54 protein-coding genes, 2 tRNA genes and 1 other RNA gene (2 of these 57 running past the window's edge) are annotated in these 56621 nt (G+C 67.7%); 27 read left to right on the forward strand and 30 right to left on the reverse strand.

From position 1 onward, the window contains the following. The 5 genes from ACYVII_RS00585 to ACYVII_RS00605 form a co-directional block, all read right to left on the reverse strand. Nucleotides 1-254 carry the 5' portion of a hypothetical protein gene (locus ACYVII_RS00585; protein WP_460529394.1) on the reverse strand. It extends 502 nt beyond the left edge of the window, so the window shows 254 of its 756 coding nt (coding positions 1-254); it begins with the start codon at nucleotides 252-254; its stop codon lies beyond the left edge, outside the window. Beyond that, nucleotides 251-1525, reverse strand: a complete 1275-nt coding sequence (locus ACYVII_RS00590) for a MurT ligase domain-containing protein (protein ID WP_460529397.1) — start codon at nucleotides 1523-1525, stop codon at nucleotides 251-253. The genes ACYVII_RS00585 and ACYVII_RS00590 overlap by 4 nt, the downstream gene beginning before the upstream one ends. Before the next feature lie 7 nt (nucleotides 1526-1532). Beyond that, nucleotides 1533-2918 (reverse strand): RNA polymerase sigma factor, encoded by a 1386-nt coding sequence (locus ACYVII_RS00595; RefSeq protein ID WP_460529401.1) that lies wholly within the window; start codon nucleotides 2916-2918, stop codon nucleotides 1533-1535. A 331-nt stretch (nucleotides 2919-3249) separates the two neighbouring features. Further along, nucleotides 3250-4500 (reverse strand): MFS transporter, encoded by a 1251-nt coding sequence (locus tag ACYVII_RS00600; RefSeq protein ID WP_460530491.1) that lies wholly within the window; start codon nucleotides 4498-4500, stop codon nucleotides 3250-3252. A gap of 139 nt (nucleotides 4501-4639) precedes the next feature. After that, on the reverse strand, nucleotides 4640-5557 hold the full coding sequence (locus ACYVII_RS00605) for a proteasome assembly chaperone family protein (RefSeq protein WP_460529404.1): 918 nt from the start codon (nucleotides 5555-5557) through the stop codon (nucleotides 4640-4642). 95 nt (nucleotides 5558-5652) lie between these two features. On the opposite strand from ACYVII_RS00605, the gene ACYVII_RS00610 reads away from it, so the two are divergent. The 3 genes from ACYVII_RS00610 (at nucleotide 5653) to sucB (ending at nucleotide 10437) form a co-directional block, all read left to right on the forward strand. Beyond that, the gene (locus tag ACYVII_RS00610; protein ID WP_460529407.1) at nucleotides 5653-7236 is read left to right on the forward strand and encodes a leucyl aminopeptidase; all 1584 of its coding nucleotides are present in this window, start codon (nucleotides 5653-5655) and stop codon (nucleotides 7234-7236) included. Nucleotides 7237-7338: 102 nt separating this feature from the next. After that, complete coding sequence (lpdA, locus tag ACYVII_RS00615; RefSeq protein ID WP_460529410.1) at nucleotides 7339-8712, forward strand: dihydrolipoyl dehydrogenase; 1374 nt, start codon at nucleotides 7339-7341, stop codon at nucleotides 8710-8712. Between the two features lie 147 nt (nucleotides 8713-8859). Further along, nucleotides 8860-10437 carry a 2-oxo acid dehydrogenase subunit E2 gene (gene sucB / locus ACYVII_RS00620; RefSeq protein WP_460529413.1) on the forward strand — a complete coding sequence of 526 codons (1578 nt, stop codon included), beginning with the start codon at nucleotides 8860-8862 and terminating at the stop codon, nucleotides 10435-10437. A 9-nt stretch (nucleotides 10438-10446) separates the two neighbouring features. On the opposite strand, the gene ACYVII_RS00625 is transcribed toward sucB, so the two are convergent. After that, the gene (locus ACYVII_RS00625; protein WP_460529416.1) at nucleotides 10447-12000 is read right to left on the reverse strand and encodes a protein kinase domain-containing protein; all 1554 of its coding nucleotides are present in this window, start codon (nucleotides 11998-12000) and stop codon (nucleotides 10447-10449) included. 69 nt (nucleotides 12001-12069) lie between these two features. Here ACYVII_RS00625 and lipB point away from each other — a divergent pair, with 69 nt between their 5' ends. The 3 genes from lipB to ACYVII_RS00640 all read left to right on the forward strand — a co-directional run bounded on the left by lipB (nucleotide 12070) and on the right by ACYVII_RS00640 (nucleotide 14455). Beyond that, nucleotides 12070-12705 (forward strand): lipoate-protein ligase B, encoded by a 636-nt coding sequence (gene lipB / locus ACYVII_RS00630; RefSeq protein WP_460529419.1) that lies wholly within the window; start codon nucleotides 12070-12072, stop codon nucleotides 12703-12705. Beyond that, nucleotides 12702-13691: a lipoyl synthase gene (lipA, locus tag ACYVII_RS00635; protein ID WP_460529422.1), complete on the forward strand. Its 990-nt coding sequence runs from the start codon at nucleotides 12702-12704 to the stop codon at nucleotides 13689-13691. Before lipB ends, lipA begins: the two co-directional genes overlap by 4 nt. A gap of 62 nt (nucleotides 13692-13753) precedes the next feature. Beyond that, nucleotides 13754-14455 carry a DUF4191 domain-containing protein gene (locus ACYVII_RS00640; protein ID WP_460529425.1) on the forward strand — a complete coding sequence of 234 codons (702 nt, stop codon included), beginning with the start codon at nucleotides 13754-13756 and terminating at the stop codon, nucleotides 14453-14455. A 52-nt stretch (nucleotides 14456-14507) separates the two neighbouring features. Here ACYVII_RS00640 and ACYVII_RS00645 read toward each other — a convergent pair whose 3' ends face one another. Beyond that, nucleotides 14508-14933 (reverse strand): RDD family protein, encoded by a 426-nt coding sequence (locus ACYVII_RS00645; RefSeq protein ID WP_460529428.1) that lies wholly within the window; start codon nucleotides 14931-14933, stop codon nucleotides 14508-14510. Nucleotides 14934-15070: 137 nt separating this feature from the next. On the opposite strand from ACYVII_RS00645, the gene glnA (ACYVII_RS00650) reads away from it, so the two are divergent. Then, nucleotides 15071-16495 carry a type I glutamate--ammonia ligase gene (glnA, locus tag ACYVII_RS00650; protein WP_460529431.1) on the forward strand — a complete coding sequence of 475 codons (1425 nt, stop codon included), beginning with the start codon at nucleotides 15071-15073 and terminating at the stop codon, nucleotides 16493-16495. 127 nt (nucleotides 16496-16622) lie between these two features. On the opposite strand, the gene ACYVII_RS00655 is transcribed toward glnA (ACYVII_RS00650), so the two are convergent. Together ACYVII_RS00655 and glnA (ACYVII_RS00660) are read right to left on the reverse strand one after the other, a co-directional pair. Then, nucleotides 16623-19613 carry a bifunctional glutamine-synthetase adenylyltransferase/deadenyltransferase gene (locus ACYVII_RS00655; RefSeq protein WP_460529434.1) on the reverse strand — a complete coding sequence of 997 codons (2991 nt, stop codon included), beginning with the start codon at nucleotides 19611-19613 and terminating at the stop codon, nucleotides 16623-16625. Between the two features lie 2 nt (nucleotides 19614-19615). Continuing rightward, nucleotides 19616-20953: a glutamine synthetase family protein gene (gene glnA / locus ACYVII_RS00660; protein WP_460529437.1), complete on the reverse strand. Its 1338-nt coding sequence runs from the start codon at nucleotides 20951-20953 to the stop codon at nucleotides 19616-19618. Between the two features lie 166 nt (nucleotides 20954-21119). On the opposite strand from glnA (ACYVII_RS00660), the gene panB reads away from it, so the two are divergent. After that, nucleotides 21120-21992, forward strand: coding sequence for a 3-methyl-2-oxobutanoate hydroxymethyltransferase (panB, locus tag ACYVII_RS00665; protein WP_460529440.1), 873 nt, complete (start codon nucleotides 21120-21122; stop codon nucleotides 21990-21992). A gap of 44 nt (nucleotides 21993-22036) precedes the next feature. Here the strand turns inward: panB and ACYVII_RS00670 are convergent, their stop codons facing one another. Then, nucleotides 22037-22237, reverse strand: coding sequence for an SPOR domain-containing protein (locus ACYVII_RS00670; protein ID WP_440293556.1), 201 nt, complete (start codon nucleotides 22235-22237; stop codon nucleotides 22037-22039). A 12-nt stretch (nucleotides 22238-22249) separates the two neighbouring features. Here ACYVII_RS00670 and map point away from each other — a divergent pair, with 12 nt between their 5' ends. Together map and ppgK are read left to right on the forward strand one after the other, a co-directional pair. Further along, nucleotides 22250-23116: a type I methionyl aminopeptidase gene (gene map, locus ACYVII_RS00675; RefSeq protein ID WP_460529443.1), complete on the forward strand. Its 867-nt coding sequence runs from the start codon at nucleotides 22250-22252 to the stop codon at nucleotides 23114-23116. Nucleotides 23117-23133: 17 nt separating this feature from the next. Next, nucleotides 23134-23913: a polyphosphate--glucose phosphotransferase gene (gene ppgK, locus ACYVII_RS00680; protein WP_460529446.1), complete on the forward strand. Its 780-nt coding sequence runs from the start codon at nucleotides 23134-23136 to the stop codon at nucleotides 23911-23913. A 13-nt stretch (nucleotides 23914-23926) separates the two neighbouring features. On the opposite strand, the gene rnpB is transcribed toward ppgK, so the two are convergent. The 4 genes from rnpB to ACYVII_RS00700 form a co-directional block, all read right to left on the reverse strand. Continuing rightward, an RNA gene (gene rnpB, locus ACYVII_RS00685) (RNase P RNA component class A) lies at nucleotides 23927-24309 on the reverse strand. 21 nt (nucleotides 24310-24330) lie between these two features. Then, entirely contained in the window at nucleotides 24331-25068 is a 738-nt protein-coding gene (locus tag ACYVII_RS00690; RefSeq protein ID WP_460529450.1) for a zinc ribbon domain-containing protein, read from the reverse strand. Between the two features lie 61 nt (nucleotides 25069-25129). Beyond that, complete coding sequence (locus tag ACYVII_RS00695; RefSeq protein ID WP_460529453.1) at nucleotides 25130-25945, reverse strand: Nif3-like dinuclear metal center hexameric protein; 816 nt, start codon at nucleotides 25943-25945, stop codon at nucleotides 25130-25132. Between the two features lie 81 nt (nucleotides 25946-26026). Then, a complete protein-coding gene (locus ACYVII_RS00700) occupies nucleotides 26027-26569 on the reverse strand; it encodes a hypothetical protein (protein ID WP_460529456.1) in 543 nt (180 codons plus the stop codon). A gap of 119 nt (nucleotides 26570-26688) precedes the next feature. Here ACYVII_RS00700 and ACYVII_RS00705 point away from each other — a divergent pair, with 119 nt between their 5' ends. Continuing rightward, nucleotides 26689-27498: a thymidylate synthase gene (locus ACYVII_RS00705; protein WP_460529460.1), complete on the forward strand. Its 810-nt coding sequence runs from the start codon at nucleotides 26689-26691 to the stop codon at nucleotides 27496-27498. After that, entirely contained in the window at nucleotides 27495-27986 is a 492-nt protein-coding gene (locus tag ACYVII_RS00710) for a dihydrofolate reductase (RefSeq protein WP_460529463.1), read from the forward strand. The genes ACYVII_RS00705 and ACYVII_RS00710 overlap by 4 nt, the downstream gene beginning before the upstream one ends. Before the next feature lie 37 nt (nucleotides 27987-28023). Here ACYVII_RS00710 and ACYVII_RS00715 read toward each other — a convergent pair whose 3' ends face one another. Beyond that, nucleotides 28024-28689 carry a hypothetical protein gene (locus ACYVII_RS00715; protein ID WP_460529466.1) on the reverse strand — a complete coding sequence of 222 codons (666 nt, stop codon included), beginning with the start codon at nucleotides 28687-28689 and terminating at the stop codon, nucleotides 28024-28026. On the opposite strand from ACYVII_RS00715, the gene ACYVII_RS00720 reads away from it, so the two are divergent. Continuing rightward, on the forward strand, nucleotides 28673-29680 hold the full coding sequence (locus ACYVII_RS00720; protein WP_460529469.1) for a M23 family metallopeptidase: 1008 nt from the start codon (nucleotides 28673-28675) through the stop codon (nucleotides 29678-29680). The two genes, ACYVII_RS00715 and ACYVII_RS00720, sit on opposite strands and share 17 nt — an antisense overlap. Here ACYVII_RS00720 and ACYVII_RS00725 read toward each other — a convergent pair. From ACYVII_RS00725 to ACYVII_RS00740, 4 genes are all read right to left on the reverse strand, one after another. Next, entirely contained in the window at nucleotides 29664-30143 is a 480-nt protein-coding gene (locus ACYVII_RS00725; RefSeq protein WP_460529472.1) for a GNAT family N-acetyltransferase, read from the reverse strand. The two genes, ACYVII_RS00720 and ACYVII_RS00725, sit on opposite strands and share 17 nt — an antisense overlap. A 26-nt stretch (nucleotides 30144-30169) precedes the next feature. Further along, a complete protein-coding gene (locus tag ACYVII_RS00730; protein WP_460529475.1) occupies nucleotides 30170-30637 on the reverse strand; it encodes a hypothetical protein in 468 nt (155 codons plus the stop codon). 123 nt (nucleotides 30638-30760) lie between these two features. Beyond that, nucleotides 30761-30833, reverse strand: a tRNA-Val gene (locus ACYVII_RS00735). A gap of 44 nt (nucleotides 30834-30877) precedes the next feature. Continuing rightward, nucleotides 30878-31858 (reverse strand): zinc-dependent alcohol dehydrogenase family protein, encoded by a 981-nt coding sequence (locus tag ACYVII_RS00740; protein WP_460529478.1) that lies wholly within the window; start codon nucleotides 31856-31858, stop codon nucleotides 30878-30880. Between the two features lie 88 nt (nucleotides 31859-31946). On the opposite strand from ACYVII_RS00740, the gene ACYVII_RS00745 reads away from it, so the two are divergent. After that, a complete protein-coding gene (locus ACYVII_RS00745; RefSeq protein WP_460529481.1) occupies nucleotides 31947-32324 on the forward strand; it encodes a winged helix-turn-helix transcriptional regulator in 378 nt (125 codons plus the stop codon). A 33-nt stretch (nucleotides 32325-32357) separates the two neighbouring features. Here the strand turns inward: ACYVII_RS00745 and ACYVII_RS00750 are convergent, their stop codons facing one another. Next, a complete protein-coding gene (locus tag ACYVII_RS00750) occupies nucleotides 32358-32825 on the reverse strand; it encodes a peroxiredoxin (protein ID WP_460530494.1) in 468 nt (155 codons plus the stop codon). 196 nt (nucleotides 32826-33021) lie between these two features. Between ACYVII_RS00750 and aceE the strand changes: the two genes are divergently transcribed. From aceE to ACYVII_RS00780, 6 genes are all read left to right on the forward strand, one after another. After that, nucleotides 33022-35748 carry a pyruvate dehydrogenase (acetyl-transferring), homodimeric type gene (gene aceE / locus ACYVII_RS00755; RefSeq protein ID WP_460529484.1) on the forward strand — a complete coding sequence of 909 codons (2727 nt, stop codon included), beginning with the start codon at nucleotides 33022-33024 and terminating at the stop codon, nucleotides 35746-35748. A 9-nt stretch (nucleotides 35749-35757) separates the two neighbouring features. After that, the gene (locus ACYVII_RS00760; protein ID WP_460529487.1) at nucleotides 35758-36960 is read left to right on the forward strand and encodes a PucR family transcriptional regulator; all 1203 of its coding nucleotides are present in this window, start codon (nucleotides 35758-35760) and stop codon (nucleotides 36958-36960) included. Between the two features lie 87 nt (nucleotides 36961-37047). Further along, nucleotides 37048-37974 (forward strand): ACP S-malonyltransferase, encoded by a 927-nt coding sequence (locus tag ACYVII_RS00765; protein WP_460529490.1) that lies wholly within the window; start codon nucleotides 37048-37050, stop codon nucleotides 37972-37974. A gap of 4 nt (nucleotides 37975-37978) precedes the next feature. Then, on the forward strand, nucleotides 37979-38983 hold the full coding sequence (locus tag ACYVII_RS00770) for a beta-ketoacyl-ACP synthase III (RefSeq protein WP_460529493.1): 1005 nt from the start codon (nucleotides 37979-37981) through the stop codon (nucleotides 38981-38983). Between the two features lie 55 nt (nucleotides 38984-39038). Continuing rightward, nucleotides 39039-39287, forward strand: a complete 249-nt coding sequence (locus ACYVII_RS00775) for an acyl carrier protein (RefSeq protein ID WP_460518922.1) — start codon at nucleotides 39039-39041, stop codon at nucleotides 39285-39287. Between the two features lie 95 nt (nucleotides 39288-39382). Continuing rightward, nucleotides 39383-40624, forward strand: a complete 1242-nt coding sequence (locus ACYVII_RS00780; protein WP_460529496.1) for a beta-ketoacyl-[acyl-carrier-protein] synthase family protein — start codon at nucleotides 39383-39385, stop codon at nucleotides 40622-40624. A 22-nt stretch (nucleotides 40625-40646) separates the two neighbouring features. Here the strand turns inward: ACYVII_RS00780 and ACYVII_RS00785 are convergent, their stop codons facing one another. Then, nucleotides 40647-41150, reverse strand: coding sequence for a DUF3145 domain-containing protein (locus ACYVII_RS00785; protein ID WP_460529499.1), 504 nt, complete (start codon nucleotides 41148-41150; stop codon nucleotides 40647-40649). Nucleotides 41151-41370: 220 nt separating this feature from the next. Between ACYVII_RS00785 and ACYVII_RS00790 the strand changes: the two genes are divergently transcribed. From ACYVII_RS00790 to ACYVII_RS00815, 6 genes are all read left to right on the forward strand, one after another. After that, nucleotides 41371-42030: a PadR family transcriptional regulator gene (locus ACYVII_RS00790; RefSeq protein ID WP_460529502.1), complete on the forward strand. Its 660-nt coding sequence runs from the start codon at nucleotides 41371-41373 to the stop codon at nucleotides 42028-42030. Nucleotide 42031: 1 nt separating this feature from the next. Continuing rightward, complete coding sequence (locus ACYVII_RS00795) at nucleotides 42032-42532, forward strand: metallophosphoesterase family protein (protein WP_460529505.1); 501 nt, start codon at nucleotides 42032-42034, stop codon at nucleotides 42530-42532. A gap of 79 nt (nucleotides 42533-42611) precedes the next feature. Continuing rightward, nucleotides 42612-43169, forward strand: coding sequence for an ArsR/SmtB family transcription factor (locus ACYVII_RS00800; protein WP_460529508.1), 558 nt, complete (start codon nucleotides 42612-42614; stop codon nucleotides 43167-43169). Further along, nucleotides 43166-44485, forward strand: coding sequence for an MFS transporter (locus tag ACYVII_RS00805; protein ID WP_460529511.1), 1320 nt, complete (start codon nucleotides 43166-43168; stop codon nucleotides 44483-44485). Before ACYVII_RS00800 ends, ACYVII_RS00805 begins: the two co-directional genes overlap by 4 nt. A gap of 58 nt (nucleotides 44486-44543) precedes the next feature. Further along, nucleotides 44544-44909 carry a YciI family protein gene (locus ACYVII_RS00810; RefSeq protein ID WP_460529514.1) on the forward strand — a complete coding sequence of 122 codons (366 nt, stop codon included), beginning with the start codon at nucleotides 44544-44546 and terminating at the stop codon, nucleotides 44907-44909. A 10-nt stretch (nucleotides 44910-44919) separates the two neighbouring features. Further along, nucleotides 44920-46194, forward strand: coding sequence for an RNA polymerase sigma factor (locus ACYVII_RS00815; RefSeq protein WP_460529517.1), 1275 nt, complete (start codon nucleotides 44920-44922; stop codon nucleotides 46192-46194). 52 nt (nucleotides 46195-46246) lie between these two features. On the opposite strand, the gene ACYVII_RS00820 is transcribed toward ACYVII_RS00815, so the two are convergent. The 6 genes from ACYVII_RS00820 to ACYVII_RS00845 form a co-directional block, all read right to left on the reverse strand. Beyond that, the gene (locus ACYVII_RS00820) at nucleotides 46247-47092 is read right to left on the reverse strand and encodes a DUF1684 domain-containing protein (RefSeq protein WP_460529520.1); all 846 of its coding nucleotides are present in this window, start codon (nucleotides 47090-47092) and stop codon (nucleotides 46247-46249) included. A gap of 99 nt (nucleotides 47093-47191) precedes the next feature. After that, entirely contained in the window at nucleotides 47192-48892 is a 1701-nt protein-coding gene (locus ACYVII_RS00825) for a bifunctional 3'-5' exonuclease/DNA polymerase (protein WP_460529523.1), read from the reverse strand. Beyond that, the gene (locus ACYVII_RS00830) at nucleotides 48892-51438 is read right to left on the reverse strand and encodes a phosphatidylglycerol lysyltransferase domain-containing protein (protein ID WP_460529526.1); all 2547 of its coding nucleotides are present in this window, start codon (nucleotides 51436-51438) and stop codon (nucleotides 48892-48894) included. The genes ACYVII_RS00825 and ACYVII_RS00830 overlap by 1 nt, the downstream gene beginning before the upstream one ends. A gap of 304 nt (nucleotides 51439-51742) precedes the next feature. Beyond that, nucleotides 51743-51816, reverse strand: a tRNA-Ile gene (locus ACYVII_RS00835). A 16-nt stretch (nucleotides 51817-51832) separates the two neighbouring features. Continuing rightward, nucleotides 51833-53089, reverse strand: a complete 1257-nt coding sequence (locus ACYVII_RS00840) for a glycosyltransferase family protein (RefSeq protein WP_460529529.1) — start codon at nucleotides 53087-53089, stop codon at nucleotides 51833-51835. Nucleotides 53090-53189: 100 nt separating this feature from the next. Beyond that, complete coding sequence (locus tag ACYVII_RS00845; RefSeq protein WP_460530497.1) at nucleotides 53190-54155, reverse strand: DMT family transporter; 966 nt, start codon at nucleotides 54153-54155, stop codon at nucleotides 53190-53192. Between the two features lie 44 nt (nucleotides 54156-54199). Here ACYVII_RS00845 and def point away from each other — a divergent pair, with 44 nt between their 5' ends. After that, nucleotides 54200-54766 carry a peptide deformylase gene (gene def, locus ACYVII_RS00850; RefSeq protein ID WP_460529532.1) on the forward strand — a complete coding sequence of 189 codons (567 nt, stop codon included), beginning with the start codon at nucleotides 54200-54202 and terminating at the stop codon, nucleotides 54764-54766. A gap of 43 nt (nucleotides 54767-54809) precedes the next feature. Here the strand turns inward: def and ACYVII_RS00855 are convergent, their stop codons facing one another. From ACYVII_RS00855 to ACYVII_RS00865, 3 genes are all read right to left on the reverse strand, one after another. After that, nucleotides 54810-55163 carry an SHOCT domain-containing protein gene (locus ACYVII_RS00855; protein ID WP_460529534.1) on the reverse strand — a complete coding sequence of 118 codons (354 nt, stop codon included), beginning with the start codon at nucleotides 55161-55163 and terminating at the stop codon, nucleotides 54810-54812. 151 nt (nucleotides 55164-55314) lie between these two features. Then, a complete protein-coding gene (locus tag ACYVII_RS00860; RefSeq protein ID WP_460529537.1) occupies nucleotides 55315-55977 on the reverse strand; it encodes a response regulator in 663 nt (220 codons plus the stop codon). Beyond that, nucleotides 55974-56621, reverse strand: the 3' portion of a protein-coding gene (locus ACYVII_RS00865) for a sensor histidine kinase (protein WP_460529540.1). It continues 615 nt past the right edge of the window; 648 of the gene's 1263 nt are visible here — the last part of the coding sequence; its start codon lies beyond the right edge, outside the window; the stop codon is at nucleotides 55974-55976. The genes ACYVII_RS00860 and ACYVII_RS00865 overlap by 4 nt, the downstream gene beginning before the upstream one ends.

Below are 56621 nucleotides of genomic sequence, written 5' to 3' on the forward strand. Positions count from 1 at the left end.
TCGGACAGCTTCGCCTGCTGCGCGAGAGCATCCGCGTGCACGTTGCGCAGCGCTGACAGCGGCCCGTTGCCGATCACGATCAGATCGGGTTCCGCACTCAGAGCGGACCCCGGTCGGTGCTCCTCGATGGTGACCGGCACGCCGGAGCGCTCCAGCCGTGTTCGAAGGACCTCGACGTTGCCGGCGTCGCCGGTCACGCCGAGCTCGTCGGGGTACAGCTGAAGAATCCGCACTCCGGCGGCGGCGTCCGTCACAGGCGGGTCTCCAAGTCCGGGAATCCGAGGTGTTTGCGAGCCAGCATCATCTGCTCGTAGTTCACGAACCACAGCTTGCGGTCGTGCTCGGGTGCGGGCAGGGCGCGCATGAGTTCGATCGCCTTCTCGAGATCCGGCTCGACGGTCGTGACCGGAACACCGGCGTAGGCGAGCCGCAACGCGACCTGCCATGCCTTCTCGCCGGCGACCACATCCACATGGTCGAGTACATCGAAATCGACGTCGTAGATCCAGGAGATATCAGGCGTTCCCTCGTCGAGGGCGAACATGACCTGCTGAGGCGGGGCGGTCAGGGAGTCGAGGTTGAGCTGAAGGCTGGGACCGTTCTTGAACATGACGAATTCGACCGATTCGTCGCCGAACGGTATGACCTCTCCTCTGCCGTATGCCGGGCGCATGCTGCCGAACGCCTGCACGACGCGCTGCCTGTCGAACGCCTCGCCGAGTACGAGACGCGCCGTTGCGGATGCCGCGGCGGCGTCCACCGCGTAGTGCAGCCCGCGTGCCGGCAACTCGACCGACATCGCGTCGCCGGCGACGGCGATGGTCGCCTCGCGTCCGGCGAACGACCGGACCTCGCCCAACGCGGCCGGTCGCGCTGCCGCTGCTGCGTCACGGAAATCCGGCGCATTCAACAGCCCGTGCTTGCTGCCGGCGAGCACGGAGTCGGATGCGCCGAAGTACGACACGTCCGGAACCGACCTCGATCCCAGGCGGCTCTGCACCCGGCTCAGCAGGGGGTCCTCGCGATTAGTGACGATGTGTTCGCTCGCCAGCACCGAGGCATCCAGCATCATGTCGGCGACACGCTCGGTCTCATAGAAGCGGTACAACTGGTCGACCTGGCAGTTCAGCATGAGCACGGTGCGCGGGCTGAGCAGGCGGGCCAGGTCGACGGCGAACGCCTCGTCCACCTCGAGCACGGCCACATCGGCGGGCAGTTTGCCGCTCAGCGTCACCTCCGACAGCATTGCGGAGGCGATGCCCTGCGGCAGGTTCGCACCGCTCGGGTTCGTGAAGACGCGGAGGCCGTGGGCGCGCAGCAACTCCGAGACCATGTGTGTGGTCGTGGACTTGCCGTTGGAGCCGAGCACGAAGACGACGCCGTGGCTCCACTGCGCGGAGACGTCCTCGATGAAGCGCGGCCACACCTTTCGCACGAGGTATCCGGGGAAGGCGGAACCGCCTCCCCGGAGCCGTGTGGCGAACCGCGCGAGGCGGCCGAGCAGGATCCCGAAGAATCGCCTCACGCGTGGCCTACTCGAGGTAGTCGCGCAGCGACTGGGACCGCGACGGGTGCCGCAGCTTGGCCATGGTCTTCGACTCGATCTGACGGATGCGCTCGCGCGTCACCCCGAACGTGTCGCCGATCTGGTCGAGCGTCTTCGGCATTCCGTCGCCGAGTCCGAATCGCATGCGGATCACCCCTGCCTCGCGCTCGGAGAGCGAGTCGAGCAGGCTCTCCAGTTGCTTCTGCAGCATGGTGAAGCCGACGGCATCCGCCGGCACGACCGCCTCGGTGTCCTCGATGAGGTCGCCGAATTCGCTGTCGCCATCCTCTCCGAGCGGCGTGTGCAGGGAGATGGGCTCGCGACCGTACTTCTGCACCTCGATGACCTTCTCGGGGGTCATGTCGAGTTCTTTGGAGAGCTCCTCGGGCGTGGGTTCGCGGCCGAGGTCCTGCAGCATCTGGCGCTGAACGCGGGCGAGCTTGTTGATGACCTCGACCATGTGCACCGGGATGCGGATGGTGCGGGCCTGATCGGCCATCGCGCGGGTGATCGCCTGACGGATCCACCACGTTGCGTAGGTCGAGAACTTGAAGCCCTTCGTGTAGTCGAACTTCTCGACCGCACGGATGAGACCCAGGTTGCCCTCCTGGATCAGGTCCAGGAACTGCATGCCGCGACCCGTGTAGCGCTTGGCCAGCGACACCACCAGACGCAGGTTCGCGCCCAGCAGGTGACTCTTCGCGCGCTGACCGTCACGGGCGACCCAGCCGAGGTCGCGGCCCAACTGCGACCGCTTCTCCTGGTCGGTCATCGCACCGAGCTTCTCCTCGGCGAACAGACCGGCCTCGATGCGCATCGCCAGCTCGACCTCTTCGGCCGCGTTCAGCAGTGCGACCTTGCCGATCTGCTTCAGGTAGTCCTTGACCGGGTCGGCTGTCGCGCCGGTGATCTGTGCGGAATAGACGGGAATGTCGTCTTCCTCGTCGGCCGCGCGGAGCACGATGGCGCCGGTCGGCAGCGCCTCTTCGGCATCGTCCGTGGTCTCCGCGGTCGCTTTCGGCTTGACCGTCTCCTCGGAAGGCTCCTCGGATGCGTCGTCCGTCGCTTCCACGTCGGCCGACTCGTCGACCACCTCGGTGTCATCCAGCTCCGAGGGCTCGACGTCGTCGGGCTCCTCCTCATCGAGCTCGTCTTCGTCGGCGGCCTTCGCCGGTGACGCCTTGCTCGACGCCTTCGCGGGCGACGCCTTTCCCTTTCCCGCGGCCTTCGAAGTGGAAGCCTTCGTGGCCTTGGGCTTGGATGCCGTGTTCTTGGCCGACGCAGTCTTGGGCGTCGCGGCCTTGGTCGCCTTGGTGGCGGTCGTGGTCGTGGGCTCCTCTACCGTACGGGTGTCAGCGGTTTTGGCTGCCATGGAGTTCACCTTCCAGCCCTCTCGTGCGGCACGCAGTGCGGGTACTGATCGAGGGGGTGCGGGTCGCTTGCGGACACTATGAGGACCCATGTCAAGTCCGGAAGCGATACGCACCGCCTGACGTCGACCGCTGACCGATCGCGCAAGTAGTGGTGTCCGAAGATGAACGGGTCCAATCATCGATTATTGCACGAATGCGAAGCGCTCAGCGCCGCTCTGCCATGACCATGCGGGAAGACTCGACGGAGCCAGGGTTTCGCGCCGTGCTCTGATTGCAACAGTTCGCAGCACCCCGCTATTCCGCTTGACCGTTGAGACGGAGGCGCATTCCTCAGCGCCTCCGGGTCCTGGGCTGGTCCATGCCGATGTGGATGCGCGTGTGCTTGCGCTCGCGCACGATGAAGAAGATGCCGATGAGCCAGAGCGGCACCTGGGTGAGGAAGGCGACGCGGAACGCGTCGAGGCTGTAGGTCGACGGCGTGCCTGCGCCCTGCACGTCCAGCGCGGCACCGATCAGGAAGATCGCGATGAGCCCGGCCAGGAATGCTCCGGTATTCGTGATGCCGGTAGCGGTGCTGAGACGATGACCGGGATTGAACGTGCGGGCGTGGTCGAACGCGATCATCGACGCCGGTCCGCCGGACCCGACCGCGATCGCGAGAAGCACCAGCAGCCACACCGGCGCCGGCGTCGGCCAGGCGATCACGACCAGCCAGACCACCAGCTGAGCGATGACCGACGGCAGCACGAGCGCGCGGGAACGCGAGTTCGGCAACCGACCGGAGAGGGCCCCGAGTACCGGGCCGAGCACCATCCCCACGACGACGTACACCGTTGTCACGCCGGCCGCGGCAGGTGCGCTGAGCCCCTCGCCCGCTGTCAGGAACGGAATGCCCCAGAGCAGGATGAACGCGTTTCCGGCGAACGCCGTGGTGAAGTGCGACCAGAATGCCAACCGGGTGCCCGGGTGCGACCATGCCGCCCGGAAACCCATCCGGGTGTCCGCGGCCGATGTCACGACGTGGATCGCGCCGGTACGGGTATCCACTGAGACGTCGCCTGCGACATCCGGCGGGTGGTTGCGGATGAGCGCGAACACGAGCACGGCGAACACGAGGCAGAGACCCGCGACCGAGCCGAAGGCGATGGACCAGGTCGTCGCGTGGACCAGCGCCGCCAACGGTATGAGCGCCAGGAGCTGCCCGGACAGGCCCACCAGGCCGGTCAGCTGAACCATCAGCGAATTGCGTTGAGCGGGGAACCACGTGGCCACGAGCCGGACGACACTGGGGAAGACGGCCGCATCGCCTGCACCGATGACCATGCGGGCGAGGATGGCGATTCCCACGTTGGGCGAGAGCGCCATCAGCAGCTGGCCGGCGGCCATCAGCACCATCCCGGCCGTGATGATGGGTCGGCTACCGAGTCGGTCGAGAAGGATGCCGATCGGCAGCTGCATGGCGCCGTAGACGGCGAGCTGCAGCACGGCGAACATCGACAGGGTCGACGCATCGGCCGAGAACCGGTGCGCGGCATCCGTGCCCACGGCCGCGAGCGAGGTGCGGTTCGCGACGGACAGCATGTAGGCGGTGACGCCGATGCCCCAGATCAGCCAGGCACGCCACGGCTGGGCGCGGGATGGCGAGGAGGCGGGCAAGCAGAGATCCGATCGGCGAAACGAGCGCCATCCAGCCTACCCGGGCGCAGGATAAGGCAGGACTTCAGGCGTCCTCGTCGCCCCTGCGGCGATACGCGAGGAACTTCTCCAGCTCCGCCGCGATCTCGTCGGCCGAGGGGAGAGCCCCGTCGACGTGGGTGAGCGGCGACTTGAGCGGGCTGTCCTGCATGTACGCGTCGTGCCGCTGCTCGAGCGCACCGACCAGGCGCTCCAGTTCGGGGTTGCCGGCGACCTGCTCGTCGATGTTCGCAACGAACTCGCGGTCGTCTTCGCGCAGCTTGTCGGTCGGGAAGATCAGGCCGGTCGCCGAGCTGATATTTGAGATGGCCGCAACAGCGGCGGCGGGGTACTCGGTGTCTCCCAGGTAATGCGGCACGAGGAGCACGAACCCGACCGTGGAGGCGCCGACCTCCTGCAGCCGGTACTCGATGAGATGCATCGCCGTGGCCGGTGCCTGCGTCGTCGGACGCCACACGGACATGGCGTCGGCGAGCCCTTCGCGATTGCCGCTCACCGTCACGCCGATCGGCCTCGTGTGCGGCACCGGCATCGGAATGGAGTGCACCCAGATGGTGGAGCGCACCTTGAGAAGCGAGACGAGGTCGAGCACAGCGCTGCTGAACCGTTCCCATTGGAAGTCGGGCTCGTATCCGGTGAGAAGGAGGAACTGCTGGCCGACCTCGTCGCGCATGAGGTAGAGGCTGAGCTGCGCCGGCCGGTAGTCGGTCAGGTGGTCCTGCTCGAACGTGATGATGGGGCGGCGCGCGCGGTAGTCCAACAGGGCATCCGAGTCGAACCGGGCGATCTCCTCCGAGTCGAGCGTTTCGAGCAGGTACGAGTTCAACTGCGAGACGGCGCCTCCGGCGTCGGCGAAGCCGGTGAGCGCGGCCACCAGATAGAGCCCGGTCGGCACGGTGTCGAGCGCCGTCCGGACGTCGTAGAGCTCACGCGGATCCTGCATGAAATCCATGCTAGTCAGCGGGTCCCGGCCGTCCCGCCCGGGTCACGCAAGCCCAGAGCGAACACGCGGCGCGTGCCGCCCGTACGATTCCTTCCATGTCTTCGTCCAGCACCTCGGCGCATACCTCGCGTTCCTCCATGCTCCCGTCTTCGACTTTCCGGCTCCGCGTCGCCGATGAGCGACCGGTGGCCGCGGACGGCGATGTGCTCGTGCTCTTCGTGCGAGCTGGAAAGAACGGACCCGAGTTGCTCGGACACGACGGGCACGGCGAACTACTGGCACAGCTGAAGGTCACCGGTGCGCCGGATCAGCTGGTGCGAGTTCCCGCCGGCGTGCTCGACGAGCTGCCGGCGGTTCTCGTGGGCCTGGGCTCCGAGGTCACGGAGAGCGCGCTCCGTGCGACGGCGGGCACCGCAGCACGTCTATCGGCCGGGGATCGCAGGCTCATCATCGAGGCGCGCGCCGTTCGACCCGGCACGATCGACGAGGCAGCATCGGATGACCGTGAGCCGGCCGAAGCTGCGGCTGACGGTCGCCTTGCCGCGCTCCTGGAGGGTGCCGCGCTCGGCGGCTACGTGTACGAGGGGCGGCCGAGAGGCGACGAAGACCGGTCCCCGGCGTCGGAGGCGGTCGTCGTTGGTTCCTCCCGGGCGTCCGATGCGCTCATGCACCGTGCGACGGTGATCACCGAAGCGGTGCGCCTGACGAGGGAGCTCGTGAACACTCCGCCGTCGGCGCAGAGCCCGGAGGAGCTTGCGCGTGCGGCCGTGGAGGCTGCATCCGGCCTCCCCGTCGAGGTGCGGGTCTGGACAGAGACGGAGCTCGCGGACGACGGCTTCGGCGGCGTCCTCGGTGTCGGCAGCGGGTCGACTCGCCCGCCGCGTCTGGTGCGCCTCGACTATGCCCCCGATGGTGCAACCTCGCATGTCGCGTTCGTGGGCAAGGGCGTCACGTTCGACACCGGCGGGCTCTCACTCAAGCCGCCGGCCTCGATGGTGGGAATGAAGTACGACATGGCGGGTGCGGCATCCGTGCTCGCGGTGGTCGTCGCGGCCGCGCGGCTGCAGCTGCGAGTCCGCGTCACCGGCTGGATGTGCATAGCCGAGAACATGCCGTCGGGTTCGGCCATCCGGCCGAACGACGTGCTGACGATCCGCGGCGGCACCCGCGTCGAGGTTCTCAACACGGATGCCGAGGGCAGGCTCGTGCTCGCGGACGGACTTCGTGCGGCGACGGAGGAGCATCCGGATGCCGTGATCGACATCGCGACGCTGACCGGTGCGGAGGTCGTCGCGCTGGGCACCAGGTACTCGGCCGCCATGGGCGACGAGCGGCTGGTGAAGCAGGTGACGGATGCCGCGGAACGCGCCGGCGAGCTCGTGTGGCCGATGCCCCTGCCCTCGGAACTCCGCGCACGGCTGCGGTCGGAGGTTGCAGACCTGACGAATGCGACGCCCGGGAACACCGCTGCAGGCATGCTGCTCGCAGGCGTCTTCCTCCGAGAGTTCGTCGGCAAGACGTCCGATGAGCCGGATGCGCCAACCGTGCCGTGGGCGCATCTGGACATCGCGGGCTCCGCTCAGAACGACGGCGCGCCGTACGGCTACAACCCCAAGGGGGCGACGGGTGTGCTCGTTCGCACGCTGGTCGGACTGACGGAAGACTTCGCAGCTCGGTAGTAGGGTCGTATGGGCAGGAACGCCTGCCGTACGACGGCGCCTTGCAACCGAAACACACGCTCGCACGGTGCCGTTCATCATCCCGACCCGAGGAGTAAATGGGTGTCTGAGCAGAACTTCGACATCGTTGTTCTGGGAGGCGGGAGCGGAGGCTACGCGGCGGCATTGCGCGCGAGCGAACTCGGCTTCTCCGTCGCCCTGATCGAAAAGGACAAGGCCGGAGGGACCTGCCTGCACAGGGGATGCATCCCCACCAAGGCGCTTCTGCACTCGGCCGAGGTCGCCGACTCCGCGCGCGACGCCGCCAAGTTCGGTGTCACTGCCGCTTTCGAGGGCATCGACATCGAGGCGGTGACGAAGTACCGCGAGGGCATCGTCGCGAAGAAGTACAAGGGTCTACAGGGACTCGTCAAGGCGCGCGGCATCACCCTGGTCGAGGGTGAGGGGCGACTGGCCGCGCCCAAGACGGTGCGCGTCGGTGACGTGGACTACGTCGGCAAGTACGTGATCCTCGCCACGGGTTCCTACTCGCGGTCGCTGCCCGGCCTGGAGATCGGCGGCCGCGTCATCACGAGCGAGCAGGCGCTGCAGCTCGACTTCGTACCGAAGAAGGTCGCTGTGCTGGGCGGTGGCGTGATCGGCGTCGAGTTCGCGAGCGTGTGGAAGTCGTTCGGCGCCGACGTCACGATCATCGAGGCACTCCCCCACCTGGTGCCGAACGAGGATGAGTCCATCAGCAAGTCGCTCGAGCGCGCATTCCGCAGGCGGGGCATCGACTTCCGCCTGGGCGTTCGCTTCCAGAACGTGACGCAGAACGACGAGGGCGTCGTCGTCACGCTGGAGAACGGCGACACGGTGGATGCCGAGCTGCTGCTCGTCGCCGTCGGTCGCGGACCGGTGACCGTCGGCCTTGGTTATGAAGAGGCGGGCATCACCATCGACCGCGGATTCGTCATCACGGACGAGCGGCTCCGCACTGGCGTGGAAGGCGTCTACGCCGTCGGCGACATCGTGCCGGGACTGCAGCTGGCCCACCGCGGATTCCAGCAAGGCATTTTCGTCGCCGAGGAGATCGCGGGCCTGAACCCCATCGTGGTGGACGACGTCAACATTCCGAAGGTCACCTACTGCGACCCGGAGGTCGCGTCCATCGGCCTCAGCCAGGCGAAGGCGGAGGCGGAGCACGGCAAGGAGAACATCACCTCCTACGACTACAGCCTGGCCGGCAACGGGAAGAGCGAGATCATCGGCACGAGCGGGTCCGTCAAGGTGGTGCGGGTGAATGACGGTCCGGTGGTGGGCGTTCACATGATCGGCGCCCGGGTAGGCGAGCTCATCGGCGAGGCGCAGCTGGCGGTGAACTGGGAGGCCTACCCCGAAGACATCGCGCCGTTCATCCACGCCCATCCCACGCAGAACGAGTCGCTTGGTGAGGCGTTCCTGTACCTGGCGGGCAAGCCGCTCCACACGCTTTAGAGGCGATTGAGGGGAGAGACGCGCCAGCTTGCTCGTGCGTCCGATCCGATTGAGCCAGTGAGTGGCGCAGCCACGATAATCCGCGGCACAGCCGAGTCACTGCAATAAGCTTTCGTAACGAATCGCATTCCTGAAGGAGACTTACCCATGAGCGAATCCGTCAGCCTCCCGGCACTCGGTGAGAGTGTCACGGAAGGCACGGTCACCCGCTGGCTCAAGCAGGTGGGCGACCGCGTCGAGGTCGACGAGCCCCTGCTCGAAGTATCGACCGACAAGGTCGACACCGAGATCCCGTCGCCCGTCGCCGGCGTCGTGGAGCAGATCCTCGTGCAGGAGGACGAGACCGTCGAGGTCGGAACCGCGCTCGTGACCATCGGAGACGGCTCAGGTGCGGGCGCTGAGACGCCGGCACCCGCCCAAGATGCGGCCGCATCAGCTGAGCAGCAGACCGCTCCCGCTGAACAGGCACCGGCTGAGCAAGCGGCTCCCGCCGAACAGCCAGCAGCCCCTGCCGAGCAACCTGCCGCTGCCCAGGAGCAGCCTGAGCCTGAGCCTGCGCAACAGCCGCAGGCCTCCCAGCAGGCGGAGGTGCCCTCGACCGCGGCGGAGACGCCCGAGCAGACTCCGGCTCCAGCACCCGTCGACCAGCCTCCGGCGCAGCAGCCGCCCGCCACCGAGGCGCCGGCCGCCGCCGCACCGGCTCCGGCGGTCGCCGCAACTCCCGCCGCCCCGTCTCCTGCCGCCGCGGCGCCTGTAACGCCGGCCCCCGCGCCTGCTGCGCCCGCCTCGGCGCCCGCGGCGCCAGCAACACAGTCGTCCGGGTCGCACGCAGGCTCCGGCTACGTCACGCCGATCGTGCGCAAGCTCGCGAACGAGCAGGGCGTCGACCTGGCAACGGTCACCGGCACGGGAGTGGGCGGTCGTATTCGCAAGGAAGACATCCTGAGCGCCGGCAGCAGCGGATCCGCCGTTCCCGCTGCCGCCGCGAGCACGAAGCTCGAGACCTCGTCGCTGCGTGGAACCGTTCAGCCCATGTCGCGCCTGCGCAAGGTCGTGGCCGACCGTGCCGTCGTGTCGATGCAGAACTCGGCGCAGCTCACCACCGTGGTCGAGGTTGACGTGACCAAGGTCGCGGCTCTGCGGAGCCGCGTGAAGGGCGACTTCGAGAAGGCCACCGGCACCAAGCTGTCGTTCCTGCCGTTCTTCACGCTGGCGGCTGCCGAGGCTCTGAAGGCGTATCCGGTCATCAACGCTACGGTCGACGGTGAGAACATCGTCTACCCGGACCACGAGAACATCTCCATCGCCGTGGACACGGAGCGGGGCCTCCTGACCCCGGTCGTGCGTAGCGCCAGCGATCTCAACATCGCCCAGCTCTCGCAGCAGATCGCGGATCTCGCTCAGCGCACTCGCGACAACAAGCTGAAGCCCGACGAGCTCGCCGGAGGCACGTTCACCGTCACGAACACCGGATCCCGCGGTGCGCTGTTCGACACCCCGCTGGTCTTCCTCCCGCAGGTGGCGATTCTCGGCACGGGAATCGTGTCGAAGAAGCCGGTCGTGGTGCAGGCAGACGGCACCGATTCCATCGCCATCCGTTCGACCGTCTACCTCGCGCTGTCGTACGACCACCGCATCGTCGACGGTGCGGATGCCGCACGCTTCCTCGTCGCGGTGAAGAACCGTCTCGAAGAGGGTGCCTTCGAGTCCGACCTCGGCATCTGAGGGCGGGATCTAGCTCTCGAACAACGCACGAAGACGCCAGCCGGCTTCGGTCCTGATCAGCAGGATCGAAGCCGGTTTCGTCGTCTCACCCGCCGGCGCCACCGAGACGACCGCCGCATCGCCTATGGTCTCGGTCAGCGACAGCTGGTCGAGCTCCGGTGCAGCCTGCCCCCTCTGTCCGCCCGCGATCAAGGCGCGATCGGCGGCGAAGAGAGGCGAGTCGGCCTGATCGACGTCGGAGAGGCATCCATCGTCGCCCTTTTCGAGGCACGAGCCGCGCGACCGGAGCAGCCGGAACGCCGCGTGAACCGGGTCGTCCTCAGGTTCCGCTGCCTGCGAATCGGTGGGCGGCGTGGCAGTGCTCATCGGATGCCGAGGCGACGGGATAGACGACGACCGCGCGTGACCCGCCTCCGGTGCGGTGAGGGCAGGCGTCGGCGCCTCCGCGTGCCCTGCCTGGGTGCTCGGCAGGGCCAGCAGTGCGACGAGCGTCAGGGCGACCGCTCCCCCTGCGCCGATCAGAACTGGTCTCCTGCGGCCGCTCAGGAGGCGGCGCAACCGACCCGAGATCATGCGCGCAACGCCGTGCTCCATCGCGGCCGCCAGCGTACCTATGGCGCGGCCGGCTGCACGGCGCCCACGTTCTGCTCGTTCGTCGGTCGTATCGCGAGGGTGTTGAGGCAGGTCTTCACGAGACCGCTGAGCCGTCTCGTCGTGGACCACGGCTCCGCCGGAGAGCGCGGTGTCGTTGTACGACCGCGCCGTCATCGCTCGAGCGCCCGTTCCCATCGTGAGCGGCGCGGGCGGACCGAGCGCGAACAGTGCTCGTTCGACCTCATCCACGATCGCACCCTCGGCAGCGCCTTCGACCCTGAGACGGTCCATCGCGACGCGGACGCCTTCGACCTCGTGTGCTTCGACCGTCTCGGCGCGGGTGACGATCGCATCCATGATCGTGGCGCACCTGTCCCAGTCCTCGGCCACCCGGGCCGGTGTGACGGGCGTGACCGATCCGAAGCCGAGCAGCACCGGGCATCCGCTCTCGTCGAAGCGGATGCTCGCCGCTGCAACGTTCCCGTGCGCCCATCCAGCCGCATGGACGGCTCGTATCCCTCGCACCACCGACACGGCTGCGGTGACGACCTCGCCTGTGTCGAGGAGGATGCGGTCCCTCAGCCAGTCCGCCAGCGTGGGCCCGGACAACCGTTCCAGCACGATGCACACCGGTCGATCGGGTGCGCACGAGACATCGATGACCGAGACCACGTGCGAAGACGCGACCGCGGTGAGACAGGCGACCTCGTTGTCGATCCGCGCCGCGTCGACGTCATCCGCGTAGGCCTTCACAACGACCTGGCCGTCGTCGCCCGATGCGAGGTAGGCGACGCGGTGCTCGCCGCGGCCGATCGTGCGCAGCAATCGGTACCCGCCGAGCTCGCTCCGGACGGCAACGGCTCCGGGATCTCGTTCCTTCGTCGTGTCGGGCGAGGTGCCGCGGTGCTTGCGCTTCTTGCCTGCCATGGATGCCAGCGTGCCGCGGCACGACATTCGCGCGGACGTCATGTCGGCGTTCTGTGCGGCGGTGAGGACGGACGCGAGATGGGGAGGAAGAGAGCGCGATAGGCTCAAGGGGTGATCGACTACGTCGACACGGGGCTAAGCGCCAACTCCGTGCCGTATCTCGACGCTCTCGACCAGCAGCGTGCCGTGCACGCTGCCGTCGTCGGCGGGCGGGCGCCAGACACAGTCATCCTTCTTGAGCACGAATCCGTGTACACCGCAGGTAAACGAACCGAGCCGGACGAGCGGCCGTCGGACGGCACGCCGGTCATCGACGTGGACCGTGGGGGCAAGATCACCTGGCACGGCCCGGGTCAGCTCGTCGGGTATCCGATCCTCCGGCTTGCCGAGCCGATCGACGTCGTCGGGTACGTCCGGCGCCTGGAAGGGATGCTCATCCATGTGCTTGCCGACCTCGGCGTCGACTCGCACCGCGTCGACGGGCGGAGCGGGGTGTGGGTGTCGACAGACGGGCCGGACGCGAAGATCGCGGCCATCGGCATCCGTGTCGCCTCCGGCGTGACCATGCACGGGTTCGCCCTGAACTGCAGCAACGACCTGGAGCCGTACGAGCACATCGTGGCGTGCGGCATCCGCGATGCCGGCGTAACGACCATCTCCCGGGAGCTCGGCCGCATCGTGACGCCACAGGATGCCGCTCCCCTGGTGCGCGCGCACTTCGACTCCGTGATCGGGGTTGCCGCGTGACCGCCGCGCCGGACGGGCGCAGGCTGCTGCGCCTGGAGGCCCGGAACGCCGAGACGCCGATCGAGCGAAAGCCGGAGTGGATCAAGACCCGTGCTCGGATGGGCCCGGAGTACACGCAGCTGCAGGGCCTGGTGAAGTCCGAGGGGCTGCACACCGTCTGCCAGGAGGCCGGCTGCCCCAACATCTACGAGTGCTGGGAGGACCGAGAGGCCACCTTCCTCATCGGCGGAAGTCAGTGCACCCGGCGGTGCGACTTCTGCCAGATCGACACCGGCAAGCCTGCCGAGTTCGACGCCGACGAACCGCGCCGCGTTGGCGACACGGTGGCACAGATGGGACTGCGCTACGCGACCGTGACGGGCGTCGCCAGGGACGACTTGGCCGACGAGGGGTCATGGCTGTACGCCGAGACGATCCGGGAGATTCACCGGCAAGCACCGGGGACCGGGGTGGAGATCCTGGTGCCCGACTTCTCCGGGCGGCCCGAACACCTGCGTCGGGTGTTCGACGCTGAACCCGAAGTCTTCGCGCACAACGTGGAGACCGTGCCGCGACTGTTCAAGCGAATCCGGCCCGCCTTCCGCTACGAGCGGTCCCTGGAGGTCATCACGCAGGCACGCGACGCCGGCATGATCACGAAGTCCAACCTCATCCTCGGCATGGGCGAGGAGCGTCACGAGGTGAGCGACGCGTTGCGGCACCTGCACGACGCAGGCACGGACATCCTGACGATCACGCAGTACCTTCGGCCCAGTCCCCGACACCTGCCGGTGGCGCGGTGGGTCAAACCGGAGGAGTTCGTCGAGATCAAGGCGGAGGCTGAGGCGGTCGGATTCCTCGGCGTGCTCTCCGGTCCGCTAGTGCGCTCGTCGTACCGCGCCGGGCGTCTGTGGGCGCAGTCGATGACGGCGAAGGGGCGGCCGATCCCCGCACACCTGAGCGCGCTGGCGGATGCCTCGCTCGGCTTCGCTCAGGCTGTCGGCTGAGGTCGCCGAACCACTGCCGTAGGCCGCATTCCGGCACGTGCTGAGCCGGTATCCTGGACACCATGGCACGCAAGGACACCGAAGCGACGAAGGAACCCGGCCGCATCAAGCAGATGTGGCAGGTCTTCCAGATGACCCGCCGCTACGACTCGCGCGCTCAGTGGTACATGCTGGGCACGCTTCTGCTCGGTGCCGCGATCGGCGTTGTGCTCGCGCTCACGCTCACCGGCGGCAACGTGTTCTCGCTGGTGCTGTGGATCGTGGCCGGTGTGCTGCTCGGTGCGCTCGGCGCCATCATCGTGCTCGGCCGACGGGCGGAACGCGCTGCCTACTCGCAGATCGAGGGCCAGCCCGGCGCGGTCGGCGCTGTGCTGCGCAGTTCGCTCAAGCGCTCGTGGCGCGGCAGCGAGATGCCGGTGGCCGTGAACGGACGTACTCGCGACGCGGTCTATCGCGCGGTGGGCCGCGGCGGCGTCGTGCTGATCGGCGAAGGCCCTGCGACGCGTACCCGGAAGATGGTGGAGGACGAGCGGCGCAAGATCGCCCGCATCGTGCCGAACGTGCCGATCAACGTGTTCAACGTCGGCCCCGATCCTGATGCGGTGCCGCTTCACAAGCTCGCCGGCCGCATGGCGAAGATCAAGGTGGCTCTGACGAAGCCCGAGGTTCTTGCGGTCGACAATCGGCTCGGTTCGCTGGGGAGCCAGATGCCCATTCCGAAGGGCGTCGACCCGTTGAAGGTGCGCCCGCAGCGCGCTCGCTGATTGCCGCCGGTTGCGCCCGTCGAAACCGCCCCGGGTTCAGCTGACGATCAGGTCAGGCGCGCAGGAGTGCCGTGCCCGTGACCTTGTCGTGGAACCCGCGCTGATCGGAGTCCCACACGAGAGCCGGGATCACGACGCATAGCAGCACGGTGCGCACGAGCGGGCGCCACAGCCCCACCCAGGTGCCGTTCAAGGCCACCAGCCGGAGTCCGAGGATGCGGTGACCGATGCTCCCGCCGATCGTCGGGATGAAGACATACTGCAGCAGAGCGAAGATGCCCAATGTCGCCCAGCTGTCGTAGTGGAAGAACGCGAAAGAGAGCAGGCTCGCGATCGCCCAGTCGATGATCAGGGCGAGGATGCGCCGTCCCGGTCGCGCGATCGATCCGGATCCCGTCTCGGGAAGCCCGAGCCGTTCTCCGGGATAGCGACTGGGTGCGAGATCGCCGAACCGGCGCGGAGTGGTGGAGCTGGGCACCGGACCACCCTATCGATGGCTGCTGCGTAACATCCCCGAAACAATCGCGATACGGTGGGGAAATCGCCGCCCCCTAGCCTGTCACCGGCTGTTCGCGCAGCGCGATTCGCCTCCCGTCACCTTCTTGGAGAAACCACATGTTCAGTGATTCGTCCGAGGTGCTCAAGTTCATCAAGGACACGGACGTCAAGTTCCTCGACATCCGGTTCACCGATCTCCCCGGTGTGCAGCAGCACTTCAACATTCCCGCCTCCACCGTCGACGAGGAGTTCTTCTCCGTCGGGCAGCTCTTCGATGGCTCTTCGATCCGCGGCTTCGCGTCGATCCACGAGTCGGACATGCAGCTCATCCCCGATGTCTCCACGGCTTACGTCGACCCGTTCAGGGCGGAGCGCACGCTGGTCATGGTGTTCGACATCTTCAACCCGCGCAACGGCGAGGTGTACGGCAAGGACCCGCGCCAGGTCGCGAAGAAGGCCGAGAAGTACCTCGCCTCGACGGGCATCGCCGACACGGCGTTCTTCGCCCCTGAAGCCGAGTTCTACATCTTCGATGACGTGCGCTACGAGGTGAAGCAGAACACCGCGTACCACTTCGTGGACTCCGAGGAGGCTGCCTGGAACAGCGGCCGCGCCGAAGAGGGCGGAAACCTCGCGAACAAGACGCCGTACAAGGGCGGATACTTCCCCGTCTCCCCCGTCGACAAGCAGGCGGATCTGCGCGACGACATCTCGCTGAAGCTCATCGACGCCGGCCTGATCCTCGAGCGCGCCCACCATGAGGTCGGCACCGGTGGCCAGGCAGAGATCAACTACCGCTTCGACACCATGGTGCACGCGGCCGATGACATCCTGAAGTTCAAGTACATCGTCAAGAACACCGCGGAGCAGTGGGGCAAGACCGCCACGTTCATGCCGAAGCCGCTGTTCGGCGACAACGGTTCGGGCATGCACACGCACCAGTCTCTGTGGAATGAGGGCAAGCCGCTGTTCTACGACGAGGCGGGCTACGGCGGTCTCTCCGACATCGCACGCTGGTACATCGGCGGCCTGCTCAAGCACGCAGCGAGCGTGCTGGCGTTCACGAACCCGACGGTGAACTCGTACCACCGTCTGGTGCCGGGCTTCGAGGCTCCGGTCAACCTGGTGTACTCGGCCGGCAACCGCTCGGCCGCCATCCGCATCCCGATCACGGGCACGAACCCGAAGGCCAAGCGCATCGAGTTCCGTGCACCGGATGCCTCCGGCAACCCGTACCTGGCGTTCGCGGCGCAGCTGATGGCAGGCCTCGACGGCATTCGCAACCGCATTGAGCCGCACGAGCCCGTGGACAAGGACCTCTACGAGCTCCCGCCCGAGGAGGCCAAGGCCATCCCGCAGGTACCGGGAACCCTGGATGCCGTGCTCGACGCCCTCGAGGCGGATCACGACTTCCTCACCGCGGGCAACGTGTTCACGCCCGAGCTCATCGAGACGTGGATCGACTACAAGCGCGAGAAGGAGATCAAGCCGCTCGCGCAGCGTCCGCACCCGTTCGAGTTCGAACTGTACTACGGAGTCTGATCGCTCCCAGAACAACACGAAGCGGGCCGTCCCTCAGGGGCCGGCCCGCTTCGTTGTACGTGCCTTCTCTTCCGTTGGCTTCGACGAGCTCGACCGAGGGGAAAGACTCGCCAATCGCGCGAGCCGCTCAGGAATCGTAGAAGTTGCGCTCGAACACGGCGCGCGCTCGCCTCGTGACCGCGAGGTACTCCTCCTCGAGCGCGCTCGCCGATCCGCGCGGGTAGCCGAGCAGGCGGGCGACGCCGTCCAGCGCCTTGCGCTCCGTCGGCAGCAGATCCGACGTCTTGTTGGTCCACAGCGTGACGGCACTGCGCGCCCTGGAGGCGAGCATCCACGCGTCGCGCAGGCGATCGGCGTCCCCCTGTTCCAGAAGTCCGAGGTCGACGCAAGCCGCGAGGGCTTCGAGGGTCGAGGTGGTGCGCAGGGCGGATGATGATGCGGCGTGCTGGAGCTGCTGGAGCTGTACGAGCCACTCCACGTCACTGAGCGAGCCCCGACCGAGCTTCAGGTGCCTTGCTGGGTCTGCGCCCTGCGGCAGCCGTTCGTTCTCCACGCGCGCCTTGATGCGCTTCACCTCGCGAACATCGCGTTCCGAGATGGAGGCCGGGTAGCGCACCGAGTCGGCGAGTTGCTCGAAGTCGGCGAGCAGGCGCTCGTCGCCCGCGATGCCGCGTGCCCGCAGGAGCGCCTGAGCCTCCCAGGTGAGGGACCACCGCCGGTAGTAGGCGCGATACGACTCGAGCGAGCGGGCCGGCGCGCCGTTCTTGCCCTCCGGGCGCAGATCGAGGTCGAGTTCGAAGGGCAGGCGGGCGTCGTCGCTGAGCCGGTTCAGCTCCGAGACGATGGATAGAGCCGCCGGGTGCACGGTCTCGGTTTCCACACCGTCGTGCGGGCGGAAGACATAGACCACGTCGGCGTCCGACCCGAAGCCCAGCTCTCTGCCTCCGAACCGCCCCATCGCGATCACGGCGAACTCCATCGGCGCAGGCGCTTCGGCGCGGATCGCAGAAAGGATGCCGTTGATCGTCACCTCGGAGATGTCGGAGAGGCCGGCGGCGAGTTCGGTGACGTTCGCAACACCGAGGATTCCCGCGAACGCAAGCCTCAGCACCTCTCTGCGCCGCACAGCTCGGATGGCCTTCGCCGCCGCGTCCGGGGTCTCGTGACGGTCCAGGATCGCGGCGACCTCGTCGTCGAGCGCGCCCCGCGGCCTGGCGCGAAGGTCCGCGTCGTCATCGAGCCACGCCACGCTCTCCGGAATGAGCCCGAGGAGCTCGCCGGCGAACCGGGATCCCGACAGCACTCGGGTCAACCGCTGAGCGGCGCCCGACGAGTCGCGGAGCATGCGGAGGAACCAGTGCGTGCCGCCGAGGTCTTCGCTCAGCCGCCGGAACGTGAGCAGGCCATAGTCTGGGTCGGCGCCGTCGGCGAACCACTGCAGCAAGACAGGCAGCAGGGTGCGCTGGATGGCCGCCCGCCGCGAGACCCCCGACGTCAGCGCCGCGATGTGCTGCAGCGCCCCTTGCGGGTCGACGAAGCCGATGGCGGCCAGGCGCGCCTGCGCCTGCTCACTGGTCAGCGCTTGTTCTCCGGCCAGTGCACCTTCGTCTCCGGGCAGCGCTGCCACCGCGGCGAGCAGCGGACGGTAGAAGAGCCGCTCGTGCAGTCCGCGCACCCGACGCTTGACAGCGACCCAGGCATCCGTGAGCTCGTCGGCGTCGCCGGCGAGGCCGGTCGCCCTGGCGAGCACGCGCAGCCGCTGCTCGTCGCGAGGCATGAGGTGGGTACGACGGAGCTCGGAGAGCTGGATGCGGTGTTCGAGTAGGCGCAGAACGCGATAGTCCCGCGCGAACTCCGCGGCCTCGGCGCGTCCGATGTAACCGGCGGCGGCAAGTGCTTCGAGCGCAGGCAACGTGCCGGCGACCCGAACCGTGGGATCAGTGTGCCCGTGCACGAGCTGCAGCAGTTGCACCGTGAACTCGATGTCGCGCAGCCCGCCCGGCCCGAGCTTCAGCTGCCGGTCGACCTCGTCGGCGGGGATGTTCGCGGTCACCCGCTCGCGCATACGCTGAACGGACTCGACGAAGTTCTCGCGTTCGGCGCTCGACCAGACGAATGGTGCGAGCGCATCCGTGTAGCGGCGTCCGAGTGCCGGGTCTCCCGCTATCGGTCGCGCCTTCAGCTGCGCCTGGAACTCCCAGCCCTGCGCCCAGCGGTCGTAGTAGGCGAGATGGGATTCGAGGGTGCGCACCAGCGCGCCGTCCTTGCCCTCCGGGCGCAGGTTGGCATCCACCTCCCACAGCGGCGGCTCGATCGCGAACTCGTCGATTCCCCGCATCGTCAGCGTCGCGAGTCTGGTGCCGACGTCGACCGCCCTAGCCGAGGAGACGCCGGCCACCTCGTCGCCCTCCACCACGAAGATGACGTCGACGTCGCTCAGGTAGTTGAGTTCCTCGGCGCCGGTCTTTCCCATGCCGATCACCGCGAGCTTGGTGCCGGCGACGTCCGCGGCGGGGAACGTTCCCGGCCCTGTTCCGCTGGCGATCGCCCGGGCGACGGCCAGCGAGGCGTCGAGGGCGGCGCCGGCGAGAGCGGCTAGCGTTCGTGCGACCGCACCGATCCCTTCGACGGGGTCGCGCTGGTGCAGGTCGAACGCGGCGATCTCCGTGAGGCGCGTGCGGTAGCGGGCGCGCAGGGCGATCCAGGCATCCTCCCCCGAAATGGATGCCATGCCGTCCCGTGCGCCGACCGAGTCCAGGAGATCGTCGCGCAGCTCGGATTCCGCCGGCAGGCTCTCGAGCGCTTGGAAGAACACATCGAGGGCTTCCGGCCGGCGCATCAGGAACTCGGCGAGCCCGCTGGAGGCTCCGATCACCTGCAACAGCCGGTGCAGCGCATCTTGATCCGCGAATAGCCGAACGGTCTCGTCTGGGCGGCGTCGCAGGAGGGCGAGCATCCGCTCGAGGGCGGCGTCCGGGTCGGCCACATCGACGACGAGCTCGATGATCCGCTCCGGCGGCGGACCGCCGAGCGCGGCGAGCTCGTCGAGGCGGGAGCGGGCATCCGAGAGTCCCACGAAGCCCGCCCGTGCCAAGGCGGTCAACGTGATCGGCGGCATCGTCAGAGGATCTCGAGGTTCGTGCGCAGCTCGTATGGCGTCACCTGAGCGCGGTACTCCCGGAAGTCGCGCTGCTTGTTGGCCAGCACATAGTTGAAGACCTGCTCCCCCAGCGTCTCCGCGACCAGCTCGGACTCCTCCATGCGCTGCACCGCCTGGTCGAGGCTGGACGGCAGCGCGTGGTAACCCAGCGCACGCCGTTCGGCGTCGCTCAGCGCCCACACGTCGTCCTCTGCCTCCGGCGGAAGCTCGTACTCCTGCTCTATGCCCTTGAGTCCGGCCGCCAGCAGCAGTGAGAACGCGAGGTAGGGGTTTGCGGCGGAGTCGATGCCGCGGTACTCCACGCGCGCGCTCTGCCCCTTGCTCGGCTTGTACAGCGGAACGCGCACCAGCGCCGATCGGTTGTTGTGGCCCCAGCACACGTAGCTCGGCGCCTCGTCGCCACCCCACAGCCGCTTGTACGAGTTCACGAACTGGTTCGTCACGGCCGTGATCTCCGGAGCATGCTGCAGCACTCCGGCGATGAACTGACGGGCCACTTTGGAGAGCTGATACTCCGAACCCGGTGCGAAGAACGCGTTCGTGTCGCCCTCGAACAACGACAGGTGCGTGTGCATGCCGCTTCCCGGATGCCCGGTGAGCGGTTTCGGCATGAACGTCGCGTACACGCCCTGCTCGATCGCCACCTCCTTGATCACCGTGCGGAACGTCATGATGTTGTCGGCTGTGGTGAGGGCGTCGGCGTAGCGCAGGTCGATCTCGTTCTGCCCAGGACCGACCTCGTGGTGACTGAACTCCACCGAGATGCCGAGGTCCTCCAGCATCCGCACCGACCGGCGACGGAAGTCGTGCGCGGTGCCGCCCGGCACGTTGTCGAAGTATCCGGCGGAGTCGACCGGCTCGGGGCCGCTCTCGCCGAACTTCGACGACTTCAGCAGATAGAACTCGATCTCCGGATGCGTGTAGAACGTGAAACCGCGCTCCGCCGCCTTCTCGAGGGTGCGCTTGAGCACGTTGCGGGGGTCGGCCACCGCGGGCGCGCCGTCCGGTGTCGTGATGTCGCAGAACATGCGGGCGGTGGGATCCACCTCCCCGCGCCATGGCAGGATCTGGAACGTCGTGGGATCCGGGTGGGCGAGCAGGTCGGACTCGAACGTGCGCGTGAGACCCTCGATGGCCGACCCGTCGAAGCCCAGGCCCTCCGTGAACGCGCCCTCCACCTCGGCGGGCGCGATCGCCACGGACTTCAGGGTTCCGACGACATCGGTGAACCACAGGCGGATGAACTTCACGCCGCGTTCCTCGATGGTACGGAGCACGAAGTCGCGCTGCTTGTCCATGAAGATCCCTTTCCTCGCGCTCGGTGATGGGACGGAATCGCTCGTCCCAGATTATCGGCGATTCAGACGAGAACCACGCGTGCTACCTCGCGTGGCCGAGCCGAGTCAGCCGGTGAGCGGCGCAAGCCGCGATATCGGGTGGAGCGGCGCGGATAGACTGACCGCCATGGCTGACCAGGCAAGCGAACCGTCGTCCACCGCTGCCGAGGAGCGGCCGTACGGCGGAGGTTCGGAAGGTGGCCCACGCCGGGTGCGTACCCGGCACTTCCAGAACGCGAAGGCTAGCGGAATCAAGATCACCGGGCTCACGAGCTACGACATGCTGAGCGCGCAGATCTTCGACGAGGCGGGCATCGACTTCCTGCTCGTGGGGGATTCCGCGGGCAACAACGTGTTCGGGTACGACACGACGTTGCCGGTGCGTGTGGACGACCTGATCCCACTCACCCGCGCCGTCGCGCACGCCGTGCGCCGGGCATTCGTGGTGGCCGACATGCCGTTCGGCTCATACGAGACCGACGTGCAAGACGCACTGCACACGGCTGTGCGGTTCATGAAGGAGACAGGAGCGCACGCCGTCAAGCTCGAGGGCGGCCGCAGGAGCGCCAAGCAGATCCGCCGCATCGTCGACGCAGGCATCCCTGTGATGGCGCACATCGGTTACACGCCGCAGAGCGAGCACCAGCTCGGCGGGCACATCATCCAGGGACGCGGCGAGTCGGGTGTCGAGGCGCTTCTGGCAGACGCGCACGCGGTCGAGGAGGCCGGGGCGTTCGCCGTGGTGCTGGAGATGGTGCCGGCGGATGCCGCGGCGCAGGTCACGAAGGAACTCGGCATCCCGACGATCGGGGTGGGCGCAGGGCCCCACGTCGACGGACAGCTGCTGGTCTGGACGGACTGGGCCGGCTTCACCACGGGTCGCGTTCCGCGCTTCGTGCGTCAGTATGCCGACCTGAAAGGTGTTCTGGGCGACGCGGCACGACGGTACCGGGAGGATGTCGAGCAGGGCGAGTACCCGGGACCCGAGCACAGCTACTGAGCCGGTCGCGCCCCGTCGCTACTCGGGGTCTGCGGGGACCTGACTCAGTTGCCCTCAGCGGCGTCTTCGTCGGCCCAGCGCTGGCTGTTCTCGCGAATCTTGTCCCACGCATGCTCGGCGCCCTCACGCGTGTCGAACGGGCCCAGCCGATCGGGTAACGGCGACTTGAGGCCCTGCTCGACCTGACCGGTCTTGGTGTTGTACCAGAACTTGTGCACCATGTCGTCGTCGTACGCCTCGGCCATAAGGTTGATCCTATGCCCAAGGATTCCTCCGGCCACCTGACTCCCGGCCGCGTCTCACCCCGGCGCCCCGTTCCCGCTTCCATTCCCCGACCGGAATACGTCGGGCGGCCCGGTCCGGCCCGCGACGACCGAGGTGACGTCTACTCACCCGAAGAGATCGAGCTGATCCGCGAGTCCGGCCGCATCGCCGCGCAGGCGATCGCGCTCGTGGGCGACCATGTCCAGCCGGGCGTGACGACCGAGGAGCTCGACACCGTCGCCCACGAGTTCCTCATCGCCCACGATGCCTACCCCTCCACGCTCGGCTACCGCGGCTATCCCAAGTCCAGCTGCACCTCGGTGAACGAGGTGATCTGTCACGGCATCCCCGACGACACCGCCCTCGAGGAGGGCGACATCGTCAACGTCGACATCACCGCGTTCAAGAACGGTTTTCACGGCGACAGCAACCAGACATTCATCGTGGGGCAGGCATCCGACGAGGTGACGCAACTGGTCGAGCGCACTCGTGAGGCGTTGAACCGCGGAATCAAGGCCGTCGCGCCCGGGCGACAGGTGAACGTGATCGGTCGCGCGATCGAGTCGTACGCGAAGCGATTCGGCTACGGCGTGGTGCGAGACTTCACCGGACACGGCGTCGGTCGCTCGTTCCACTCCGGGCTGATCATCCCGCACTACGACTCCGCCCCTGCTTATGACACCGAGATGGTGCCTGGCATGGTCTTCACGATCGAGCCGATGCTGACCCTCGGCAGCCACGACTGGGACATGTGGGCGGACGACTGGACGGTCACCACGAAGGACAAGTCCATCACCGCGCAGTTCGAGCACACGCTCGTCGTGACGGAGCGGGGAGCCGAGATCCTGACCCTCCCGTGAGCCGGTAGATTTCCCTCATGGCCTCCACAACGGCAATCGGGATCGACATCGGCGGAACGGGGATCAAGGGCGGCATCGTCGACCTGAAGACCGGAGAGCTGGTCAGTGACCGGGTCAAGCTGGCGACGCCGAAGGGCGGCAAGCCCGACGACATCGTCGAGACCTCCCGGGAGGTGCTCGACGCACTCGCCGGCGACGACCCGAACGCGCCGATCGGGGTGTGCTTCCCTGCCATCGTGAAGAACGGCCGCACGATGTCGGCGGCGAATGTCTCCAAGAAGTGGGTCGGGCTCGAAGCGGAGAAGCTCTTCGAGAAGACGCTCGAGCGCGACATCCTGTTCGTCAACGACGCGGACGCCGCCGGTTACGCCGAAACGGAGTTCGGCGCTGCCAAGGATGTCGATGGGCTCGTTATCCTGACCACTCTCGGCACCGGCATCGGCTCCGCTCTCATCTACGACGGCGTACTCGTGCCGAATGCGGAGCTCGGTCACCTGGAGATCGGCGGCCACGACGCGGAGAGCCGCGCCGCGTACTCCGCGAAGGAGCGCGAGGACCTGGACTGGGAGCACTGGAGCAAGCGCCTCACGAAGTACTACCGCACGGTCGAGTTCCTCTTCTCCCCAGACCTCTTCGTCGTCGGTGGCGGCGTCTCCAAGCATTGGAACGAGTTCGGCGACTTGATCGACATCGAGACGAAGATCGTGCCAGCGGTGCACCGCAACAACGCAGGCATCCTGGGTGCGGCGGCACTCGCTTCGCGCGGCCACCACAAGCGGCCGGTCGCCACGGCTTGAAACGGCGAAGGAAGGAACGGGCCGGCTGATACGCCGGGTTCTGTTCGGATGCACGCGCTCGCGCGAGGCATCCTGGACGGCCATCTATCTCGGGGCCGCGTTGCCGCGACCCTCTAGCGGTCTACCCGGGAACGAGACGAGCAGCCTCATGGTTCCCTGTCTGACCTTGCTCCGGACGAGGTTTGCCGAGCCGACCGGGTCACCCCGATCGCTGGTGGTCTCTTACACCGCCGTTTCACCCTTACCTTTCGCTTGCGCGAAGGCGGTCTGTTTTCTGTGGCACTGTCTCGCGGGTCACCCCGGGTGGGCGTTACCCACCGTCCTGCTCTGCGGAGCCCGGACGTTCCTCGGCGACATCCGTCAGACGGATGTCGACGCGACCGTCTTGCCGGCCCGTTCGCACTCCAGCGTAGCCGGTCAGGAGTTCTCGTCGCGGATGAGGATGGCCCCGCTGTCGGGGCACAGCACGACCTCGTCGTCCGCCGCCGACCGCACCTCGGCGAGGTCTGAAGGCGACAGCTTCATGTTCGAGGCGAGCGATACCCCTCCGACGAGGCGGGCGGCGCCCACGCCGTACCGATCGCGTTGCTTCTCGTACAGGGCTACGAGGTCGGCAGGAAGACCGGATGCGATAGCGGTGCGGTCGGCGGAGGCATCCGTTCGCTTGCGCTCCAAGGTCTCGACTTCTGCGGTGCGCTCGGCCTCGAGCTGAGCCACCTTCCCCTCGATATCGGCGCCCTCGGCGTCGATCCCGGCCAGCTGTATCTCGAGTGCCTCGATGCGCTCCATGATCGCAAGCTCGATGTCTTCGAGATCGCCGCGTCGCTTGCGCAACGACTGCAGCTCCGCCTCGAGGGCGGCGACGTCTTTCACCGATGCGGTGTGCTGAACGCGCTCGGAGTCGCGCGTCATGCGAGCCTCGACGATCTCGACATCCGACTCCAGGCGGGAGAGCTCTGCTCGAGCGTCTTCCAGCTCGCCGGTGACGCTGAGCCGGCGCCCGCGGATCTCCGCCGCCTGCGGCTCGAGTTCGGCGAGCTGCTTCGCCTGCGGCGGGTTCGCGATGGACCGTGTCGCCTGCGCGATCGCGTTGTCGAGCTCCTGAACGCGCAAGAGTTCGCGTTGGTCGCGTGGATCAGCCTTCACAGCACTCATCTCGTCGTGGAAGTCCGGGTGTCGATCTGCTCTACGTTATTGCACGGCGTTCGCATGGGCGTCACTGCACGACCGTGAAGTCCCACGGATCCGTTCGCAGCTCGCTGACCACGACATGAAGACCGGGCAGGGCCTCCCGCAACTGCTCCGCGGCGACATCGAGCCAGAGCCATTCCGCTGCCCAGTGCGACACGTCGATCAGCGCTGGACCGCCGCCCACGCGGGCCTGCTCGATCGCCTCTGATGCCGGATGGTGACGCAGGTCGGAGGTGATGTAGACATCCGCCGCACGCACTGCAGGCTCGGCGAGGAACGCGTCGCCCGCTCCACCGCACAGTGCGACGGTGGTGACCGGCCGCGCGTACTCGCCGGCGACGCGAACTCCGGTTGCGGTGGGCGGAAGGATGCCTGCGATGCTCCGCGCGAGATGCCCGAGGGTCGTTGCTTTGGGGAGCGTTCCCACTCGGCCGAGTCCGGAACCGTCGTCGGTTCCCGTGACGATGGGTCGCGCGTCCACGAGGCTCAGCCGCGACGCGAAGACGTCCGACACCCCGTCGGGCACGACGTCGGCGTTCGTGTGCGCCGTCACGAGCGCGCACCCGGATCGGATGAGCCGCGCCACGAGCGCGCCCTTGTAACTGTCCTCGGCGACGCTGGTGACACCACGCAAGAGCAGCGGATGATGCGCGAGCAGCAGGTCGTACCCGCCCTCCACCGCCTCGTCGACCGTGTCGGAGACGGCATCCACGGAGAGAAGAACCCGGGAGACGGATGCTCGCGGGTCTCCGGTCACGAGCCCGGGAGCATCCCACTGCTCGGCTCCCGACACCGGCCACAGGCGCTCGGCTACGGACAGGAACTCGGCGATCGTCGGCACCGTTCGAGCCTACGGCGTCGACGAGCATCACGCCGGACGAGCATGGGATGCGCCCGATGGGCATCCCGTCTCGCACAGGGCTCAGTGCCAGAGCAGCCATGAGGCGGTGCCGACTCCGCCGGCGACCAGCACCGAGGCTCCGGCCGCGAACCAGAGCCAGAGTCGAGGCCTCCTCCCCGCGCGCCGCTGCTCGACGACCAACTGTGCGGTGCTCTGTGGTGAAGTGCTCTGCGGCTCAGCGCTCCTCCGGCCCGGCTCAGCCGCAGGCGTGTGCCGCCCTGCGAGCAGTTCTTCGAGTCGCTCGATGGCGGCGAGAGTGTCTCCCGATTCGGCCTGCGCCGCTATCTCGCGCTCTGCATCGGTACGCGGCTCGTATGCCGGCTCCGGCGGCCGAACCGGCAGGAAGAGCGACTGCGGACGGATGATCGGCAACGACGCCGTGAGCAGCGAAACCTCGTTCTCCAGCGCGCCGGCGAGCTCGTCATCGTCGTGCACTTCGGATGCCGCACCCCGGCCCTCATTGGCAGCCGCATCATGCTCCGACGTGCGAGGGACGAACGTGGTACGCCGTCGCGGAGGCTCGGCAAGCTCGACGCCTTCCGGCTCCCCCGCCTCGGTCCCCATAGCGCGAGTCTATTGTTCCGGGCCCCCGCACACCCGCGTTCTCCACACCGCTCGCATGCGGGCAGTCAGGCGGCGAGGCATCCATCTGCGGCGGGCCGACGACGTACGATCTTCGTATCATGGACGCGGCGATCCCCACCCCCTACGAAGACCTGCTCCGCGACGTTCTCGAGCACGGAACGCACAAGTCGGACCGTACAGGCACCGGCACCCGCAGCGTCTTCGGACGCCAGCTCCGGTTCGACCTGGCCGATGGCTTCCCGTTGATCACCACGAAGCGGGTGCACTTCAGATCCATCGCGTACGAGCTGCTCTGGTTCCTGCGCGGCGACTCGAACGTGCGCTGGCTCCAGGAGCACGGCGTCACCATCTGGGACGAGTGGGCGGATGCCGACGGCGACCTCGGCCCGGTGTACGGCGTTCAGTGGCGGTCGTGGCCGGCTCCCGACGGGCGCCACCTCGATCAGATCTCCGCGGTGCTCGAGACCCTTCGCAGCGATCCGGATTCGCGTCGGATGATCGTGTCGGCCTGGAACGTCGCGGAGATCCCGAACATGGCCCTCGCGCCGTGCCACGCCCTGTTCCAGTTCTACGTCGCCGACGGCAAGCTCTCCTGCCAGCTGTATCAGCGCAGCGCGGACCTCTTCCTCGGGGTTCCGTTCAACATCGCGAGCTATGCGCTGCTCACCCACCTCGTGGCCGATCAGGTCGGACTCGACGTCGGAGAATTCGTCTGGACCGGCGGCGACTGCCACATCTACGACAACCACATAGAGCAGGTCACGGAGCAGTTGTCCCGCGAGCCGTTCCCGGCACCTCGGCTGGCGATCACCAGGCATCCAGACAGCATCTTCGACTACCGGTTCGAGGACTTCGAGGTGATCGGATACCAGCACCACCCCGCCATTCGCGCGGCCGTGGCCGTATGACGATCGCACTGATCTGGGCGCAGGCGCACTCCGGCGTGATCGGTGCGGGAGGCGGCATCCCGTGGCGAGTGCCGGAGGACAGCAGGCGATTCCGAGCGCTGACGATGAGCGGCGACGTCGTCATGGGCCGCAAGACCTGGGACTCGCTGCCACCACGTTTCCGCCCGCTGCCCGGGAGGCGCAACATCGTCATAACCCGTGACGCGAACTGGTCGGCGGTCGGCGCCGAACGTGCAGGCTCGGTCGACGAGGCGCTCGGGATGCTCACGGGCGACGGCTGGGTGACCGGCGGCGGCGAGATCTACTCCGAGTCGATCGGGCGCGCCGATCGTCTCGAGGTGACAGAGATCGACGCCGAACTCGACGGTGACACCCGCGCACCGGTCATCGGAGACGAATGGATGCTCACCCGAGCCGAACCGGAGAGCGGCTGGGCGACATCCGAATCGGGACTTCGCTACCGCTTCCTCACCTACGTGCGGCGCTGAACACGGTCGCTGCAGACCCTGCAGCAACCGCTGATGTTCAGTGCTGTCGGTACGCCGAGCGGCCGAGCTGGAACGCCGCTGCGAGGCCGAGAATCAGCCCGACGATGCCGACGGTGCCGATGAATCCCCAGAGCAGCGCTTCGATCATGTCGTCCATTATCCCAGAAAGCACGGCACACCGTTGCCGCTCTTCGGCAGGAGTGCGAGACTCGGAAACGGGTCGGGCGCTCCCCGGCACGGTGGCATGCATGGATCGCGAGAACATGACTGAAACGTCGGCGGCGAAGTCGGCGCGTCGTGCGAGCTTTCGGCGGGCCGCGGTTCTCTTCGCAGTGCTCCTGACGGCGTCGGCCGCCGGCATCGGTGCTGCTCCCGCCGACGATTGCGTCAGCGGATGCTCGACCGGCACACCCACTCCGACGCCTGACCCCGGTACCGGCACGCCGACCCCGACGAGCACCCCGACGAGCACCCCGACGAGCACCCCGACGACCCCGCCTCCCACGACGCCTCCTACGACACCGCCCCCTACCACACCGCCCCCTACGACACCGCCCCCCACGACGCCTCCGCCGACCACGCCGCCTCCGTCGACTCCGCCCGGCGACGGTTCGACGAGCGACACGCCATCCTCCACTCCGACCACCGACGGTGACAGCACGCCTGCCGCAATCGATGGTTCCGGTTTGAGCGACGACGCCATGCAGAAGCTCCAAGCGGCGATCGACAAGGCGCAGGCTGCGCTCGATTCCGCCCAGTCCCTGCTCGACTCGGCCACATCCGAGTACGACGCCACGAAGACCGCATACGCGAACGCGAAGAACCTCGCGACCTCGGCGGACGCCATCGCGAAGTCCGCCCAGAGCGCCGCCAAGGCGGCAGTGGCCAAGCTCATGGTGGCGCTGCAGCAGACGCACGCTGATCAGACCACGACCACGATCGGCGCCATATTCGGCGGTGAGGCCGCCGGTGGGAACGCCGACCTATTGCAGCGTCTCACCGCCGCGAGTCAACTGGGCAGCATGCACGGTTCGCTCGACACTCTGACCAAGCGTGCGGAGTCGACAGCCAAGCATGCCGATGCGATGAAGGCGGCGGCGGCGAAAGCGGATGCCACGCTCGCGTCGATCCCCCTGGCGCAGAAGCGAGCAGCGCAGAAGGCGGCGCAATCCACGGTCGATGCCGCGCAGGCATCCCTCGACGCGGCCACCGAAGCCATGATTGCTGGGTCGAGCAACGGCGCCGATGGCGACTTCATCGACACCTTCACGCTCGCGCCCGGTACCTGGGTCGACCCGGTGAAAGGTCCGATCACGGATGTCTTCGGTCCAAGGCCGTCTCGGCCGGCCGACACCCCGGTCTTCCACCCGGGCGTAGACATCGGTGCGGCGTGCATGAGTGTGATCGTTGCGGCCGCGGACGGCACCGTGAGCTACGCAGGCCCTTACAGCGGCTATGGCAACTTCATCCTGATCGACCACGGCGATGGGGTGCAGACCGCTTACGGACACATCTCCGATGGAACGATCATGGTGGCACCGGGCGACCAGGTCACCGCTGGGCAACCGATCGCGCGCGTAGGCAGCACGGGCGAATCGACGGGGTGTCATCTGCACATCGAGGTGCGGGTGAACGGCACCGCGATCGATCCCATGCCGTTCTTCGCCGATCGTGGCGTCACGCTCGGGCAGTAGGTTCGGGTACGCGTTCACCGCGCAGGTCGAGCACGACATCGGTGTAGTCGACGCCTGAGACAACATGGTGGCGGCCGGGCACCGGATGCATGCCTCTTGCCATGTAGAAGCCGAGGCTTCGATCGCGCGACTCGGCCCACAACGTCGCCGCGTGCCGGGAGCGAAGACGCTCGAGCAGAGCGCCGAATATCGCCGTGCCCACGCCGCAGCCTTGCATCTCCGTTGCGACCGCCATCTGCCGTAACCGCCATGCGGGCATGGGAGCGGTGAACATCGGAGCGGCAGGCGTCGCGCTCGCGACGCCGATGATCGCGCCGCTGTCGTCAGTCACCGCCAGATGGAATGTGCCGGGAACGTCGTCTTCCGGCAGGTGAAGGTCGAGGTCCGTGCGGTCGCTGCGCAACAGCTCCGCACGGAGTGGATACGTCTCGGCAGCCGTGACCTCGAACACATCCCAGCCCATAGCGGCAATTGTGGACCCAAGGGCACTCAGACTCGGATGGCAGCCTCTCTGATCGCACGGAGCACTGTGAGCAATGGATGGAGCGCTTCTAGCTCCTGCGTGTCGGCACGATCGGCTGCCTTGACCACCTCGCCATGAGTGAGAGTTCGTGAGCCGATGACCGCAACGGGCACCTCCGACCAGATGTGGCTCTCGGCCACCTCCCGATCCGGGCCGGGTGAATCAGGGCGTGACGGCTCGGGAGCGGGGTCGCCCGAGAGCACCAGACCGATCCGTGTCGCGGCGAGCACGTCGATCACTTGGCTGACTGTGAGCATCGGCGGCAACAGGATTCGATCCCCCGGCCGATAGCCTTCGTGAAGGTAGCGCTCGGCCCTCACGATGGAGCGCCGGTTCAGCTCTGTGACGGTGAGGTGGTGCCGGAGTACCTGCACGACGGCATCGGGCGATGCCTCCGCAGCTGCGTCGAGGATGTACGGGATCGCCAGACTCACCGCTACCCCTCTCGCTCGATTCGTGGTCACAACGGCCCGCGGCGCTCCAACTCGGTCGTGAACGTCGCCCGTGGGACCGAGCGTCCAGCAGAGAATCCAGGGTTCGACTGGAATCGCGTCGGGTGGGCCCTGCCGGGATCGAACCGACGACATCCACGGTGTAAACGTGGCGCTCTACCAACTGAGCTAAAGGCCCGCGGGCTGAGTCTAGCGAGCGAGAACGCCGGAGCGGGACAGCGGCTAGATCATGACGACGACCTTGCCGGTGCGGATGCCCTTCTCGAACCGACGGTGAGCCTCAACGATGTCGTCGAAGGCGAACAGGTCACCGACCGCCGGCAGCAGTGTTCCCAGCCGCACACCGGCGTCGAGGAAAGCCGCCATGCGTCCGACGACGGCGAGATCCAGAAGGTAGTCGAAGCCGCGGTAGTCGATGACAGTGATCGCGGAGTCGGCGGGACGCGGGGTGGGGCGCGGATCGAGGAACCCTGCAGCGACAAGCTTTCCGCCAGGCCGGGTCGCGTTCAGCAGGTCTCGCTGACCCGGTCCCCTGACGAGATCGAGGGTCACATCGGCGCCGGTCCCACCTGTTCCACGGCGCACCGCATCGACGAGGTCCGCCGTCTCGGTGGCGATGACGGTGGCGGCACCGGCGGCGAGCAGTTCGGCGGTCTTCGCCGGGTTCCGCGTCACGGCAATGGGTGTCGCTCCGATCTGGCCCGCGATCTGCATGGCCGCGCGGCCGACACCACCGGACGCCCCTGAGATGAGGAGGCGGTCGCCCGGCCGCAGTCCGGCGACCTCCATGAGCGCCCCGTAGGCAGTGGAGTACGCGACCCAGATAGCTGCTGCCTGAGGGATCTCCAGTGTTGCCGGGCGGGCTATGACCCACCTGGCTGGAAGGGTGATGTATTCCGCGTAGCTGCCTCGCACGGCGGCATCTGGGATGGCGATGACGATAACCGGGTCACCGACTTCGAGCCCGGTGACCGCGGACCCGACCGAGTCGATGACCCCCGTGCCTTCGATGCCGAGGCGAGCGTGCGGCAACGGGACCGGCGCCGGCGAGGTGCCGGAACGCATCATCACATCGAGCGGGTTGACGGCGAACGCCTCGATCCGAACCGTGACCTCCCCCGCCGCGGGTTGCACGGTCGGTGTCTCCACGATGTGCAACACCTCTGGTCCACCGAACCGATCGAACTCGACGACTCGTGACATGGTGCTCCTCTCTCCATCGGATGCGGGTTACGCACTCCGCTTCACCACGCTAGAGAGCCGCGTGTTACTTCGAAGTACCTTTGACCTCATGCAGAACGCTGCAGGACCGGTCTTTCTGGCGGACTGTCCCACCCGCCTGGCGATCGAGATCATCTCCGACAAGTGGGCGGTGCTCGTTCTGTTCGGGCTCAGCCAGAAGCCTCGCCGGCACGGGGAACTCGTCGAACTCATCGGAGGCATCTCGCGCAAGATGCTCACGCAGACGCTGCGTCGGCTCGGGGAATTCGGCCTTGTCGAACGACTCGATCAGAAGCCGGGTCGCGCCGAGTACCGGCTCACGGATCTCGGCAAGACCATTATCGATCCCATCGAAGGCCTGACCGCCTGGGCACGAGATCACGGCGACGCTGTGGTCTCCTTCCGGGAGGCCGTGCAAGCGGCTGCCTCCGACCGGCAGGTCTCTTAGCAGGGTGCGGCTGCGACGAGCGGACGGGCGGCGTCAGGCCGCCTTCAGCTCCTCGAGCGCGATGCGGTACGCCGCGAGCGTGCGCGCTTCTCCGGGAGCGGTGATGAAGCTCTCGCGGATGATGCCCGCCGAGTCGATGAGGAACGTCGCGCGGTTGGCGAAACCCTTGTCTTCCAGGAAGACGCCGTACTGCTTCGCCGTGTCGCCGTGCGGCCAGAAGTCGCTGAGCAGGGTGAACCGGTATCCCTCGTGCTCGGCCCAGGCGCGCAGCGTGAACTTGGAATCGACGGAGATCCCGATCAACTCGACACCTCCCGCGCGGAACAGTTCGAGGTTGTCCCTCAACTCACAGAGCTCGCCGGTGCAGGTGCCGGAGAAGGCCAGCGGGAAGAAGACGAGGGCGACAGCACTCCTGCCGCGGAAATCGCTGAGCCGAACGTGCTCGCCGAACTGGTTGGGCAGTTCGAAATCGGGCGCCTGGGTGTCGTTCTCCAGAGCCACCGTCTCTCCTCTCGCACCGGCGAAGGTCGTCGTCGTCATCCATGTGCACGCGACGAGCGCGCACGGTACGACAGCATAGACCGCGGGCCACCGCGCGGCGCCTGCCACGCTATCCTTGCGTACGGCGCGCCGACTGTCGTAACCCGACAGCGCTGGGCGCAGCCCACGATCGATCCACACAAAGAAAGAGGTCGCGGTGACTGTCAACGACCAGGACCCGTATTCGGTGAACTACATCGACTCGGACCCTGAGGAGACCGCCGAATGGCAGGAGTCCCTCGACGCGCTCGTGGCGGCGGAGGGTCGGCAGCGCGCTCGCGAGATCATGCTGAACCTGCTGAAGCGGTCGAAGGAGCTCCACCTCGGCGTGCCGATGGTTCCGACGACGGACTACATCAACACGATCGCACCAGAGAACGAGCCCCACTTCCCCGGCGACGAGGACATCGAACGCCGTTACCGGGCATGGATCCGCTGGAACGCGGCCATCCTCGTGCACCGTGCGCAGCGTCCTGGAATAGCCGTCGGCGGTCACATCTCCACCTACGCATCCAGCGCAGCGCTCTACGAGGTGGGCTTCAACCACTTCTTCCGCGGCCAGGACCACCCGGGCGGCGGCGACCAGATCTTCATCCAGGGCCACGCATCGCCCGGCACCTATGCACGCGCATTTCTCGAGGGCCGGCTCACGGCCGACCAGCTCGACGGCTTCCGTCAAGAGAAGTCGCATGCGCCGAACGGCCTCTCGTCGTATCCGCACCCACGGTTGATGCCGGAGTTCTGGCAGTTCCCGACCGTCTCCATGGGCCTCGGCCCGATCAACGCCATCTACCAGGCGCAGGTCAACAAGTACCTGACGAACCGCGGCATCAAGGATGCCTCCGACCAGCACGTCTGGGCCTTCCTCGGCGACGGCGAGATGGACGAGGTGGAGAGCCGCGGCCAGCTCCAGGTGGCTGCGAACGAGGGCCTCGACAACCTCACATTCGTCATCAACGCGAACCTGCAGCGCCTGGACGGGCCGGTGCGCGGCAACGGCAAGATCATCCAGGAGCTGGAGAGCTTCTTCCGCGGTGCCGGCTGGAATGTGATCAAGGTCATCTGGGGCCGGGAGTGGGATGCGCTGCTCGCGCGCGACACCGAGGGCGCCCTGCTGAACGTTATGAACACGACGCCGGACGGCGATTACCAGACCTACAAGGCGGAGAACGGCGCGTACGTGCGCGAACAGTTCTTCGGCAAGGACCCGCGCGCCCTCGAACTCGTCAAGGACTACACCGACGAGCAGATCTGGAACCTCAAGCGCGGCGGCCACGACTACCGCAAGGTGTACGCGGCGTTCCAGGCGGCGCTCGAGCACAAGGGCCAGCCGACGGTCATCATCGCCAAGACCATCAAGGGTTACGGCCTCGGTCCGCACTTCGAGGGCCGCAACGCGACCCACCAGATGAAGAAGATGACGCTGGAGGACCTGAAGAAGTTCCGCGACTCGATGCACATCCCGATCACGGATGAGCAGCTCGCCGAGAATCCGTACCTCCCGCCGTACTGCAACCCGGGCGAGAACGACGAGGCCATCCAGTATCTGCTGGAGCGGCGTCGGGCGCTCGGCGGATTCATTCCGGAGCGGCGCACCAAGTACACGCAGATCCCGCTGCCCGACGACAACGCGTACGCGATCTCGAAGAAGGGGTCGGGAACGCAAGAGGTCGCCACGACGATGGCGTTCGTGCGTCTGCTGAAGGACCTGCTGCGGGCGAAGGACTTCGGGCACCGCATCGTGCCGATCATCCCCGACGAGGCCCGCACGTTCGGGATCGACGCGTTCTTCCCGAACGCGAAGATCTACAACCCCAACGGGCAGCACTACACATCGGTGGACCGCGAGCTGCTCCTTTCGTACAAGGAGAGCGCCCAGGGCCAGATCCTCCACGTCGGCATCAACGAGGCCGGTGCGATGGCCGCGTTCACGAACGTGGGTACCTCGTACTCCACGCACGGCGAGCCGCTGATCCCGATCTACGTGTTCTACTCGATGTTCGGCTTTCAGCGCACGGGTGACGCCATGTGGGCGGCCGGCGACCAGATGGCCAGAGGCTTCATCATGGGCGCGACCGCCGGACGCACCACGCTCACCGGCGAGGGTCTGCAGCACGCGGACGGCCACTCTCCGATGCTGGCCGCCACGAATCCCGCAGTCGTCTCGTACGACCCGGCATACGGCTACGAGATCGGGCACATCGTGCGCAGTGGCATCGAGCGCATGTACGGCGGCAATCACCCCGACCCGAACGTCATGTACTACCTCACCGTGTACAACGAGCCGATGGTGCAGCCGGCGGAGCCGGAGAACCTCGACGTCGAAGGCGTTGTTCGCGGCATCTACAAGCTGAGCAGCGCCGAGGGCAACGGTCCGCGCGCACAGCTGCTGGCATCCGGTGTCGCGGTGCCGTGGGCGCTGGAGGCGCAGAAGCTGCTGGCAGACGACTGGGGCGTGCGCGCGGATGTCTGGAGCGTGACGAGCTGGAACGAGTTGCGTCGCAACGGGCTCGCCGCCGATGAGCACAACTTCCTTCACCCCGACGAGGAGAAGCGGGTCCCCTACGTGACGACCAAGCTCGCCGACGCGCAGGGGCCGTTCATCGCCACCACCGACTACGCGCACTCGGTGCCGGACCAGATCCGCGCGTACGTGCCCGGCGAGTTCGCGACGCTGGGCGCCGACGACTTCGGATTCTCGGACACCAGGGCAGCCGCGCGGCGCTTCTTCAAGATCGACGGACCGTCGATGGTGGTGCGAACTCTCGAGCTGCTCGCCGCACGCGGTGAGGTCGACCCGTCGGTGCCTGCCCAGGCGATCGAGCGCTACCGGCTCTACGACGTCAATGCGGGCACCACCGGAGTCGCCGGCGGCGAGAGCTAGGCGACGCGCGTGGCGAAGCCGAGGAGCAAAGAGGAGACACTCGCCTGGCTGCGCAAGATCTCGGGTGAGCTCGCGACGGCGACGCTGAAGCGACTCGATGACACACTGCCCTGGTACAGCGAGATGCCGCCGGGGCGGCGGTCCGCCGTCGGGCTCGTGGCGCAGGCGGGCATCACGTCGTTCATCTCGTGGTTCGACGACCCGCGTTCGACGCCGTGGATCGCCGCTGACGTGTTCGGGGCGGCGCCGCGCGAGCTGCTGCGGTCGGTCTCGCTGCAGCAGACCCTGCAGCTCATCCGGGTCGTCGTCGAGGTGGTCGAGGACCGCGTGCGAACGAGCGGCAACGAGGAGCTCGGCGAGGCGATCCTGCTCTACTCCAGGGAGATCGCCTTCGCGGCCGCGGATGTCTACGCCCGGGCAGCGGAGGCGCGTGGGCTGTGGGATGCGCGCCTCGAGGCCCTCGTCGTCGACTCGATCCTCACCGGTGAATATGACGACGAGCTGCCCAGCAGGATCGCCGCGCTCGGCTGGCACGGCCACGGCGAGGTCAGCGTGCTGGTCGGAACGGCGCCGAAGCAGCTCGACGTGGACCAGCTGCGGCGCATTGCACGGCACATGAGCGCCGACGTGCTGATCGGCGTGCAGGGTTCCCGTCTCGTGCTCGTGATCGGGCGGGCGCAGCCGAGGGCGAGCGAATCCGAGGAGGTCGGCCCTTCGAACTCGATCGGCTTCATGGAGATAGCAAGGCAGCTGGAGCCGCAGTTCGGCCCGGGGCATCTCGTGCTCGGTCACGAGGTGCCGGGGCTGGTGGATGCCTCCAAGAGTGCGCGCGCCGCATTGGCCGGTTTCGCGGTGGCCAAAGGCTGGCGTAACTGTCCACGGCCGGTGCACGCCAACGACCTGCTGCCAGAGCGCGCGTTCGCCGGGGATCCGTTGGCCAGGAGCACGCTCGTGAACCGCATCTACCGCCCGCTCCAGGCGCACTCCCCCGAACTTCTGAACACGTTGTGGAGCTACCTCGACAACGGCCGGTCGCTGGAGGCGACCGCGCGGGAGCTGTTCGTGCATCCGAACACGGTGCGCTATCGACTCAAGCGGGTCACGGATGTCATCGGCTGGGACGCGACGGGCGCGCGCGAGGCGCTCATCCTGCAGGCGGCGCTCATCGTGGGATCGATCAATGAACCGGATGCGCCCATCAGGCGGCGCTGACGTGCTGTACGACACCGACAAACGATTCCGCCCGAGTTCATGGAAGACCGACACGGGCGGCCCTCTCAGGATTGGCAGACTAGAACAGTGATTGTCGTCGCCTGCCCTGGACAGGGCTCGCAAACCCCCGGATTCCTCGCGCCCTGGCTGGAGAACTCCGCCTCGCGTGACCTCGTCGCGCGCTTCTCGGAGGTCGCGGGGGTCGATCTGGTGAAGCACGGCACCGAGTCCGATGCCGAGACGATCCGCGACACCGCTCTTGCTCAGCCCCTCATCGTGGCGGCCAGTCTGCTCGCCCTGCGCGCGCTCCGCGCCGCAGCACCCGATGCTGTGATCGGCGGCATTGCCGGCCACTCGGTGGGCGAGGCCGCAGCCGCCGCCGGTGCGGGCATCCTCTCCGAGGAAGATGCGCTGCGGTTCGTGCGCGCCCGCGCATTGCTCATGGCCGATGCGGCCGCCGCGGCTCCCACCGGTATGAGCGCGGTGCTGGGCGGTGACCCGGATGCCGTCGTCGAGTACGTCTCCGGGTTCGGCCTCGAACCGGCGAACTACAACGGCGGCGGTCAGATCGTGGTGGCAGGAGACCTGGACGCGCTCGCGCGGCTCGGCGAGGAGCCACTGCGCGGGACGCGGGTCGTGCCGCTGCAGGTCGCAGGCGCCTTCCACACCCGCTACATGCAGCCGGCACGCGACGGGCTGGCGAAGGAGGCCGCGGGCTTCACCGCACACGACCCGGCACTGACCATCTGGACGAACCACGACGGCTCGGTCGTCGGCTCCGGGACCGAGTTCCTCGAGTTGATGGTGGGGCAGGTCGCGTCTCCGGTGCGCTGGGACCTGTGCATGGCATCCTTCGAGCAGGCAGACATCACCGGGCTGATCGAGCTGACCCCGGGCGGCGCACTCACCGGCCTCGCCAGGCGTGGGCTGAAGGGCGTGCCCGCCGTCGCCATCAAGACTCCGGACGACCTCCCCGCTGCACTGGAGCTGCTCGACGGCGGAAGCGACGCCTGACCCGATGAGTGCACCCCGTCTCCGTCAGTCGACCGGCGCCCAGTACACGCGCATCCTCGCGTTCGGTGCCGCGCGCGGCAGCATGGTCGTGCCGAACGACGACCTCGTCGGCCCGATCGACTCGTCCGACGAGTGGATCAGGCAGCGCACCGGGATCATCACGCGAACCAGGGCCCCGCGCGACGTGCTGGCGATCGACCTCGCGACGGCGGCCGCGCGTGAGGCGATCGAGAAGTCCGGCGTCGCGGCCGCCGAGATCGACCTCGTGCTCATCGCCACGATCAGCAACGTTCAGCAGACCCCTTCGATGTCTGCCGTCGTCGCAGAACGCGTCGGTGCGAACCCCGCCGCGGCCTACGACGTGAACGCGGCGTGCGCCGGCTACGCCTACGCGATCGCACAGGCCGATGCGCTGATCCGAGCCGGAGCCGGACACTACGCACTCGTGATCGGGGCTGAGAAGCTCTCCGACATCGTGGATCCGGCCGACCGCAGCATCTCGTTCCTGCTCGGCGACGGCGCCGGTGCCGCAGTGATCGGGCCGAGCGATGTGCCCGGCATCGCGCCCACCGTGTGGGGCTCGGACGGTTCGCGGGCGGATGCCGTGGGCATGGACCACACGCTGGTCGAGTTCCGCGACGGGGAGGCATCGTGGCCCACACTGTGGCAGGACGGCCCGTCCGTGTTCCGCTGGGCGGTGTGGGAGATGGCCAAGGTCGCCAGACGCGCGCTGGAGGCGGCCGGGATCACGTCCGCCGACCTAGGAGCATTCGTTCCCCACCAGGCCAACATGCGCATCATCGACGAGTTCGCGAAGCAGCTGAAGCTGCCAGAATCCGTCGTGATCGCGCGTGACATCGAGACGACCGGCAACACGTCGGCCGCCTCGATTCCGCTGGCGGCCCACCGGCTGCTGGCGGAGCATCCGGAACTGAGCGGCACGCTCGCTCTGCAAATCGGCTTCGGCGCGGGCCTCGTGTTCGGCGCCCAGGTCGTCTTGCTGCCCTGAACAGCCCACCTAGACTGTTCTGCTGTCACCCGACATCCCAAGGAGAAACGAAGAAATGGCACTTTCCCGCGAAGAGGTCCTGGCCGGCCTGGCCGAGCTCATCAACGACGAGACCGGCATCGCGACCGACACGGTCGAGCTGGACAAGTCCTTCACCGACGACCTCGACATCGACTCGATCTCGATGATGACGATCGTGGTCAACGCCGAGGACAAGTTCGACGTCAAGATCCCCGACGAAGAGGTCAAGAACCTCAAGACCGTCGGCGATGCCGTCGACTTCATCGTCAACGCCCAGGCCTGATCATCCGTCGGCGCGGCGGTACTCGCCGCGCCGACGTCACGTTCCATTCACCATCAAACGGCGCTTGTCGTGCGTTGCGAGGCTGAAGAAAACTCATGACCAAGAAGATCGTCGTCACCGGCATCGGTGCCAGTTCCCCCTTGGGCGGCACCGCCGTCGAAAGCTGGAGCGCACTGCTGGCGGGCGAGTCCGGAACGCACACGCTCGGCTACGACTGGGTCGCGAAGTACGAGTTGCCGATCACATTCGCCGCGGAGGCGAAGGTGAGGCCGGAGACCGTGCTGGAGCGCCCCGTGGCCAAGCGTCTCGACCCGGCGTCGCAGTTCGCGCTCGTATCGGCGAAGGAGGCGTGGGCCGACGCCGGAGCGCCGGATGTCGACCCGGACCGTCTCGGGGTGGACTACGCGACCGGGATCGGCGGCGTATGGACGTTGCTGGATGCCTGGGACACGCTCCGGGAGCGCGGTCCGCGGCGGGTCATGCCGCTGACCGTTCCGATGCTGATGCCGAACGCTCCCGCCGCCGCCGTCTCCATGCACTTCGAGGGCCGCGCGTTCGCGCGCACGACGGCATCCGCCTGTGCCTCCAGCACCGAGTCGATCGTCAACGCCTACGAGCACCTCCAGCTCGACCTTGCCGACGTGGTGATCGCGGGCGGTACCGAGTCAGCGATCCACCCGATCACGATGGCGGCGTTCGCGTCGGCTCAGGCGATGTCGAAGCGCAACGACGACCCTGAGCACGCGTCCCGGCCGTATAGCATCGACCGCGACGGCTTCGTTATGGGCGAAGGCGCAGCGAGCCTCGTTCTGGAGACCGAGGAGCACGCTCTGGCGCGTGGTGCCCGCATCTACGCGGAGCTGGCCGGAGGGGGCGTGAGCGCGGACGCCTACCACATCACGGCGAACGACCCTGAGGGCAAGGGCGCCAGGCGCGCGCTTCTTGCCGCGCTCGAGCGGGCAGAGGCCACTCCGGATCAGGTGACCCACATCAACGCGCACGCGACGAGCACGCCGGTGGGCGACATCGCCGAGTACGTCGCACTGCGGTCCGTGTTCGGCGACCGCGTCGATGAGATCCCCACGTCGGCGACCAAGGCATCCACGGGACACCTTCTGGGTGGCACTGGGGCGCTGGAGGCGTTGTTCACCGTGCTCGCCCTGCGCGACCGTGTGGCGCCCCCGACCATCAACATCACGGAGCAGGACCCGGAGATCCCGCTGTCGGTCTCCGGCGAGCCGCAGCCGCTCGGCGATGGGCCGCAACTGGCCGTGTCGAACTCGTTCGGGTTCGGTGGGCACAACGCCGTCGTCGCGTTCCGCAGCCACGAACACTGACGCGGCCGGGTTCGCGGCCGCGTCAGCCGACCTTGTGCAGCCAGATGACAGGTGCGTCGTCGCTGGCGTGCCGGAACGGCTCTAGCTCGTCGTCCCACGCCTGACCCAGGGCGAGTCTCAGCTCGTGCTGCAGGTCGTAGGCGCTCGAGCCGGCGAGTTCCATCGCGTAGCGCACGCGATCCTCGGGGATCACGGTGTTGCCTGCGGTGTCGGTCTGAGCGTGGAAGATGCCGAGCGAGGGCGTGTGGATCCATCGCCCGCCGTCGGCGCCGAGGCCGGCATCTTCCGTCACCTCGAATCGGAGGTGCTGCCAGCCGAGCAGGCCGGACGCGATGCGCGCCGCGGTGCCGCGTTCGCCCTCCCAGTAGAACTCCGTGCGCAGTGCACCGGGCAGCACGGGCTGTTCCTGCCACTGGAAGTTGACCGGACGTTCGAGGGCACGACCGACCGACCATTCCAGGTGGGGGCAGAGCGCACGAGGAGAGGAGTGCACGTAGAGCACCCCTCTGGCCTTTATTGACGCCATGGTGTCCTCCGTTCGATGTGGTGCGTCTTCCCCTACGACCACAGAACGATGAACACTGACCGATGCATTATCCCCCGGTGAGCGGCGGAATCACAAGAGCGTGATTCGTGGGTCGCGGATCCCGGCGGGGCTCCGCGGCGCGTCGCATTGCTCGCAAACGCATTCCAGGTATATCAATACCGCGTATGCATTCAGTCACCACTCATCGGAGGGAGCGCCGTTGTCCGTTCGCCAGAGCCTTCTCGCCATTCTCGATCAGGGGCCGTGCTACGGCTACCAGCTGCGGGCCGAGTTCGATCGGAGAACCGGGGCGACGTGGTCGTTGAACGTCGGCCAGATCTACAACACGCTGGACCGGCTGGAACGCGACGGACTCGCACGCAGGGCCGGTGCCGACGAGCAGGGCCACGTCTTCTACGAGATCACGAGCGCCGGCAGTGCGGCCGTCTCGAACTGGCTGTCCTCCCCCGTCGCCCGGGATTCCGGCACCGTTCGCGACGAACTGGCGATCAAGCTGGCCCTGGCGGCAACGCTGCCGGGCGTCGAAGCATCCGACGTCGTAGCACCGCAGCGGGTGGCGACGCAGCAGGCTCTCGGGCGGTTGGCAGCGGCACGCGAGGCGGCGTCGTCGCCGTCGAATCCCGAACAGCTCGCCGAGCTGCTCGTGCTCGATTCCCGCGTCGCTTCCGCCGAGGCGGAGCTGCGATGGCTAGAGCAGGTCGAATTCCGCTTGCAAAGCGCCAGGAAGGCCGGAATCGCCGATGGCGTGCCGTTGGCAACGGATGCACCCAAGCGCGGGCGTCCCGCTGCGAAGGCGACGACGGGCATCCTGATAGACGGTGCTCATCCGGCAGGCGATGTCGTTACGGAGTCGATCTGACATGACGCGTCTCGTACTGCTCTCCGACACCCACATCCCGAAGCGGGCGAGAGATATTCCGGCGAACCTCTGGCGGGAGATCGAGTCAGCGGATCTCGTCATCCACGCCGGCGATTGGGTCGACCTCGAGACCCTCGATACCCTGGAACGACGTTCTCGCAGTGTGCTCGCGGTGTACGGCAACAACGATGGGCCCGAGTTGCAGGCACGCCTGCCCGAGGTCGCACGCAAGACGGTGGACGGCGTGCGGATCGCCGTCGTTCACGAGACCGGCCCCGCCTCGAACCGGGAGCGTCGCATGGACGCCGCATTCGGTCACACCGACCTGCTCGTGTTCGGTCACAGCCACATTCCGTGGGACACCGTGACTCCCGAAGGCATGCGCCTGCTCAACCCCGGCTCGCCCACAGATCGGCGGCGCCAGCCGGTCGGCACATTCATGACGGTGGACATCGATGGCACGGAGGTCCGCGACGTGCGCATCATCGCCGTCTCGGCTTGAGCATCCGGAGTTCTGAAAGAGCATTGCAGGTCTGACCGCGGTCGCCTACTCTGAAATGGTCTTTCAGAACGGAGCGTCCATGGATGAGAAGAGGATCGCACTCGACGACCCGCGCACTCTCGAGGCCCTCGCTCATCCGGTGCGGCTCGATCTGCTAGGCCACCTGATGAACGAAGGGCCGGCCACCGCATCGCAGTGTGCGCGCGCGATCGGAGACAACCCGTCGAACTGCAGCTACCACCTGCGAGTGCTGGCCGGGCTCGGGCTGGTCGAGGACGACCCATCCGCCGACGGTCGTGAACGCCGGTGGCGCGCCACGATCACCGGCTTCACGACGAACCCTCATTCGGCGGGATCGGAAGAGCTGTTCGCCGCATCGGTGCAAGCCGACTACCAGGCCGCGCGGCAGTATCTGCGCGAACGCTCGCGGCTCGACGAGGCATGGCGTGAAGCGGACGCCCACGCACACTACGGCCTGCGGGTGACGCCGGACGAGCTGGCTGAGATAGTGAGCCGCATCGACGCCATCGTGCGCCCCTATATCGCCGCCGTTCGCACGGACGCGCCAGCCGAAGCGGAGACTGTGAACCTCTCGCTGCTGGCGCTTCCGCGCGCCAGGCACCGCGAACGCCCATGAGCACGGCGCTGCGCTCCCCCGCGTTCGTACGGGTGCTGCTCGCGGGATTCGTGTCGGACACCGGCGACTGGATGCTCTTCGTCGCCCTCCCCCTCGTGGTCTACCGGCTGACGGGCTCCGCTTTGGGCACCTCGGTCGCGTTCGTGCTCGAACTGGTGCCGATCGTGCTGCTCGCCCCGTTGGCGGCACGGCTAGTCGGACGATTCGACCGCAGGCGCCTGCTGGTCGTCGTTTCCCTCGTGCAGGCGGCCGCCGTGGCTCCGCTGCTGTTCGTACGGAGTGCTGAGCAGATCCCGGTGCTGTATGCGGTGATCGTGCTGCAGGCATCCTGCTCTGCGATCTTCGAGCCGGCGAAAGACTCGTGGATGCCCGATCTCGTCTCCGCCGACCGTCTGGTGAGCGCCAACGCGCTCATCGGGCTCGCGCAGAACGTCGGGCGCCTGGTCGGCGGACCGTTGGGCGGCGCGCTGCTCGCGTTCGGGAGGATGGACGTGATCGTCGCAGCAGACGCCGCGAGCTTCATACTCGCGGCCGTGCTGTTGTGGAGCGCGCCGCACGACCGGGTCCGTCGGGCGATGGATGCCACCGTCGGCGGTGGGGCTCACATTCCAGCTCCGGGCGCCCTGGCGACACCGGATGGCACGGCGCCCGTGCGCGTCGGGGTGTTCCCTGCACTGCGGCAGCGTGGGATGTGTGCGACCTACGTCTCCGCCGGTCTCGCTGCGATGGCGCAGGGCCTGTTCCTGGTGCTGTTCGTGCTGTTCGTCACCGACAGCCTGAACGGCACGGATGCCGAGGTCGGGCTCTTGCGCGGCATCCAGGCAGTCGGCTCGATCGCCGCGGGAGCGGCACTGGGCCTCTTCTCCGTGGCGGCCCGGCCGCAAAGGCTCGCCGTGATCGGCGCAATCACATTCGGCATCATCTCGTTGACCGTGTGGAACCTGCCGGCGATCAGCACAGCGACCTGGCCCTACGTCGTCTTGTTCATGCTCGTCGGCGCGCCCGGCGTGCTGCTCGCCACCGGGTACATCAGCCTCATCCAGACCACGGCCGCTGACCGCGGATCGGCGTTCGCTGCATACGGGCTGGTGAGCGCGATCGGTCAGGGCATCGGCCTGCTCGCCGCGGGTGTGCTGCAGCCGATGACCGGGCTGCTTCCGCTACTGGAGGCGCAGGGCGCGCTCTATCTGCTGGCGGGCGCCGTCTTGATCACGCGGCGCGCTGGGAATCGCACGATCCAGCTGTGGAAGCGCGAGCCGAATCCGGGCAGCGGCACTCGTGAAGTCGAAACCGGCGGCATCCGTTCGACGTCATGACGAGTGCTGATGTATGCGCGAAGGTCGCGACGATGACGCACGAGGCAGGGATGCGGGAATGAAGTACATGCTGATGTTGCGGGCGTCCGCACGGGACGACGGCGGCTCTGGGGCCGAGCCGGCACGAAAGGCCATGGCGGCTTACGACGAGCAGCTCATCAGGGCCGGCGTTCTGCTGGCGGGTGAACGCCTCGATCTGGATGCAGGCGCGCGCGTCTCGTGCGACGGCGAACGACGCTACGTCAGCGACGCGCAGGATTCCGAGCCACCGATCGCGATGTGGATGCTGCAGGTCGCGTCGCGCGACGAGGCCGTCGAATGGGCCAGACGGTGCCCGGCGACCGACGGATGCATCGAAGTGCGAGGAATCGTGGAACGATCCGAAACAGACGTGCGTAGCGACGCGATCGCGAATGCGCGATGAAGGAGGCACGGTGGCATCGGACGAGGTGACGACGGACACGGCGACGGTCGCCCGGGAGATCGAGACGGTGTGGCGCCTGGAGGCGGCCAAGGTGGTCGCGACGCTGGCAAGGATGGTGGGCGATCTCGGCCGGGCCGAGGATCTCGCCCAGGACGCGTTGGTGGAGGCGATGCAGTCGTGGCCACGCACGGGCATCCCGCGCAATCCCGCCGCCTGGCTCACGTCGGTGGCCAAGCGACGCGCAATCGACGCGTGGCGGCGTGACGAGCGTGCAGCCGAGAAGTACGCGATGATCGCGGCTGCCGAGGCGGGCGACGAAGAGGCTGTCGAGCCGGACGAGACCCGCATCGACGACGACCTGCTGCGCCTGGTGTTCGTCTGCTGTCACCCCGTGCTGCCCGCGTCCTCGCGGGTCGCGCTGGCACTGCGCGTGCTCTGCGGGCTCACGACAGAGGAGATCGCTCACGCCTACCTCGTGCCGCCGGCCACGATCGGGCAGCGCATCACTCGGGCGAAACGAGCACTCGCGGCGGCGAACGTGCCGTTCGAGGTGCCGGATCGCGACGAGTTCGACGAGCGGCTCGGATCGGTGCTCGAGGTCGTCTACCTCGTGTTCAACGAGGGCTACGCGGCGACGTTCGGCGACGAATGGATGCGTCCCACTCTGGCCGAGGAGGCGATGCGGCTCGGTCGTGTGCTCGCCGAATTGGTGCCGGACCGAGCAGAGGCTCACGCGCTCGTGGCGCTGATGGAGCTGCACGCGTCCCGGTTCGCAGCCCGTCGTGCTTCTGATGGCGCGGCCGTGCCCTTGACGTCGCAGGACCGCACCGCGTGGGACCGGCTGCTGATCGCTCACGGCCTCGCCGCGCTGCGGCGGGCGGATGCGCTCGGCGGTCCGCGCGGCCCGTACGCACTGCAGGCCGCGATCGCCGCGTGCCACGCCACCGCGCCCACTGCCGACGACACCGACTGGCCACAGATCGCCGGACTCTACGACGCGCTCGTGGAGCGGATGCCGTCACCCGTCGTCGGACTGAATCGCGCCGTCGCAGTGGGCATGGCGTACGGCCCGCAGGCGGGCCTGGACGCGCTCGAGCCGCTCAGCTCGGAGAAGTCGCTGTCCAGGTACGCGCTGCTGCCTGCCGTGCGCGGCGACCTCCTGGAGCGGCTCGGGCGGCTCTCCGAGGCACGCAGGGCATTCTTGAGCGCGGCGTCCCTGACCGCGAACGAACGTGAGCGCGACGAGCTGCTGCGCAGGGCGAGCGAGGCCGATCCTCTCGGTTGACCGCGGGCACCCGCTGCCGGCCTCCGTCGGCCGCGAGCGCTCCCGGCCCGAATCAGAATTCGTGCAGCAGGGAGCCGTCCTTCTTCAGCACGTTCTTCTCCCCCGCCTCGATGCGCACGGCGAACCGGTTCTGCTTCGGCGGCATCGGGCAGTTGAACGCGTAGCTGAAGGCGCACGGCGGCAGGATGGCCCGGTTGAAGTCGAGAGTGATCGTGCCGTCCGGGTTCGGCGCGACGAACAGGAACCGGCCGACGGAGTACGTGTCGTCGCCGCTCGTGGCATCCGAGAAGACCAGCTGGAGGGCGCGGCCCGCCTTGAACGCGGCGAGGTTGTAATCGGCGCCGTCTTTGCTGAACGTGATCTCGCCGGGGATCGCCAGCTCGCGGGTGGCTCCCTCGTCTTTCAGGTGCTCGAAGCCGACGGACAAGCCCTCGACCGGGGTGAACGTCGCCTGGATGACCCACTCCGGGTTGTACGGGAAGACGTCGATCGAGCCGAACTCCTGGATGCCCTCGGACCGGATGTCCCAGACCCGGAGCGCGTACTCGCCTGCTTCGTTGCCGATGACGGTTCCCGTGACCGTGTCGCTGAAGGCAATCGTGCTCGGATCGTCGGTGTCTTTGCCGCGAACGATCGCCTCACCGTCGACCGTTTTGCCGTCGACGACGACCCCGTCTGCCGCGGTCGCTGTCACCTTGAGCCCTGACCCGCCAGCGGGCAGCGGCGACCAGAGACCCGCGGCGCCCCACACCGGCTGGGGTGCGGCATCCGTGATCCACTGCGTGTTCACCAGAGCGAGATTGCCGTTCGGCTGCACCACCGAGTACTCCCTGCGCTCGTGGAAGTTCTTCAGGAGCTGGGCGGGATCGGTCGTGGATGCTGCGGCGGTGTCGGTCATGAATCCATCCTCTGCTATCGACTGCGTTCGTGTATTGCGACTCGTCGGTGCTCTTGCTGCGCTAGGGACTGCAACGCGTGGAGACGGCCGGATATTGCGTCACTTCGCCTGGTCGTAACTGTCCACCACGGCGACGCTGAGCGGGAACTCGACCGGGAAATCGCCGAACAAGAGACGCCCGGCCGCTCGCGCCGAATCCCGGACGGCGGTGGCGGCCTGCTCAGCAACGGCTGCGGGAGCGTGCACCACCACCTCGTCGTGCAGGAAATAGACGAGGTGAGGGCTGCGGTCGAACGGGGGCGCCGCACGAGAAGGCACATCGCCGACGATCTCGACAAGCCGGTTGCGCAGCTCGGCCATCCAGCACAGCGCCCACTCCGCAGCGGTGCCCTGCACGACGAAGTTGCGGGTGAAGCGACCCCAGTCCCGCGCGCGGGAGCGCGCACGGCGCTCCTGGTCGGCCGTCGCACCGGGGAGCGACGCGGCGCGCTGGCCCCCGAACCACTCCTCCGAAGGCAGAGGGGATGTGCGGCCGAGCAGCGTGCTCACCCGTTCGCCGCGCTCTCCGGCGGCTGCCGCTTCGGCAACCAGCGATACCGCCTGCGGATAGGCTCGCGCGAGTCGCGGCAGAACTCGCGCGCCGTCACCGGTCGTGCCGCCGTACATGGCCGCCAGCATGCCGACCTTGGCATGCTGCCTGCTGTCGACGACGCCGGATGCGACGAGGCCGTCGTAGAGGTCGCGCCCGCGCCCTGCGGCCGCCATCCGTTCGTCATGGGCGAGCCCGGCGAGGATGCGTGGCTCGAGCTGGGCGGCATCCGCGACGACGAGCTTCCAGCCCGGGTCCGCGACCACTGCGCCGCGCACCTGCTTCGGCAGCTGCAGGGCACCGCCCCCGCTCGTCGCCCAGCGCCCGGTCACCACGCCACCGGGCAGGTAATCGGGACGGAAGCGCCCGTCGTGCACCCAGGCATCCAGCCATGCCCAGCCGTTCGCGGCGTACAGCCTGGAGAGCTTCTTGTACTCCAGCAGCGCGGGCATGGCAGGATGCTCGACCTCGCGCAGCTCCCAGGCTCGTGTGCTGGATGCGTTGATGCCGGCCCGTTGCAGTGCCTTCACCAGCTCACCGGGCGAGTCCGGGTTGAGCAGCGGGGCATCCAACCCGGTACGGATCTGCGCGACCAGTTCCTCCATGCGCTCGGGGCGCCCGCCGAGCCGGTCGCGGGGACCGAGCAGTTCGGTGAGCAGACGCTCGTGCACGTCGGCCCGCCATGGAAGGCCGGCGTGCCGGAGCTCCGCGGCGACGAGCGAGCCGGCGGACTCGGCGGCCAGGAGAAGACGCATGCGGGATGCCGTGGGTCGATCGTCGATGGATGCGACGGCGCCCAGCTGGGCCCGCAGCTCTTCCACCTCATCCGTCTGAGTTTGGCTTGGGGCGGGGTCGTCGAGGCGGAAGAGTGCGTCGTCGGTTGCGGCCTCCGGTGCCGGTATATGCCCGGGCCACGGCGGTAGCGCGTCGTGCAGCGCCGTGTGGGCGACTGCAGCTGCGCCCCGCAGGATCGTGCCGCACAGGGCAAGGTCGACGCATCGAGCCACCCGGATGCCTTCGGCGAGGAGTCGCGGGTACCACGAGCGCGTGCTGTTCCAGACCCAGCGCGGCTGGGTCGACTCCGTGCGCCGCAGGTACTCCGGCCACTCGGCGGCGGCCAGTCTCGAAGTGGCGCGCTCCGCGCCGTCGGCGTCCATCTCGGTGACAGCGGTGCCGTCGGCAGTGCGACGTGCGACGAGATAGGAGGGCATCAGCGCGCTGCAGCGGGTTCGCTGCGCTGGCGTCCGAGCAGAGCCATGGCGTCGCGCACGGTCAGGCCTGGCAGGTAGGCCCGGAGCAGGGCGAGGCCGATCGCAGGCAGCGCTACCGGGTCGGGGTAGGCAAGGATGAGCGGCCGGAGCTCCGGCTGGAACTTGCGCTTGAATGACAGGAGCGAGCGGAAGCCGTACATCGCCTCCAGAGAGGAGGCGAGCATTGTCAGCACGGCTTCCACCGCACTGTCGGGTGCGTCCGCGGTCGTCGTCCGCGCAAGAGGCGCAGCGGAGAGGCTGAGGTAGTCCATGCCGTCCTCGCGCGCACGTTCGGCGGCGCCGGCGATCACGTACTCCATCACGCCGTTCGGCCCGTCGATGCGACGCCGCATGAAGTCAAGCGTCAAGCCGTGCACCCGGCCATCGCGATAGCCGGGCATCCAGCTCGTCACCGCCTGAATGACGCCCTCACCGTCCCTGGCCAGTAGGAGTGCGACGTCGCGATCGTGCAGTTCGTCGAGTCCGCCGAGCGTGAAGCCCATCTCGGGGAGCTCCTTCTGAGCGACCCATTGCTCGGAGAGGTCCGCGACCTGCCGCGTCGTCTCCCGCGACAGGTCGACGTGCCTCGTCCACTCCAGCGTGTAGCCGTCGCGTTTCGCCCGATTGATGGCCGTGCGGATGTCCTGCCACTTCTTACCGGTCGTGCTCCAGGACTGCGGCGCGATCACGGCCTCCTCTGCCACGACGAGACGATCCCAGCCGATCGAGGCGAAATGGGCATCCCACTCCCCCGCATCAACGCTGTAGAACGCAGGCGTCCAACCTCGGTCGTCGCAGTAGCGTGCGAACCCGGCCATGGCATCCGCCACGCGACCCGGATCGCCGAACGCCGCTCCGATCGTGATCGCCACGCCCCCGACGACCCGGTAGCCGACGGCAGTGCGCCCCTCCGGTCCAAACCAGTACGAGGTGTACGGCCAGGTCGTCATGAACGACAGGTGGTCGCCACCGTACTGCTTGAGGATGCGCCTGGCCCGGTAAGCATCGTGAACCGACGACGCCGGACGGGCGAGCAGCGGAGGAATCGCGGCACCGATCGCGATGAGCCAGAACAGCGGCCCGACGCCGTGGTACAGGATGCGACCGGCCAGAGACGACGGCAGAAAGTCCGGTATCTCCCGGTGCAGGAACGCGACGGGTATGAAGCGCTCGACCGCGTCGAGCAGCAGATCGGCGATGCTGATCGGCCGGTCGAAGGCGATCGTGCGCAACGCCCAGCCGAGTCCCACGTACAGCACGATCAGTGCGCCGACGCTCACCACCACGATGGTGAGATAGCGCACGATCGAGCGTCTCGTCGGCACGACGGTGAAGCTTCGCCGAGTGGCGAACAGCAGTACCGCCGTCACTATCGGGGCGACCACCGTCGCGCCGAGGGTCGCGACCACACCCCAGGAACCGTGATCCGGCAGACGCTGGACGCCGGGGATGCCGATGCGGGGCAGGAAACCGAGGTAGTACGCGGCGCAGAACGCGAGCAGCGCGTTCATCGCGATGCCGAGTCCGACGGCGAAGCGGCGACCCCTGGCGAGGCCCCAGGTCACCAGAACGAGCATGAGCAGGGGCAGCACGCTCAACACGATCGGGCCGAACGAGCCGATGCGTTCCAGCGTGATCGCGTGCACGCAGGAGCGGCTCACCGCGTATACCGTGCACGCGCGCAGCCCTTGCGGGTCAGAGGACGAGCCGTTGTCGAGCAGCAGTGCGAGCGGCGCGAGCAGGCCATGCGGATGCATCGACAACGCCGCAATGATCGGCCCGATTGCTCCGGTGGCAACGACCGACGCCATCAGCACGCGTACCTCGTGGTGGGAGCTCCACCCCCACTTGCGCGATCTGCCGGACGGGTTCAGAACCAGTCCCAGCGCGTATCCGATCAGCACCGCCAGCGCGCGATAAATGTCGACAGGGCCGCCACGGTAGAGCAGGAACATCAGCACGATCACGGTTGCGAGCACTCGGATGCGTCGCCTGGTGCGCACCGACGCGAACGCACTCGCCGTCATGACGGCGCCGGCCGCACCTGTCAGCGGGTCGAGCACGAGTGTGTCGAGAACGCCTTCGTTGAACATGCCGCCTGCCGAACCGATCACGGTCTGCACGGTGGCGCCGAGCACGTCGGCTGCGACGGCGGTGGCGAAGAACGCGAGCACCGTGCGCCAGGTTCCCATGCGGCGTTCGCTGATCGCCAGGGCGATTCCGCCGAGCACCAGGGCGAACGCGAGGGCCACGTAGTCGGTGGCGATGATCAGCGAGGTGACAGGGCTCCACCAGTGGCCCCACAACCCGAGCGGGTCGAAGCCGGTGGCGAGCATCCGTCGAATCGGAGCACGCACACCGGAGGGGGTGCTCACGATGATGGTGACGACCGTGACGACCACCAGGTAGGCGATGGTGAACGGCACGGTGGAGGCACCGTCGAGTGCTCCGCGTAGCAGTCGTGAACCCGACGATCCGGTGCGTGTTTCTGGGCGTGAAGCTGTCATCCGACCGCCCACCCTAGGGCATGCGAGCGACACGGCGACGGCCGACACGGGCACGACCTGAACGGAGACGACGGCGGACGTCGGATGCCCATGTGTCGCCTCCGCTCCGGCATGCTTGTCGGCCGGACTCGATTCTTCCCCGCGCATCTGACTGCCCGGCACTACTGAGCGGCGTATTCAGAAACGTGACAGCAGCCGCACATGTCGCGGACGGCCATCACACGAACTGGATGCCCAGCGTGTGCGGTCTCACAGGTTGAGCCGGCGCCATGCAGCCGGCGCATGGCCCGTTCATCGGTACCAGTAGGGCGGACGGGACTTGAACCCGTGACCGGCGGATTATGAGTCCGATGCTCTAACCAGCTGAGCTACCGCCCCGTGAGGCGCGACGCGGTCACTCCGCGTCGGCCGGTGCGACGTCGTCGGTGACGAGGTCGGGCACCGCTTCACCACGATACAGGCACTCGAAAGTGTTCAGCGTTCGCTGGATGTCGTGGGCCGCGATGAGCCGGAGGGACTCCTTCTTCATTGCGGTGAGTTCGTCGTGCGGCATGCGCAGCACCTTCTCGAGCTTGTCGGCGAGATCCTGTACGTTTCCGGGCTTGAACAGGTACCCGTTCTGCCCGTCATGCACGAGGTGCGGCAACGCCATGGCGTCGGCGGCGACGACCGGCAGCGCGGAGGCCATGGCCTCCATCGTCACGATCGACTGGAGTTCCGCGACCGATGGCATGGCGAGGACGGTAGCGCGCGTATAGGCCTCACGTAGTTCGTCGTCCGAGACGTAGCCGGTGAAGGTGACCCTGTCGCGGAGGCCGAGCTGTTCGGCGAGCTGCTCGAGGTGCTTGCGCTGATCACCGTCGCCCACGATCTCCAGCTTCGCGTCCAGGTCATCGGGAAGCATGCTCATCGCACGCACCAGTACGTCGATCTGCTTTTCGCCCGTGACACGACCGACGAAGATGATGCGGTTCTCCGTGCGCGGCTGGAAGTCGGCTGTGTACTTGTGGGCATCCACACCGCACGACACGGCGTACACGTCGCGAAGTCCCGTGTGCTCCTCGAGGAACTGCGCGGCCTTATGGGTGGGGGTCGTGACCGCTTCCGCCCGCCGGAACGTGCGCGCCGCGCCCTTCCATGCGATCCGCACGGACCACTTCTGCAGCCACGAGGGAATGAGCGAGAACTCGACCATGTTCTCCGGCATCAGGTGGTTGGTGCCGATGAGGCGGATGCCCCGCTTCTGCGCCTCGATGGACAGCCCGCGGCCCACGATGACGGGCGACTGGAAGTGCACCACGTCGGGCCGCACCTCCTCGAGCACGCGCGCGCTGTTGCGCCTGATGGTCCACGGCATGGCGAACCGGAGCCAGGGGTGCGGGCGCCAGCGCAAGCTGTACAGCCGGTGCATGATCATCCGCTGGCCCTCATGCTCTTCGATCCAGGTGCCATGCCGGCGTCCAGCCGAAGGTCCCATCACGTGAACCTCGTGCCCGCGCTCGACAAGGCCGGCGGCCAGTCGCTCCGCGAACCGTGCCGCTCCGTTCACGTCCGGTGCGAACGTGTCGACACCGATCAGCACCTTCAAGGGCTTGCGCTGCGCCTCCGCGGGAGGCGAGGGCTCCGCAACCGGTTCGCGTGAATCCGTCAAGGAGTCGTCCTTCTCTTCATGCTCTCCATGCCGTAGGCGGGGGCGTCGGCATGATCATCGCACCGGGAGTCGAGACCGGGCGGGATTACAACGCCCCAGTCTATGCAGAGCCCGCCCTGTGCGGGTTCTCCGGCTCCGCCGCGTCGTCGTACGTGCGCACACCCGGATGCACGCGAGCGAGCAGGAAGACACCGACAATCGCGATGGCCCCACAAAGGAGGAAGGCGAGCATCTGCCACAGCTGCGCACCCGCGGCCTCGTTGAGGATGGCGATGCCGATCGTGACCGCGATGAGCGGATCGATCACCGTCAGACCGGCGATGACGAGGTCGGGCGGGCCGGAGGCGTACGCGTTCTGCACGAAGTAGGCGCCGAGCCCGACTGCGGCCAGAAGCGCCAGCACGCAGAACAGCGTGAGCACATCGAACTCCTGCTGCTCGATTCGCGAGATGACGGACTTCGCCAGTGTCGCCACGAAGCCGTAGAGCACACCGGCCCCCACCACGTACCCGATAGCGGGCAGTCGGGACCGGAAGACGCCGAACGCCACTCCGCACAGCACGAGCACGATGCCGAGCACGATGAGGATCTCGACGAGGTCGCTCTCGGTGACCGGAACCTCGCGTGCGGCGAACGCGGCCACGACCACGAACGCTCCGACACCGCCCACGCAGAGGCAGATCGCCAGAATCGTGCGTTTGTTCAACCGGTTACCGCTCACCCTGGCGTTGATGATCGCCGTGATCACAAGAGAGACCGCGCCGAGCGGTTGCACGACGATCAGCGGCGAGAACGCCAGGCTCGTCAGCTGGAGCACGATGGCCAGGCCCAGCATCACAGTGCCCAGCACCCAGGACGGCCTGGCCAGAAGCAAGGTCAACTGCTTCAGCTGAAGCCCGCCACGACCGTCGTGCTCGGTGTGCCGCTCGACCTTTGTCACGCCTCGGTGCTGCAGTTGCGCGCCGAGGGAGAGGAAAACGGCGCCGACCAGGGCGATCGGGATGCCGATGAACTGGCGCGGCTGCAGAGCAGTGAGGTCGCCGGACGCTGCCGCCAGGTCGAAGATCACCACACGACCCTAACGTCAATGCGCGCCGATACCCTGGTCGAATGGCCGTTCTTCCCATCCGCATCTGCGGAGATCCCGTGCTGCACGCTCCGGCGACCGAGGTGACGGAGTTCGACTCCGGCCTGCGCGAACTGGTGCAGGACATGTACGACACGATGGCGGCCGCCCCCGGTGTGGGGCTGGCCGGCCCGCAGATCGGTGTGGCGAGGCGGCTCTTCGTCTTCGACTGGACAGATGACTCCGACGAGCGGCACCGCGGGGTCGCCATCAACCCGACCCTCTGGATCGCCCCCGTGCCCGCCGGCGACGCGGACCCCGAGACGGAGTCCGAAGGATGCCTGTCTTTCCCGGGCGAGAGATTCCCGCTCCGACGAGCCCCGCGGGCGATCCTGCAGGCCGTCGACCTGGAGGAGAAGCCGTTCGAGGTGCGAGCGGACGGCTGGCTCGCGCGGATCTTCCAGCACGAGTACGACCATCTCGACGGACTTCTGTACGTTGACCGGCTCACCGACGGCCACGCACGCACCGCGGCGAAGGTGGAACGCAAGCGCGGCTGGGGTGTTCCGGGCCAGAGCTGGCTTCCCGGTGTCGACCATCTCGAGGATTGAGCACCCGCCGGCGACAGCGGATGCTGCGCCGGCGGGCTGATCCTCAGCGGGGCGAGGGCCCTGGACGGTTCGCCCGCAGCACCTCGAGGCGCTTGCGGTACTCCACCTCGTCGATGTCGCCCTGCGCGAAGCGCTCGGCGAGAGTCGACTCCGCGTTGCTGCTCGCCGCCCAGCTCCCGTACGGGCCGAACTGGCCCGAAGGGCCGTGTTCGCGCCAGTACGCCCTGCGGCGCCTGGTGACGAGGAAGACGATCAGTGCGATCACGAGGATCCAGAAGATCGGAATGAGGAAGAACAGCGGGAAGAACGGGAAGAATCCCCCGGCCCACGGGCCGCCCCAGTGCGCCGCGACCGCGAGGGGTGCGGCGCTCGCAGTCGACAAGAGTGCGCTGACCATGATGAGAGAACCTTTCTGATACGTGAACGGGCCCGGTTCGAGCCGATTCCAGGTTCCTGCGGGGACTGGGGTGGGCGCGTCCGCCAGCGGGAGGCATCCTCCTGCTCCCATGGGAGCACGAGCAGTGCACCATGGGAGCACGCCGGAAGGCTCAGAACCGGCCGGGTGCAACGAGTCCCGACTCGTAGGCGATGACCACGAGGTGCACGCGGTCGCGCGCGTCGAGTTTCGTGAGGATGCGCGACACATGCGTCTTCGCCGTGAGCGGGCTCATGAAGAGCCGAACGCCGATCTCCGCATTGCTGAGGCCCTCTGCGACGAGGGCGAGCACCTCGCGCTCCCGCTCGGTGAGCGGCTCGAGCACGGCGGCGGTCACCTCGGGACGCACCGACCCGGCCAGACGTGAGAGCAGGCGTTTGGTCACCCCGGGCGACAGAAGCGCGTCGCCGGCCGCCGCTACCCTCACCGAGCGGATGAGTTCGACAGGGTCGGTGTCTTTCACCAGGAAGCCGCTGGCTCCGGCCCTGATCGCTTCCGACACGTACTCATCGAGCTCGAACGTGGTGACGATGACGACGTGAACGTCCTGCAGCGCTTCATCGCCCACGATCTCCGACGTCGCCCAGAGGCCGTCGCCGTCGGGCATCCGGATGTCCATGAGCACGACATCCGGACGCTCCCGTCGCACCAGGGCCACGGCGTCTCGCCCGGTGGATGCCTCCCCCACCACCTCGATGTCGGGCTCGTGGTCGAGCAGCGCACGGAATCCGGCGCGCACGAGCTGCTGATCATCGGCCAGTACGACGCGGATCACGCTGTCTCCTCTTTCGGTGCGGCTGGGCGTCCCCCTCGTGGGATCACGGGCAGACGTGCGATCACCCTGAACCCGCCGATCGCAGTCGGCCCGGCCTCCAGTGTGCCGCCGAGGGCTGCCGCTCGCTCTCGCATCCCCAGGATGCCCCGGCCGGGTGCCCTCCGGTCGTCGGCCTCGCTGGCGGCGGACTCCCGGGCCGGCCCGTTCTCGATACGGACGATCAGGGCGTCCGCTCGGATCGACACCTCGACCACGACGGAGGTGGTCGAGGCATGGCGGCGCACATTCGTCAGCGATTCCTGGACGATGCGGTATGCGGCGGTCTGGATGGCTGCCGACACGGACGGATCGCCGGTCCACGCACCGGTCGCGACCTCCCCGAGGGCTTCCACGCGTAGCCCGAGACGGCGGGTCTCCTCAAGCAGCGCAGGAAGCGCGTGCAGCGTCGGCTCTGGGCGCCGGGGAGCGGATGCCTCAGCCGGATCGTCGGACTGCCGGAGCATCCCGAGCACTCCGCGCACCTCGTCCAGGGCGGTCGCGCTCGTCTCTCGGATGGAGCGCAGGCTCTGCCTCGCGCTCTCCGGGTCGTCGTCGAACAGGTGGAGGCCGACGCCCGCCTGCACGCTGATCTGCGAGAGCGAGTG

This window comes from Humibacter ginsengiterrae, assembly GCF_054780115.1.

Excerpts from the sequence above, each read along its gene's own strand:
- ACYVII_RS00595 (WP_460529401.1), bottom strand. The coding sequence starts at position 2,918 with ATGGCAGCCAAAACCGCTGACACCCGTACGGTAGAGGAGCCCACGACC.
- ACYVII_RS00600 (WP_460530491.1), bottom strand. The coding sequence starts at position 4,500 with ATGCTGTCCGTCGCGAACCGCACCTCGCTCGCGGCCGTGGGCACGGAT.
- ACYVII_RS00605 (WP_460529404.1), bottom strand. The coding sequence starts at position 5,557 with ATGCAGGATCCGCGTGAGCTCTACGACGTCCGGACGGCGCTCGACACC.
- ACYVII_RS00610 (WP_460529407.1), top strand. The coding sequence starts at position 5,653 with ATGTCTTCGTCCAGCACCTCGGCGCATACCTCGCGTTCCTCCATGCTC.
- sucB (WP_460529413.1), top strand. The coding sequence starts at position 8,860 with ATGAGCGAATCCGTCAGCCTCCCGGCACTCGGTGAGAGTGTCACGGAA.
- ACYVII_RS00625 (WP_460529416.1), bottom strand. The coding sequence starts at position 12,000 with ATGACGTCCGCGCGAATGTCGTGCCGCGGCACGCTGGCATCCATGGCA.
- ACYVII_RS00640 (WP_460529425.1), top strand. The coding sequence starts at position 13,754 with ATGGCACGCAAGGACACCGAAGCGACGAAGGAACCCGGCCGCATCAAG.
- glnA (WP_460529431.1), top strand. The coding sequence starts at position 15,071 with ATGTTCAGTGATTCGTCCGAGGTGCTCAAGTTCATCAAGGACACGGAC.
- ACYVII_RS00655 (WP_460529434.1), bottom strand. The coding sequence starts at position 19,613 with ATGCCGCCGATCACGTTGACCGCCTTGGCACGGGCGGGCTTCGTGGGA.
- glnA (WP_460529437.1), bottom strand. The coding sequence starts at position 20,953 with ATGGACAAGCAGCGCGACTTCGTGCTCCGTACCATCGAGGAACGCGGC.
- panB (WP_460529440.1), top strand. The coding sequence starts at position 21,120 with ATGGCTGACCAGGCAAGCGAACCGTCGTCCACCGCTGCCGAGGAGCGG.
- ACYVII_RS00670 (WP_440293556.1), bottom strand. The coding sequence starts at position 22,237 with ATGGCCGAGGCGTACGACGACGACATGGTGCACAAGTTCTGGTACAAC.
- map (WP_460529443.1), top strand. The coding sequence starts at position 22,250 with ATGCCCAAGGATTCCTCCGGCCACCTGACTCCCGGCCGCGTCTCACCC.
- ppgK (WP_460529446.1), top strand. The coding sequence starts at position 23,134 with ATGGCCTCCACAACGGCAATCGGGATCGACATCGGCGGAACGGGGATC.
- ACYVII_RS00690 (WP_460529450.1), bottom strand. The coding sequence starts at position 25,068 with ATGAGTGCTGTGAAGGCTGATCCACGCGACCAACGCGAACTCTTGCGC.
- ACYVII_RS00700 (WP_460529456.1), bottom strand. The coding sequence starts at position 26,569 with ATGGGGACCGAGGCGGGGGAGCCGGAAGGCGTCGAGCTTGCCGAGCCT.
- ACYVII_RS00705 (WP_460529460.1), top strand. The coding sequence starts at position 26,689 with ATGGACGCGGCGATCCCCACCCCCTACGAAGACCTGCTCCGCGACGTT.
- ACYVII_RS00710 (WP_460529463.1), top strand. The coding sequence starts at position 27,495 with ATGACGATCGCACTGATCTGGGCGCAGGCGCACTCCGGCGTGATCGGT.
- ACYVII_RS00715 (WP_460529466.1), bottom strand. The coding sequence starts at position 28,689 with ATGGCGTCGTCGCTCAAACCGGAACCATCGATTGCGGCAGGCGTGCTG.
- ACYVII_RS00725 (WP_460529472.1), bottom strand. The coding sequence starts at position 30,143 with ATGGGCTGGGATGTGTTCGAGGTCACGGCTGCCGAGACGTATCCACTC.
- ACYVII_RS00740 (WP_460529478.1), bottom strand. The coding sequence starts at position 31,858 with ATGTCACGAGTCGTCGAGTTCGATCGGTTCGGTGGACCAGAGGTGTTG.
- ACYVII_RS00745 (WP_460529481.1), top strand. The coding sequence starts at position 31,947 with ATGCAGAACGCTGCAGGACCGGTCTTTCTGGCGGACTGTCCCACCCGC.
- ACYVII_RS00770 (WP_460529493.1), top strand. The coding sequence starts at position 37,979 with ATGAGTGCACCCCGTCTCCGTCAGTCGACCGGCGCCCAGTACACGCGC.
- ACYVII_RS00775 (WP_460518922.1), top strand. The coding sequence starts at position 39,039 with ATGGCACTTTCCCGCGAAGAGGTCCTGGCCGGCCTGGCCGAGCTCATC.
- ACYVII_RS00780 (WP_460529496.1), top strand. The coding sequence starts at position 39,383 with ATGACCAAGAAGATCGTCGTCACCGGCATCGGTGCCAGTTCCCCCTTG.
- ACYVII_RS00785 (WP_460529499.1), bottom strand. The coding sequence starts at position 41,150 with ATGGCGTCAATAAAGGCCAGAGGGGTGCTCTACGTGCACTCCTCTCCT.
- ACYVII_RS00795 (WP_460529505.1), top strand. The coding sequence starts at position 42,032 with ATGACGCGTCTCGTACTGCTCTCCGACACCCACATCCCGAAGCGGGCG.
- ACYVII_RS00800 (WP_460529508.1), top strand. The coding sequence starts at position 42,612 with ATGGATGAGAAGAGGATCGCACTCGACGACCCGCGCACTCTCGAGGCC.
- ACYVII_RS00805 (WP_460529511.1), top strand. The coding sequence starts at position 43,166 with ATGAGCACGGCGCTGCGCTCCCCCGCGTTCGTACGGGTGCTGCTCGCG.
- ACYVII_RS00810 (WP_460529514.1), top strand. The coding sequence starts at position 44,544 with ATGAAGTACATGCTGATGTTGCGGGCGTCCGCACGGGACGACGGCGGC.
- ACYVII_RS00820 (WP_460529520.1), bottom strand. The coding sequence starts at position 47,092 with ATGACCGACACCGCCGCAGCATCCACGACCGATCCCGCCCAGCTCCTG.
- ACYVII_RS00825 (WP_460529523.1), bottom strand. The coding sequence starts at position 48,892 with ATGCCCTCCTATCTCGTCGCACGTCGCACTGCCGACGGCACCGCTGTC.
- ACYVII_RS00830 (WP_460529526.1), bottom strand. The coding sequence starts at position 51,438 with ATGACAGCTTCACGCCCAGAAACACGCACCGGATCGTCGGGTTCACGA.
- def (WP_460529532.1), top strand. The coding sequence starts at position 54,200 with ATGGCCGTTCTTCCCATCCGCATCTGCGGAGATCCCGTGCTGCACGCT.
- ACYVII_RS00855 (WP_460529534.1), bottom strand. The coding sequence starts at position 55,163 with ATGGTCAGCGCACTCTTGTCGACTGCGAGCGCCGCACCCCTCGCGGTC.